At 66.7% G+C, this 57128-nt stretch carries 53 protein-coding genes, 1 tRNA gene, 1 other RNA gene and 1 pseudogene (2 of these 56 running past the window's edge); 29 read left to right on the forward strand and 27 right to left on the reverse strand.

Features of this window, described 5'->3' with window-relative positions:
* The 3 genes and pseudogenes from A5645_RS25375 to A5645_RS29495 form a co-directional block, all read right to left on the reverse strand.
* A protein-coding gene (locus A5645_RS25375; protein WP_065037970.1) for an alpha/beta hydrolase crosses the window boundary here: on the reverse strand, positions 1–185 show its 5' end (the start). Its footprint begins 1375 nt before the window's first position; the window shows 185 of its 1560 coding nt (coding positions 1–185); the start codon lies at positions 183–185; the stop codon falls past the left edge of the window.
* A gap of 60 nt (positions 186–245) precedes the next feature.
* Positions 246–422 (reverse strand): WS/DGAT domain-containing protein, encoded by a 177-nt coding sequence (locus A5645_RS29490; protein ID WP_436405532.1) that lies wholly within the window; start codon positions 420–422, stop codon positions 246–248.
* Between the two features lie 102 nt (positions 423–524).
* A pseudogene (locus A5645_RS29495) lies at positions 525–744 on the reverse strand (wax ester/triacylglycerol synthase domain-containing protein); the annotation flags it as partial.
* Positions 745–885: 141 nt separating this feature from the next.
* Between A5645_RS29495 and panB the strand changes: the two are divergent.
* Positions 886–1731, forward strand: coding sequence for a 3-methyl-2-oxobutanoate hydroxymethyltransferase (panB, locus tag A5645_RS25385; RefSeq protein ID WP_065131469.1), 846 nt, complete (start codon positions 886–888; stop codon positions 1729–1731).
* A 75-nt stretch (positions 1732–1806) separates the two neighbouring features.
* Positions 1807–3342: a CYTH and CHAD domain-containing protein gene (locus A5645_RS25390; RefSeq protein WP_065131470.1), complete on the forward strand. Its 1536-nt coding sequence runs from the start codon at positions 1807–1809 to the stop codon at positions 3340–3342.
* 134 nt (positions 3343–3476) lie between these two features.
* Here the strand turns inward: A5645_RS25390 and rnpB are convergent.
* The 5 genes from rnpB to cobC all read right to left on the reverse strand — a co-directional run bounded on the left by rnpB (position 3477) and on the right by cobC (position 7989).
* Positions 3477–3888, reverse strand: an RNA gene (gene rnpB, locus A5645_RS25395) — RNase P RNA component class A.
* A 60-nt stretch (positions 3889–3948) separates the two neighbouring features.
* On the reverse strand, positions 3949–5079 hold the full coding sequence (locus A5645_RS25400; RefSeq protein ID WP_065037973.1) for a bifunctional RNase H/acid phosphatase: 1131 nt from the start codon (positions 5077–5079) through the stop codon (positions 3949–3951).
* Entirely contained in the window at positions 5076–5813 is a 738-nt protein-coding gene (locus tag A5645_RS25405) for a zinc ribbon domain-containing protein (protein WP_065037974.1), read from the reverse strand. The genes A5645_RS25400 and A5645_RS25405 overlap by 4 nt, the downstream gene beginning before the upstream one ends.
* 17 nt (positions 5814–5830) lie before the next feature.
* Positions 5831–6961: a Nif3-like dinuclear metal center hexameric protein gene (locus A5645_RS25410; protein ID WP_065037975.1), complete on the reverse strand. Its 1131-nt coding sequence runs from the start codon at positions 6959–6961 to the stop codon at positions 5831–5833.
* Positions 6958–7989, reverse strand: a complete 1032-nt coding sequence (gene cobC / locus A5645_RS25415; RefSeq protein ID WP_231123333.1) for an Rv2231c family histidinol phosphate aminotransferase CobC — start codon at positions 7987–7989, stop codon at positions 6958–6960. Before cobC ends, A5645_RS25410 begins: the two co-directional genes overlap by 4 nt.
* Before the next feature lie 156 nt (positions 7990–8145).
* Between cobC and A5645_RS25420 the strand changes: the two genes are divergently transcribed.
* The 3 genes from A5645_RS25420 to A5645_RS25430 are packed head-to-tail and all read left to right on the forward strand — an operon-like array spanning position 8146 to position 10122.
* Entirely contained in the window at positions 8146–8787 is a 642-nt protein-coding gene (locus A5645_RS25420; RefSeq protein WP_065038009.1) for an HAD-IA family hydrolase, read from the forward strand.
* Positions 8780–9274, forward strand: coding sequence for a low molecular weight protein-tyrosine-phosphatase (locus A5645_RS25425; protein WP_065037976.1), 495 nt, complete (start codon positions 8780–8782; stop codon positions 9272–9274). The genes A5645_RS25420 and A5645_RS25425 overlap by 8 nt, the downstream gene beginning before the upstream one ends.
* A complete protein-coding gene (locus A5645_RS25430; protein WP_065131471.1) occupies positions 9274–10122 on the forward strand; it encodes an SURF1 family cytochrome oxidase biogenesis protein in 849 nt (282 codons plus the stop codon). Before A5645_RS25425 ends, A5645_RS25430 begins: the two co-directional genes overlap by 1 nt.
* Here the strand turns inward: A5645_RS25430 and A5645_RS25435 are convergent.
* On the reverse strand, positions 10104–11057 hold the full coding sequence (locus A5645_RS25435) for a cobalamin biosynthesis protein (protein WP_065131521.1): 954 nt from the start codon (positions 11055–11057) through the stop codon (positions 10104–10106). The two genes, A5645_RS25430 and A5645_RS25435, sit on opposite strands and share 19 nt — an antisense overlap.
* A 60-nt stretch (positions 11058–11117) precedes the next feature.
* Here A5645_RS25435 and A5645_RS25440 point away from each other — a divergent pair, with 60 nt between their 5' ends.
* On the forward strand, positions 11118–11933 hold the full coding sequence (locus A5645_RS25440) for an oxygenase MpaB family protein (protein ID WP_065131472.1): 816 nt from the start codon (positions 11118–11120) through the stop codon (positions 11931–11933).
* A gap of 15 nt (positions 11934–11948) precedes the next feature.
* Entirely contained in the window at positions 11949–12341 is a 393-nt protein-coding gene (locus A5645_RS25445) for a VOC family protein (protein ID WP_065037980.1), read from the forward strand.
* A gap of 143 nt (positions 12342–12484) precedes the next feature.
* Here the strand turns inward: A5645_RS25445 and A5645_RS25450 are convergent, their stop codons facing one another.
* Together A5645_RS25450 and A5645_RS27945 are read right to left on the reverse strand one after the other, a co-directional pair.
* On the reverse strand, positions 12485–13609 hold the full coding sequence (locus A5645_RS25450) for an epoxide hydrolase family protein (protein ID WP_065131473.1): 1125 nt from the start codon (positions 13607–13609) through the stop codon (positions 12485–12487).
* A 42-nt stretch (positions 13610–13651) separates the two neighbouring features.
* Positions 13652–13846, reverse strand: coding sequence for a hypothetical protein (locus A5645_RS27945; protein ID WP_155768160.1), 195 nt, complete (start codon positions 13844–13846; stop codon positions 13652–13654).
* A gap of 123 nt (positions 13847–13969) precedes the next feature.
* On the opposite strand from A5645_RS27945, the gene A5645_RS25455 reads away from it, so the two are divergent.
* Complete coding sequence (locus tag A5645_RS25455; RefSeq protein WP_081288558.1) at positions 13970–17245, forward strand: LuxR family transcriptional regulator; 3276 nt, start codon at positions 13970–13972, stop codon at positions 17243–17245.
* Here the strand turns inward: A5645_RS25455 and A5645_RS25460 are convergent.
* On the reverse strand, positions 17242–17895 hold the full coding sequence (locus A5645_RS25460) for a nitroreductase family protein (protein WP_253867143.1): 654 nt from the start codon (positions 17893–17895) through the stop codon (positions 17242–17244). The genes A5645_RS25455 and A5645_RS25460 overlap by 4 nt on opposite strands.
* Before the next feature lie 96 nt (positions 17896–17991).
* On the opposite strand from A5645_RS25460, the gene A5645_RS25465 reads away from it, so the two are divergent.
* From A5645_RS25465 to A5645_RS25475, 3 genes are all read left to right on the forward strand, one after another.
* Positions 17992–19731, forward strand: a complete 1740-nt coding sequence (locus tag A5645_RS25465; protein ID WP_065131475.1) for a GMC oxidoreductase — start codon at positions 17992–17994, stop codon at positions 19729–19731.
* Positions 19732–19802: 71 nt separating this feature from the next.
* Positions 19803–20504: an adenosylcobinamide amidohydrolase gene (locus A5645_RS25470; protein WP_065037985.1), complete on the forward strand. Its 702-nt coding sequence runs from the start codon at positions 19803–19805 to the stop codon at positions 20502–20504.
* A gap of 58 nt (positions 20505–20562) precedes the next feature.
* Entirely contained in the window at positions 20563–20877 is a 315-nt protein-coding gene (locus A5645_RS25475) for a hypothetical protein (protein WP_065037986.1), read from the forward strand.
* 25 nt (positions 20878–20902) lie between these two features.
* On the opposite strand, the gene A5645_RS25480 is transcribed toward A5645_RS25475, so the two are convergent.
* The 6 genes from A5645_RS25480 to A5645_RS25510 form a co-directional block, all read right to left on the reverse strand.
* Complete coding sequence (locus A5645_RS25480; protein WP_065037987.1) at positions 20903–22120, reverse strand: acyl-CoA dehydrogenase family protein; 1218 nt, start codon at positions 22118–22120, stop codon at positions 20903–20905.
* A gap of 25 nt (positions 22121–22145) precedes the next feature.
* Positions 22146–23234 (reverse strand): phosphotransferase family protein, encoded by a 1089-nt coding sequence (locus tag A5645_RS25485; RefSeq protein WP_065131476.1) that lies wholly within the window; start codon positions 23232–23234, stop codon positions 22146–22148.
* A 732-nt stretch (positions 23235–23966) separates the two neighbouring features.
* Positions 23967–24038 (reverse strand) — tRNA-Val (locus tag A5645_RS25495).
* A gap of 49 nt (positions 24039–24087) precedes the next feature.
* Positions 24088–24549, reverse strand: a complete 462-nt coding sequence (locus A5645_RS25500; RefSeq protein WP_065131477.1) for a peroxiredoxin — start codon at positions 24547–24549, stop codon at positions 24088–24090.
* Positions 24549–24959, reverse strand: coding sequence for a DUF3052 domain-containing protein (locus A5645_RS25505; protein WP_036359286.1), 411 nt, complete (start codon positions 24957–24959; stop codon positions 24549–24551). The genes A5645_RS25500 and A5645_RS25505 overlap by 1 nt, the downstream gene beginning before the upstream one ends.
* 75 nt (positions 24960–25034) lie before the next feature.
* A complete protein-coding gene (locus A5645_RS25510; protein WP_081288568.1) occupies positions 25035–25583 on the reverse strand; it encodes an Rv2240c family protein in 549 nt (182 codons plus the stop codon).
* 168 nt (positions 25584–25751) lie between these two features.
* Here A5645_RS25510 and aceE point away from each other — a divergent pair, with 168 nt between their 5' ends.
* The 8 genes from aceE to A5645_RS25550 all read left to right on the forward strand — a co-directional run bounded on the left by aceE (position 25752) and on the right by A5645_RS25550 (position 36630).
* Positions 25752–28541 (forward strand): pyruvate dehydrogenase (acetyl-transferring), homodimeric type, encoded by a 2790-nt coding sequence (gene aceE / locus A5645_RS25515; RefSeq protein WP_065131478.1) that lies wholly within the window; start codon positions 25752–25754, stop codon positions 28539–28541.
* Between the two features lie 178 nt (positions 28542–28719).
* On the forward strand, positions 28720–30051 hold the full coding sequence (locus tag A5645_RS25520) for a PucR family transcriptional regulator (RefSeq protein WP_065037993.1): 1332 nt from the start codon (positions 28720–28722) through the stop codon (positions 30049–30051).
* A 137-nt stretch (positions 30052–30188) separates the two neighbouring features.
* Positions 30189–31106 (forward strand): ACP S-malonyltransferase, encoded by a 918-nt coding sequence (locus A5645_RS25525; RefSeq protein WP_065131479.1) that lies wholly within the window; start codon positions 30189–30191, stop codon positions 31104–31106.
* Between the two features lie 75 nt (positions 31107–31181).
* Positions 31182–31529: a meromycolate extension acyl carrier protein AcpM gene (gene acpM, locus A5645_RS25530; protein ID WP_036359271.1), complete on the forward strand. Its 348-nt coding sequence runs from the start codon at positions 31182–31184 to the stop codon at positions 31527–31529.
* Positions 31526–32776: a 3-oxoacyl-ACP synthase KasA gene (kasA, locus tag A5645_RS25535; protein WP_065131480.1), complete on the forward strand. Its 1251-nt coding sequence runs from the start codon at positions 31526–31528 to the stop codon at positions 32774–32776. The genes acpM and kasA overlap by 4 nt, the downstream gene beginning before the upstream one ends.
* A 77-nt stretch (positions 32777–32853) precedes the next feature.
* Positions 32854–34107: a 3-oxoacyl-ACP synthase KasB gene (gene kasB, locus A5645_RS25540; protein ID WP_065037996.1), complete on the forward strand. Its 1254-nt coding sequence runs from the start codon at positions 32854–32856 to the stop codon at positions 34105–34107.
* 79 nt (positions 34108–34186) lie between these two features.
* Positions 34187–35608, forward strand: a complete 1422-nt coding sequence (locus A5645_RS25545) for an acyl-CoA carboxylase subunit beta (protein WP_065120735.1) — start codon at positions 34187–34189, stop codon at positions 35606–35608.
* 134 nt (positions 35609–35742) lie between these two features.
* Positions 35743–36630, forward strand: coding sequence for a type IV toxin-antitoxin system AbiEi family antitoxin (locus tag A5645_RS25550; protein ID WP_065131481.1), 888 nt, complete (start codon positions 35743–35745; stop codon positions 36628–36630).
* A 93-nt stretch (positions 36631–36723) separates the two neighbouring features.
* On the opposite strand, the gene A5645_RS25555 is transcribed toward A5645_RS25550, so the two are convergent.
* From A5645_RS25555 to A5645_RS25565, 3 genes are all read right to left on the reverse strand, one after another.
* Positions 36724–38043, reverse strand: a complete 1320-nt coding sequence (locus A5645_RS25555; RefSeq protein ID WP_065131523.1) for an MFS transporter — start codon at positions 38041–38043, stop codon at positions 36724–36726.
* A gap of 116 nt (positions 38044–38159) precedes the next feature.
* Positions 38160–39698, reverse strand: a complete 1539-nt coding sequence (locus A5645_RS25560) for a glycerol-3-phosphate dehydrogenase/oxidase (RefSeq protein ID WP_155768162.1) — start codon at positions 39696–39698, stop codon at positions 38160–38162.
* Positions 39698–40270 (reverse strand): TetR/AcrR family transcriptional regulator, encoded by a 573-nt coding sequence (locus A5645_RS25565; RefSeq protein WP_065131482.1) that lies wholly within the window; start codon positions 40268–40270, stop codon positions 39698–39700. Before A5645_RS25565 ends, A5645_RS25560 begins: the two co-directional genes overlap by 1 nt.
* 47 nt (positions 40271–40317) lie before the next feature.
* On the opposite strand from A5645_RS25565, the gene A5645_RS25570 reads away from it, so the two are divergent.
* The 4 genes from A5645_RS25570 to A5645_RS25585 all read left to right on the forward strand — a co-directional run bounded on the left by A5645_RS25570 (position 40318) and on the right by A5645_RS25585 (position 45501).
* Complete coding sequence (locus tag A5645_RS25570) at positions 40318–41898, forward strand: FAD-binding oxidoreductase (RefSeq protein ID WP_065131524.1); 1581 nt, start codon at positions 40318–40320, stop codon at positions 41896–41898.
* The gene (locus A5645_RS25575) at positions 41895–42839 is read left to right on the forward strand and encodes a diacylglycerol kinase (protein WP_065131483.1); all 945 of its coding nucleotides are present in this window, start codon (positions 41895–41897) and stop codon (positions 42837–42839) included. The genes A5645_RS25570 and A5645_RS25575 overlap by 4 nt, the downstream gene beginning before the upstream one ends.
* A 31-nt stretch (positions 42840–42870) precedes the next feature.
* A complete protein-coding gene (locus A5645_RS29500) occupies positions 42871–43377 on the forward strand; it encodes an Rv2253 family sensor-like surface protein (protein WP_065131484.1) in 507 nt (168 codons plus the stop codon).
* A 153-nt stretch (positions 43378–43530) separates the two neighbouring features.
* Positions 43531–45501 carry a PE domain-containing protein gene (locus tag A5645_RS25585; protein WP_065131485.1) on the forward strand — a complete coding sequence of 657 codons (1971 nt, stop codon included), beginning with the start codon at positions 43531–43533 and terminating at the stop codon, positions 45499–45501.
* A 71-nt stretch (positions 45502–45572) separates the two neighbouring features.
* On the opposite strand, the gene A5645_RS25590 is transcribed toward A5645_RS25585, so the two are convergent.
* The 3 genes from A5645_RS25590 to A5645_RS25600 form a co-directional block, all read right to left on the reverse strand.
* Positions 45573–46085, reverse strand: coding sequence for a DUF3145 domain-containing protein (locus tag A5645_RS25590; RefSeq protein ID WP_036360928.1), 513 nt, complete (start codon positions 46083–46085; stop codon positions 45573–45575).
* A gap of 179 nt (positions 46086–46264) precedes the next feature.
* Positions 46265–47080, reverse strand: coding sequence for a serine hydrolase domain-containing protein (locus A5645_RS25595; protein WP_065131486.1), 816 nt, complete (start codon positions 47078–47080; stop codon positions 46265–46267).
* Complete coding sequence (locus A5645_RS25600) at positions 47080–48150, reverse strand: class I SAM-dependent methyltransferase (RefSeq protein ID WP_065037502.1); 1071 nt, start codon at positions 48148–48150, stop codon at positions 47080–47082. The genes A5645_RS25595 and A5645_RS25600 overlap by 1 nt, the downstream gene beginning before the upstream one ends.
* Positions 48151–48211: 61 nt before the next feature.
* Between A5645_RS25600 and A5645_RS25605 the strand changes: the two genes are divergently transcribed.
* Together A5645_RS25605 and A5645_RS25610 are read left to right on the forward strand one after the other, a co-directional pair.
* A complete protein-coding gene (locus A5645_RS25605) occupies positions 48212–49297 on the forward strand; it encodes an S-(hydroxymethyl)mycothiol dehydrogenase (protein WP_065037503.1) in 1086 nt (361 codons plus the stop codon).
* Positions 49297–49920, forward strand: a complete 624-nt coding sequence (locus A5645_RS25610; protein ID WP_065037504.1) for an MBL fold metallo-hydrolase — start codon at positions 49297–49299, stop codon at positions 49918–49920. The genes A5645_RS25605 and A5645_RS25610 overlap by 1 nt, the downstream gene beginning before the upstream one ends.
* 27 nt (positions 49921–49947) lie before the next feature.
* On the opposite strand, the gene A5645_RS25615 is transcribed toward A5645_RS25610, so the two are convergent.
* Complete coding sequence (locus A5645_RS25615; RefSeq protein WP_065131487.1) at positions 49948–50679, reverse strand: SHOCT domain-containing protein; 732 nt, start codon at positions 50677–50679, stop codon at positions 49948–49950.
* 139 nt (positions 50680–50818) lie between these two features.
* Between A5645_RS25615 and A5645_RS25620 the strand changes: the two genes are divergently transcribed.
* The 3 genes from A5645_RS25620 to A5645_RS27950 all read left to right on the forward strand — a co-directional run bounded on the left by A5645_RS25620 (position 50819) and on the right by A5645_RS27950 (position 53701).
* The gene (locus A5645_RS25620) at positions 50819–51772 is read left to right on the forward strand and encodes an SDR family oxidoreductase (protein WP_065037506.1); all 954 of its coding nucleotides are present in this window, start codon (positions 50819–50821) and stop codon (positions 51770–51772) included.
* A 49-nt stretch (positions 51773–51821) separates the two neighbouring features.
* Complete coding sequence (locus A5645_RS25625; RefSeq protein WP_065131488.1) at positions 51822–52880, forward strand: class I SAM-dependent methyltransferase; 1059 nt, start codon at positions 51822–51824, stop codon at positions 52878–52880.
* Positions 52881–52960: 80 nt separating this feature from the next.
* On the forward strand, positions 52961–53701 hold the full coding sequence (locus A5645_RS27950; protein WP_065131489.1) for a hypothetical protein: 741 nt from the start codon (positions 52961–52963) through the stop codon (positions 53699–53701).
* Between the two features lie 2 nt (positions 53702–53703).
* On the opposite strand, the gene A5645_RS25635 is transcribed toward A5645_RS27950, so the two are convergent.
* Positions 53704–55572 carry an Hsp70 family protein gene (locus A5645_RS25635; RefSeq protein WP_065037509.1) on the reverse strand — a complete coding sequence of 623 codons (1869 nt, stop codon included), beginning with the start codon at positions 55570–55572 and terminating at the stop codon, positions 53704–53706.
* A 144-nt stretch (positions 55573–55716) separates the two neighbouring features.
* Positions 55717–56814 carry an NAD(P)H-dependent amine dehydrogenase family protein gene (locus tag A5645_RS25640; protein WP_065037521.1) on the reverse strand — a complete coding sequence of 366 codons (1098 nt, stop codon included), beginning with the start codon at positions 56812–56814 and terminating at the stop codon, positions 55717–55719.
* A 96-nt stretch (positions 56815–56910) separates the two neighbouring features.
* Between A5645_RS25640 and A5645_RS25645 the strand changes: the two genes are divergently transcribed.
* Positions 56911–57128: the 5' portion of an MmpS family transport accessory protein gene (locus A5645_RS25645; RefSeq protein WP_036359214.1), read on the forward strand. The gene runs 133 nt beyond the window's last position; only the first 218 of its 351 coding nucleotides appear in the window; the start codon lies at positions 56911–56913; its stop codon lies beyond the right edge, outside the window.

The following is a 57128-nucleotide window of genomic DNA, read 5'->3' on the forward strand; positions in this document are numbered from 1 at the left end:
ATCTTCACCGAAGGGTTCGAGCTGCGGCATGGCGTCCACACCACCGGCTGGCCCAACCGCGGCTCGGCCATGTGCGCCCGTCCGGCGACCACGTGCACACATCCCGCCAGGACCAGCACCACAGCGGACAGCGCGGTCCACATCAGCAGCATGCGCGCGAACTTGTCGCGGCGAGACAGGCACATGGCACCCTATGGTGCCAGAGAAGTTTCCCGCTCCTGGTCAAGGCATATCCAGGGCCTGTCTTAGCTGGTCGCGGCCAGCAACTCCGCCATCACGACGGCGAACTCGTCCGCGAATTCCCACAGGTCCGGCAGCAATTCCGGGCAGGCGATCAGTCCGATGTCCAGCCGGCCGTTCAGCGACATGGCGGTGATGTTGAGCCCCCGTGGAAGAGCGGCCCCAACGGATACATCGCGCATCGCGGCGCCGAAGACCGCCGGGCCGGCGAACTGCGACCAATCCAGTAACAGGGTGGCTCCGATCGACGAAGTATGTTGCTTGGCAACATAATTCGACTCGGCGTCGAGGTTCAGCGGGCTGTTGGCGAGCCTCTCCCGGAACTCCGGCATCGCCTGGATGCGCAGCGACATCGCCTCGCGCAGCCTGGTCGAAGGTGTAACCGCCCGGCATGGTCGAGGTGTCCAACCCGATGACCGAGCAGACGTGCATCGGCTGCGAGTCGGTCTCCCGGTAAAGGAAGCTGGCTTCAAGCCATGCGCGGCGCCCGCTGTGCCGCTGCATTCGCCGCCGGTAGGCCCAAAAGTGGCCCCGACCACCCGTGAATGCATCGGAAGCGACGAAATGGCAGAATGGGCGGGGTCAGACGAACCCGGGGACCCAGCTAAGGGCCACGAGGATCGACCCGACCACCATTTAGGGACAATGATGTCTGAGAACGTCTATGGTTCGAGCGCTGCCGCGACTTCGGCGCCGCGCCCCAAGATCCGCACCTCTCACCTGCAGAAATGGAAGGCCGAAGGCCACAAGTGGGGCATGCTCACGGCCTACGACTATTCGACCGCCAGGGTGTTCGACGAGGCGGGGATTCCCGTCTTGCTGATCGGCGACTCCGCCGCCAACGTCGTCTACGGCTACGACACCACCGTGCCGATTTCGATCGACGAGCTGATCCCGCTGGTCCGCGGGGTGGTGCGGGGTGCGCCGCACGCACTGGTCGTCGCCGACCTGCCGTTTGGCAGCTACGAGGCGGGCCCGTCCGCCGCTTTGGCCTCAGCCACCCGGTTCATGAAGGAAGGCGGTGCGCACGCGGTCAAGCTCGAGGGTGGTGAGCGGGTCGCCGAGCAGATCGCCTGCCTGAGCGCGGCCGGCATTCCGGTGATGGCCCACATCGGCTTCACCCCGCAAAGCGTCAACACCCTGGGCGGGTTCAAGGTGCAGGGCCGCGGAGATGCCGCCGAACAGACCATCGCCGACGCGATCGCCGTCGCCGAAGCCGGCGCGTTCGCCGTGGTGATGGAGATGGTGCCGGCCGAACTGGCCACCCAGATCACGGGCAAGCTCACCATCCCGACGGTGGGTATCGGCGCCGGCCCCAACTGCGACGGTCAGGTGCTGGTCTGGCAGGACATGGCCGGGATGAGCGGCGGCAAGACCGCCCGCTTCGTCAAGAGGTTCGCCGATGTGGGTGGCGAATTACGCCGGGCCGCAATGCAATACGCCGAAGAGGTGGCCACCGGAGCATTCCCGGCCGAGGAGCACTGCTTCTAGCCCTCCGCCCGAGCCGAACGGGTAATTTCGATATGGCACTCTATGGGAGCCTCACCTGCTCCCACGGAGAACAGAATGCCTGCTAAAGCGTCTTCAAAAGGACCCAAGACGGCGCGTCATCTCGAAGTCGAGCGCAAGTTCGACGTAGTCGAGTCGACCGTGTCACCGTCCTTCGAGGGCATCGCGGCAGTCGCCCGCGTCGACAAACCCCCCGCCCAGGAACTCGACGCGGTCTACTTCGACACGCCCAACCAGGATCTGGCCCGCAACCGGATCACCCTGCGGCGGCGCACCGGGGGCGCGGACGCCGGCTGGCATCTGAAGTTGCCCGCCGGACCCGACTCCCGCACCGAGATCCACGCCGCGATCGACGCGTCCTCCGACGCCGACACCGTGCCGGAGGAGCTGCTGGACGTGGTGCTGGCGATCGTGCGCGACCGTCCGGTCGCGCCGGTGGCGCGCATCACCACCCGGCGCGAGATCCAGGTCCTCTACAACGCCGACGACGTGGCGCTGGCGGAGTTCTGCAACGACCACGTCACCGCATGGTCCGCCCAGGACTCCCAGGACTCGGAGGGATCGGACCCCGTCGAGCAGCAGTGGCGGGAGTGGGAACTCGAGGTCCGCGAACCAGACGGTGAGACCAGCGAAGCGGCCAGCCATGAGCTGCTCAACCGCCTCAGCAACCGGCTGCTGGACGCCGGTGCCGCCCCGGCCGGGCACGGCTCGAAATTGGTCCGAGCTTTGGGGTCCGCCGCCCCGCCCCCCGCCACACCGCCGGCGGATCCCATCCATCGCGCGGTGGCACAACACGTCGAGGAAATGCTGGTGTGGGACCGCGCCGTGCGCGCCGACGCCGAGGATTCCGTGCACCAGCTGCGGGTCACCACCCGCAAGCTGCGCAGCCTGCTCAAGGATTCGCAGGAATCGTTCGGATTGGCCGACGGCGCATGGGTTCTCGACGAGCTCCGGGAACTCGCGGGGGTGCTGGGCGTGGCGCGCGACGCCGAGGTGCTGGCCGAGCGTTACGAACGGGCGCTGACCCGGCTGGACCCCCGGCTGGTTCGCGGGCCGGTGTCCGAACGCCTGGTCAACGGCGCCAAACGGCGCTATCAGGTGGGTCTGCGGCGGTCGTTGGTCGCCATGCGCTCCAAGCGGTACTTCCGGCTGCTCGACGCGCTGGAATCCTTGGTGACCGAACCGACGGTGCTTGCCTTCGGTCAGCAATCGCAACCGGTGACCATCGATGCCGCCTACCGCAAGGTACGCAAGGCCACGAAAGCGGCCCGGGACGCCCCCGACGATGACGAGGCGCTGCACCGAATCCGCAAGCGCGCCAAGCGTCTCCGCTACACCGCAGCGGCGACCGGCGACGAGCGGGTCGCTCAGGAGGCCAAGGCCATCCAGGTTCTGCTCGGCGATCACCAGGACAGCGTGGTCAGCCGCGAACATCTGCTCGCGCGGGCGCAAGCGGCCCACCTGGCGGGTGAAGACACTTTCACCTACGGTCTGCTCTACCAATACGAGAGCCAGATCGCCGAAAGCAGCAGCGAGCAACTGGATTCCGCGCTGCACAAGCTGGACAAGGCGGTACGCAAAGCGCGGAGCTAAGGGGCCGGGCCGCACCTGCCTGCGCGGCCCCTTGCCGCCTACCCCTGGCCGCCGAGCGTGAAATGCACAACGGAAACTCGGCGTGTCGCGTCGTGCGATTCGCACTCGCCGACGAAACGACGCCCCTCAGGGGGCGGACGAGTTGGCCTGTAAGCCGGATTCTGTTCCACGCCGCCGCGGCTTTAATCCACGGCGGCACGGCGACGACCATCCATCTGGACACTCCGTTGCCGGGTGCCTCGAGCGGCCTACCCGCAGACTCGGACGAGCAGCCCTCAAACGTCTGCGCGGCCGCACTTTCGGTGCGGCCTTCTTGGCCTTGCTTCGGGTGGGGTTTGCCGAGCCATCCCGGTCACCCGGGATGCTGGTGCGCTCTTACCGCACCGTTTCACCCTTACCGCCACAAGGGCGGCGGTCTGTTTTCTGTGGCACTTTCCCGCGAGTCGCCTCGGATTGCCGTTAGCAATCACCCTGCTCTGTGAAGTCCGGACTTTCCTCGACTCGGCACTCCTTGAGAGCGCGAGCCGCGGCCGTCCAGCCAACTCGTCCGCGACGAACACGGTACCCGCTCTGCGCCGGCACCGGCCAGTGCGGTCTTTGCTCGGGTCAGAGATACCCGGTCTGATTGACCAGGCGCACCGACGACGCACCGTCGGGATAGAACTCGGCGATGCTCAGCGACGCCAGGTCCAGATGCAGCCGGTACAGGATGCCCGAGCCGGCATCCAACGCCATGCGCAGCAGCAACTTGATCGGCGTGACGTGGGAGACCACCAACACGTTCTTGCCCTCGTGCGCGGCGATGATCCGGTCCCGGCCGCGCCGCACGCGCCGCAGCACGTCGTCGAAACTCTCCCCGCCCGGCGGCAGGGTGCCCGTGTCGTACAGCCACCGGCGGTGCAGATCCGGGTCGCGCGCGGCGGCCTCGGCGAACGTCAGCCCCTCCCACGCGCCGAAATCCGTCTCGATCAGGTCATCGTCGACGGTCACCTCCAGGCCCAACGCCCTGGCCGCCGTCGTCGCGGTGTCGTAGGCCCGCTGCAGTGGGGAGGAAATCACTGCGGCGATCCCCCGGCGCTGCGTCAGATACCTTGCCGCCAAACCGGCCTGACGCCAACCGACCTCGTTCAGGGGCGGATTGCCACGGCCGGAGTACCGGCGTTGCACCGACAGTTCGGTCTGCCCGTGCCGCAACAACAACAGCCGGGTCGGGGTGCCGCGCGCGCCAGTCCAGCCCGGGCCGGTGGTGGTCTCGGCCGGACGCTCGGCCACCGTGGCCCGGGCCGCTTCCGTGACCGGCACGGCCACCTTGTCGACCCGGCGATCCGCCTGGGCCTCGGCGGCGTCCATCGCGTCATTGGCCAGCCGATCGGCGTAGGCGTTCTGGGCGCGCGGAATCCAGGAATAGGTGATCCGGCGGAACCGCGACGCGAGCGTCTGGGCCTGTCTGTGCAGTTCCACCAGATCGGGGTGCTTGACCTTCCAGCGCCCGGCCATCTGCTCGATCACCAGCTTGGAGTCCATCAGGACCGAAACCTCGGTGGCGCCCAGGTTGAGGGCATCGTCCAAACCGGCTATCAGGCCGCGATATTCGGCCACGTTATTGGTGGCCCGGCCGATCGCCTGCTTGGATTCGGCCAGCACGGTCCGGCGGTCCTGAGTCCACACCACCGCGCCATATCCGGCGGGTCCGGGATTACCCCGCGATCCGCCGTCGGCTTCGATCACTACTTTCATTGATCAGAGCCCTTGACGCGCAACAGGATTGCGCCGCACTCCGGGCAGCGCTGCACCTCGTCTTCGGCGGCGGCCTGGATCTGGGCCAACTCGCCGCGACCGATCTCGATACGGCATGCGCCGCACCGGTGTCCCAGCAGCGGCCCGGCGCCCGGGCCTCCCCCGGCGCGCAGCCGCTCGTACAGCGCCTTGAGGTCGGGGTTCAGTTCCGCGGCCAGTGTCTCGCGCTTGGCGGCGTGTTCCGTCCGGGCCTCTTCGACCTCGGCGAGCGCCTCGTTGAGGGCCTTTCGCGCGCCGGCGAGTTCGTCCTGCAGGCCGGCGATGGTCCCGGATTCCGCGGCTTCGGTGGCCTGCAGTTCCTCGCGGCGTTCCATCACTTCCAGCAGGGAATCCTCCAGACTGGCCTGGCGGCGCTGCAGGGTTTCCAGCTCGTGCTGCAGGTCCGCCAGTTGCTTGGCGTCGGTCGCTCCGGAGTCGAGCAGCGCGCGGTCCCGGTCCTCTCGCTTGCGCACCGCGTCGATCTCGGCTTCGAGGCGGGCCACCTGGGCGTCGAGATCCTCCACGGCGATCCGCACGGCGCCCAGCCGGTCACTGGCGGCGTTGTATTCGCCCTGCACCCGCTCGAGGGCTTCGCGTTGGGGCAGATGAGTGGTCCGATGGGCAAGGCGGGACAGCTCAGCGTCCAGTTTCGCCAGTTCCAGTAGCGAACGCTGCTGTGCCACTTCGGCCTTCATGATCTCCTAGGTCTCTCTCAGGTCTGCTTCCCGGCGCACAGGTTCCACGGGTCGGTGCGGATGTCAGACACCCGCACCGCCAGCTTGGGCCCGAACACCGAGCACAGCACGTTCGCCGCTTGCCCACACCACGGGAATTCACTCGCCCAGTGCGCGACGTCGATCAACGCCACCTCCGACCCCCGGGAATGCTCGTCGGCGGGATGGTGACGCAGGTCGGCCGTGACATAAGCCTGCACACCGGCCCGAGCTACCGCACCCAACAACGAGTCGCCGGCTCCCCCGCAGACCGCGACCCGCGACACCGGCATGTCGGGATCACCGGCGGCGCGCACCCCCCACGACGTGGACGGCAACGCGGCGCCGACGCGGGATACGAAGTCGGCGAACCGTTCGGGTCGCGCCAGCGTGCCGAGACGGCCCAGCCCGGTGTCGGCGGGCTGCGGAGCCATGGTGAAGGTGTCGAAGGCCGGCTCCTCGTAGGGGTGCGCCGCGCGCATCGCCGCCAGCACCGCACCCCGCGCACGGGCCGGGGCCACCACTTCCACCCGGTCCTCGGTGACGTGTTCGACGATGCCGACGCTGCCGATCGCCGGAGCTGCCCCGTCGTGCGGCAGGAACTGTCCGATGCCGGTGACGCTCCAGCTGCAGTGCGAGTAATCGCCGATCTGCCCGGCGCCCGCTGCGAACACCGCCTCGCGCACCGCGTCGGCGTTCTCCTGCGGCACGTAGATGACCCACTTGTCCAGATCGGCCACGGACGGCGACGGCTCGAGCACCGCCTCGACGGTCAGGCCGAGCGCGTCGGCCAGCGCGTCGGACACCCCCGGCGCGGCCGAGTCGGCGTTGGTGTGGGCGGTGAACAGAGCGCGGCCGGAACGGATCAGGCGGTGGATCAGCGCACCCTTGGGCGTGCTGGCCGCGACCGTGTCGACCCCGCGCAGCAGCAGCGGATGGTGAGCGAGCAACAGGCCGCCGTCGGGGACCTCGTCGACGACGGCGGGTGTCACGTCGATGGCGATGGTCACCGATTCGACGTCGTCGGCGGGGTCGCCGCAGACCAAGCCCACCGAATCCCAGGACTCAGCGAGCCGCGGCGGGTACGCCTCGTCCAGCACCGCGATGATGTCGGCCAGCCGCACGCTCACCGGCGACTCCCACTGTGCAGGCCGGCCAGCGTCTCGGCGATCGATTCGACCAGTCGTGACCACTCCGGCCGCACCGCCACCCGCAGATACGTCGCGTCCAGGCCGACGAAGGTGTCACACCGCCGCACCGCAATACCGTTGCTGGCCAACCGGTTCCGGATCAATTCGGCATTGGGGCTGCGGAACAACACGAACGGGGCCCGGCCGGCGACCACGTCGACACCCACCGACGCGAGCCCGGCGACCATGGCCGCGCGGGTGGCGGCCAACCGCGCGGCGTCGGCGGCGGCTTCGGCGACGGCTCGCGGGCTGCAGCAGGCCGCGATCGCGGTCAGCTGCAACGTCCCCACCGCCCAATGTGCGCGCTGCGCGGTCAACCGGGCCAGCACCTCGGGTGACCCGAGCGCATAACCCACCCGCAGCCCAGCCAGTGCCCACGTCTTGGTCAGGCTGCGCAGCACCAGCACGTCGGGCAGGGCGTGACCGGCAAGGGATTCCGGTTCGCCGGGCACCGCGTCGGCGAACGCCTCGTCGACCACCACGATCCGTCCCGGCCGGCGCAGGGCCAGCAGTTGCTCGCGGGTGTGCAGGACCGACGTCGGGTTGGTCGGATTTCCGACCACGACGAGGTCCGCGTCCTCGGGGACCCGCGCGGCATCGAGGGTGAACGGCGGCGGCAGGACCACGTGGTGCACCGGGATTCCGGCCGCCGTCAGCGCCGCCTCCGGCTCGGTGAACGACGGCGCGATGAGCGCCGCACGGCACGGGCGCAGGTTGGGCAGCAACGCGAAGCCCTCGGCCGCACCGGCCAGTGGCAGGACTTCGGCGGGCGTGCGGCCGTGCCGGGTGGCGGCCGCGTCCTGGGCGGCGCGCACCTCGGCGTTGCCCGGGTACTGGGCCAGGTCCGTCAGGCGCGCGCTCAGCTGTGTTATCAGCCAGGATGGCGGCTGCGCATGACGGACGTTGACCGCGAAATCGAGCATGCCGGGCAGCACGTCTTGATCACCGTGATAGCGGGCCCGCGACATGCGGGCCGACGCGCTCTGATCCAGACCGGCCACCACAGAAACACTAGTGCGCCAGTACGCGAAGTAGGCATCCGGCGCACCACGGCGCACTCGCGCGGCGCCATCAACCACAATGGGAGCGTGACAGGTTCGATCACCGACCAGGCACCGCAGCTGGTGATTTTCGATCTCGACGGCACCCTGACCGATTCGGCCGTCGGCATCGTGGCCAGTTTCCGGCATGCGCTCACCCACATCGGTGCGGCCATCCCGGACGGGGATCTGGCCGCTCGGATCGTCGGCCCGCCGATGGATGAGACGTTCCGGGAGATGGAGCTCGACGGGCGCGCCGATGAGGCGTTCGCGGCTTTCCGCGCCGAGTACGGCAGCCGTGGCTGGGCGATGAACAGCCTGTTCGACGGCATTGAACCGCTGCTGGCCGACCTGGAGGCCAACGGCGTCCGGCTGGCCGTGGCGACCTCGAAGCTGGAGCCAACGGCGCACCGCATCCTGGCGCATTTCGGGCTGGACCACCATTTCGAGGTGATCGCCGGCGCCAGCCCGGACGGATCGCGCAAGTCCAAGGCCGAGGTGTTGGCGCACGCGCTGGAACAGCTGCGACCGTTGCCCGAGCGCGTTCTGATGGTCGGTGACCGCAGCCATGACGTGCACGGCGCGGCGGCGCACGGCATCGACACCGTGGTGGTCGGCTGGGGTTACGGGCGCACCGACTTCGCGGACCCGGACGCGCCCGCGGGTCCCACGCTGGTCACGCACGCCGCGACCATCGAGGAGCTTCGGAAGGTGCTGGGTGTCTGAGTCGAAGCTGCACGTGACGTTCGTCTGCACCGGCAACATCTGCCGTTCGCCGATGGCCGAGAAGATGTTCGCCCATCAAATCCAGCAGCGCGGCCTGGCCGACGTGGTGCGGGTAACCAGCGCCGGCACCGGCAACTGGCACGTCGGCGAGGGGGCCGACCTGCGGGCCAAGCGGGTACTGCGCGACCACGGCTACCCCACCGACCACCGTGCCGCTCAGGTCGAGGACGACCATCTGGCGGCTGATCTGGTGATCGCGCTGGGCCGCAATCACGCGCAGTTGCTGCGCCAGCTCGGGGTGGATGACGACCGGCTGCGGATGTTGCGGTCGTTCGACCCGCGGTCGGGCGCGTATGCCCTGGACGTCGAGGATCCGTACTACGGCGACCAGAACGATTTCAAAGAGGTCTTCGACGTCATCGAAGCCGCTCTGCCCGGCCTGCACGCGTGGGTGGACGAGCGACTCGCCCAGAACGGATCGGGTTGATGCCCCCGCGGAATCGCGGTCTGAAGTTCCTGCTGCGGCCGAGCTGGCTGGCGCTGGCGCTGGTGTGCATCGCGTTCACCTACCTGTGCTTTACCGTGCTGGCGCCGTGGCAGCTGGGCAAGAACACCAAGACGTCCCGGGAGAACCAGCAGCTTGCCGATTCGCTCAACGCCGCCCCAGTGCCGTTGAACACCCTTATCCCGCAACAGGATTCACCTGTCAAGGGGCAGCAGTGGCGCAAGGTGACCGCCACCGGTCACTACCTGCCCGGCATCCGCGTGCTGGCCCGGCTGCGGGTGGTCGAGGGCGACCAGGCGTTCGAGCTGCTGGCCCCGTTCGCCGTCGACGGCGGTCCTACCGTGCTGGTGGACCGCGGGTACGTCCGGCCCGAGCAGGGTTCGCACATTCCGCCGATCCCGCCGCCGCCGGAGCACACGGTGACGATCACCGCGCGCCTGCGCGATTCCGAGCCGACCGTGCAGGGCAAGGACCCGTTCACCAGAGATGGCTACCAGCAGGTCTTTTCGATCAGCACCGAACAGGTGTCGGCGCTGACCGGGGTGCCGCTGGCCGGTTCGTACCTGCAGTTGGTCGACGACCAGCCCGGCGGGCTCGGCGTGATCGGGGTGCCGCGCCTGGACGCCGGGCCGTTCCTCTCCTACGGCATTCAATGGATTCTGTTCGGCGTTCTCGCCCCGGTCGCATTGGGGTACTTCGTCTACTCCGAGGTGCGGGCCCGTCGCCGGGAGAAGGAACTATCCGTGGCCGGGAGTGCGGAGGAGTCGGCGCCTGTTCAGCCGATGACCGTGGAGGAGAAGCTCGCCGATCGCTACGGGCGCCGCCGGTAGGTGTTGCTCGCTCGAGCCGCACCCAGTACCACCGCCACCGCACCCGCTTGCACCACCCGCGACAGCCGCACCGCCCGTCGCAGGTCGTGCACCGTCGGCGGCTCGCCGTCACCAAGAACCGGCCGGATCTCGAGCTCGTGGCGGTACTGGGTCGGCCCGCCGAGCCGCACCCCGAGCGCCCCGGCGAACGCCGCCTCCACCACGCCGGCGTTGGGGCTGGGATGGCGGGCCGGGTCGCGCCGCCACGCCCGCACCGCCCCCGTCGGAGATCCGCCGACCAACGGCGCGCAGGCTACTACCAGCGCGCCGGTCACCCGCGCGCCCACGTAGTTCACGACGTCGTCCAATCGTGCTGCCGCCCAACCGAATTTGCGATAGCGCGGGGACCGGTAGCCAACCATGGAATCCAGCGTGTTGACCGCGCGGTAGCACAGCACTCCGGGGGCGCCGCCGGTCGCGGCCCACAGCAGCGGCGCCACCTGGGCGTCGGAGGTGTTCTCCGCCACCGACTCGAGCGCCGCGCGCGTCAGACCGGCGGCCTCGAGCATCGTCGGGTCGCGCCCGCACAGCGACGGGAGCAGTGTCCGGGCGCCCTCAACGTCCCCGGCCGCCAGCAATGCCGCCATGTCGGCTCCGGTGCGCGCCAGCGATGTGCCCCCCAGCGCGGTCCAGGTGGCTACCGCGACGGCCACGGCGCCGCGCACCGGTCCGCCCCGCTGCAGGGCCGCGCCCAATAGACCGGCGCCGGCCACCAACGCCGTCACGTGCGCCGCACCGGCAATCCGGGCATCGCGGTAGGTGACCCGCTCCAATTGGGCTGCCGCCGCACCGAACAACGCGACGGGGTGCCCTCGTTGGGGATCACCGAGCGCCAGGTCCGCGAGGTAGCCCGCCAGCACGCCGACCACGCGGCCTTGCCGTGTCGACGCAAGCACCAAGGCAGCGTCTCACAACCCCGGCATCCGTGATCTACTCGACCGCATGGGGTACTCGCAATGAAGCGACCCGCAACCAGGGTGGCCGACCTGTTGAACCCGGCGGCGCTGTTGCTGCCGGCGGCGAACGTCATCATGCAGTTGTCGCTGCCCGGCGTCGGCTACGGAGTGCTGGAGAGCCCCGTGGACAGCGGCAATGTCTACAAGCACCCGTTCAAACGGGCCCGCACCACCGGCACCTACCTGGCCGTCGCGACGATCGGGACCGAAGCCGACCGCAAATTGATACGCAGCGCCGTCGACACCGCGCACCGGCAGGTCCGCTCGCGGCCGTCGAGCCCAGTGCCCTACAACGCGTTCAACCCGAGGTTGCAACTGTGGGTGGCGGCCTGCCTCTACCGCTACTTCGTGGAACAACACGAGTTCTTGCACGGCCCACTCGACGACTCCAGCGCCGACGCGGTCTACCAGGATGCCAGACGACTGGGCACCACCCTGCAGGTGCCTGACAGGATGTGGCCCGCCGACCGGGTCGCCTTCGACGAGTACTGGAAGCGGTCCCTGGACGAGTTGCGGATCGACCCGCCGGTGCGCGAGCATCTGCGCGGGGTGGCCGCCATGGCGTTTCTGCCGCTTCCGCTGCGGGTACTGGGCGGACGCCTCAACCTGTTCGCCACGACGGGGTTCCTGGCGCCGGAGTTCCGCGCGATGATGCGGCTGGATTGGTCGGAGTCCCAGCAGCGCCGGTTCGAATGGCTGCTGTCGGCGCTGCGGCTCGCCGACCGGCTGATACCCCACCGGGTGTGGCTGCTCATCTATCAGATTTACTTGTGGGACATGCGCTTTCGTGCGCGTCGCGGCCTGCGGGTCGTCTAGCGAGGAGGGTCGGCAATGCCATTTCCGCCGCTCAACCACGTCGCCGTCACGGTGCGAGACCTCGAGGTCAGCGGCCCGTGGTACCGCCGTCTGTTCGGTGAACCGGTGGTCGACGAACACACCGACGCCGGCTACCGGCATCTGGTTTTCCTGCTGGCCGGCAACACGTTGTTCGGCATCGTGCAGCACGACCGCGCCGCGCCCGACGAGAAGTTCAGCGAGTTCCGCGTCGGTCTGGACCATGTCGGCTTCGGGTGCAGTTCGCGCAGGGAACTGGAGACGTGGGTCGGGGTGCTCGATGACCTGGGCGTGGAGCACGGCGGCATAGTCGATGCGCCCTACGGCGCAGGGTTGAGCTTCCGCGACCCTGACGGCATCGCGCTGGAGTTCTTCGCCCCGCCCAGCTGACCGCTCGGCCCGGCGCTCTTCGCGCCGCCCCACATGCCGGCGAGTGTGCGATCCACGACGCTCCAGCGGCGTGCCGTGTCGCCAGATGCACACTCGGCGACGGGGCCGAACGGGACCGGCGCCGGGCCGACGGGGCAGACCCGTCAGCGCACCGTCGCGAAGAACTTGCGGACGTCCTCGACGAACAACTCCGGCTGCTCGAATGCGGCGAAGTGCCCGCCGCGCGGCATCGTGGTCCAGTGCGTGATGTTGAAGTTCGGCTCACACCACCGTCGCGGCGCGCGCAGCACTTCCTTCGGGAAAGCGGCCACCCCGGTTGGCAATTCGACCCGGCTGCTGTCGCCCCACACCGTGAAGCTCTCCCAGTACAAGCGGGCTGAGGACGCCGCGGTCGCGGTCACCCAGTACAGCATCACGTTGTCCAGCAACTCATCTCGCGTCAGCACATTCTCAGGGTGCCCATCGCAGTCCATCCACGCCCAGAACTTCTCCACTATCCAAGCAAGCTGCCCTACCGGCGAATCGACCAGGCCGTACCCCACGGTTTGCGGGCGCGTCGACTGCTGCTTGGAGTAGCCGGTACCCGTCTTGCGGTGCTCGGCGAGCGCGGCCAGCGCGGCCTGCTCCTCCGGGGTGGGGTTGGCCAGCGTCTCTTTGGTGGGCATGCCCAGCGGCATGTTGAGGTGAATCCCCGCGCAGTGGCCGCCATTACGGCCGATCTGAGTGGTGACGGCCGCGCCCCAGTCGCCGCCCTGAGCGCCGTAACGCTGATAACCCAGGCGCAGCATCAGCTCCTCCCAGACAAGCGCGATCCTCTCCACTCCCCAGCCGGTGCGGCCCGGCTTCCCGGAGAAGCCGTAGCCGGGCAACGAGGGGCAGATGACGTGGAATGCGTCCTCGGCGCGGCCGCCGTGGGCGGTGGGGTCGGTCAGCGGCTCAATCACCTTGTGGAACTCGACAATCGAGCCCGGCCAGCCGTGGGTGATCAACAGCGGGAACGCGTCCTCGTGTGGCGACCGCTGGTGGATGAAGTGGATGTCTAACCCGTCGAATTGGTCGACGAAGTGGTCGAATCGGTTCAGCACCGCTTCCCGCGCCCGCCAGTCGTAGTGATTGGCCCAGTAGGCAGCCAGGTCCTGGGTGTAGCGCAGCGGAATCCCTTGGCTCCCGTCGTCCACGCACTCGGCCTCCGGCCATCGGGTGCGCGCCAGTCGCGATTGCAGGTCCTCGAGAACATCGTCGGGCACATCGATGCGGAACGGCTTCACCCGCTTATAGTGCCGCTCCCCTACGCGGGAGCGACAGGCGCCCTATTTCTGCGTCGCGTCTTTGATCAGCGTGCTGATCTGCTCGAGCAGTTCGCGCATGTCCGCGCGCATCGCGTCCACCGCGGCGTACAGGTCCGCCTTCGTCGCCGGCTGCTGGTCAGAGGCGACCGGACGCACTGGCGGTCCGGAAGTCTGCCGCGCCGTGCCCTCGCCCTGCGAACCAGGTAGCTCACCCACGCCCTCGACCTTGCCACACCGGGTCAGACACGTCCAAGAGCCGGCGCTTACGCATACCCGACCCGCAACTATCAGCGTTTTCGCCGATGCTTCGCGTCTACACCGGGCCGCATCCTGGCTAGCATGAGCGAAACGAGCTGGAGCGTCCCTGAGATGAGCGAGCTACCGACCGGATTACCAACCGGAACCGTGACCTTGCTGCTGGCCGACGTCGAGGGGTCGACACGGCTTTGGGAAACCCAGCCCGAGGCGATGCAAGACGCGGTCGCGCGACTCGATGCAGCGCTCGCCACGACGGTCGCGGCACATCACGGCGTGCGGCCGGTCGAACAGGGCGAGGGCGACAGTTTCGTGATCGCGTTCACCCGCGCCGCCGACGCGGTGTCTTGTGCGCTGGATTTGCAGCGGGCTCCGCTGGCGCCGATCAAACTGCGCATTGGCGTGCACACCGGCGACATCTATCTGCGCGATGAAGGCAATTACATCGGCCCGACGATCAACCGCACCGCCCGCCTGCGCGATCTCGCCCACGGTGGTCAGACCGTACTCTCCGGCGCCACCGAACCGCTTGTCGTCGACCAACTTCCGGCCGATGTCACACTGACCGACCTCGGCACACATCCACTACGGGATCTGCCCCGCCCGGAACGGGTTGTGCAACTGTGCCATCCCGACCTGCACAACGACTTCCCGCCCCTTCGGACCGCCAATGCCGTTGCCGTCGAACGCCTTCCGACTCAACTCACCAGCTTCATCGGTCGTCAGGCCGAAATGCGTGGCATCCGGGACGCGCTGGCGCAGAACCGCCTGGTAACGCTGACCGGCACTGGCGGTGCCGGCAAGACACGGCTGGCGATCGAGGTGGCTGCATCGATGGCCACCGAGTTCACCGACGGAATCTGGTATGTCGACCTGGCGCCGGTCACCGATCCCGACGCCGTGCCGCTAACGGTCGCCCGGGCGCTGGGCATGCCCGACCCAGCGAGTCAGGTGACCACTGAAATACTCCGGCGGTTCATCCGCGATCGTCAGATGCTCGTCCTGGTGGACAACTGCGAGCATCTGCTCGACGCCAGCGCCGACTTGCTCGGCGGCCTGTTGGCCGGATGCCCCACGTTGACGTTGCTGACGACCAGCCGCGAGTCGATAGGAGTGGCCGGCGAGGTGAGCTGGCGGGTGCCGTCGCTGTCCCTGGCCGACGAGGCTGTCGAGCTCTTCACCGATCGTGCGCGTCGCATCCGCCCGGAGTTTCGCATCGATGAGGACAATGCCGAAACGGTGATCGCCATCTGCCGCCGGCTCGACGGACTACCGCTGGCCATCGAACTCGCCGCGGCCCGCATCCGGGCGTTGTCACCGGCTGAAATCCTGCGCAGTCTGCACGACACCTTCCGGCTGCTCACCGGCGGCGCGCGAACCGCGGTGCGCCGCCAGCAGACGCTGCGCGCGTCGGTGGACTGGTCGCACGAATTGTTGAGCGAGGCCGAGCGGGTGTTGTTGCGCCGGCTGGCGGTGTTTCTCGGCGGCTTCGATCTCGATGCGGCTCAAGCCGTCAGCGGCGGCGAACGCTACCAGGTGCTCGATCAGCTGACTCTGCTCGTCGACAAATCACTCGTGGTCGCGGACGACAGTCCACACGGCACCCGCTACCGGCTGCTGGAAACGGTCCGACAATACGCACTGGAGAAGCTCGGTGAGTCCCGCGAGGGTGACGCCGTCCGCTTCTTGCATCGCGACCACTACACGAGTCTTGCGCGCCTGCTCGAGGTCCCCTCGGCCGCGGAGTACCAACGCCGTATCGACGTCACGGGCACCGAAATCGACAATCTGCGAGCGGCTTTCGCGTGGAGCCGGGAGAATGCGGACGCCGAGCAGGCGTTGTCCATGGCGTCGTCGTTGTTGCCGCTCTGGCTGAACCGGGGGCTGATGCAGGAGGGCGTGAATTGGCTTGACGCTGCCCTCACCGATGCAGACTCGCCAGTCGAGGCGTCGCCCAGCCGGGTACGGGCGATGGTAAGCAAGGTCGTGTTGGAGTCATTCCGGGGCTCGACGCTCGACCTCGACGAAGCTGAGCGCACGCTGGCGGCGGCGCGTGAGCTCGGTGAGCCTGCCTTGCTGGCGCGGGCGCTGACCGGATGTGCTTGCCGCGCCGCCGGTGACCGGGAGTTGTCCGTTGCCTACTTCACGGAGGCAGCCGACGCGGCACGGGTCGCCGGCGATTCCTGGTGGCTGGGGCAAACCGTCGCGTTGGAGGCGATATCAGCACTGCTGTTCGGCGAACCGGTGGCGGGACAACAGGCTGCGGCCGAAGCGCTACGCATCGCCGACGCGATCGACGAGAGGTTCGTGTCCCGCCAGGCCCGCTACGTTCTGGGCTGGGTCCAGGTACTGCGGGGAGATCTGAGCGGCGGGTTGCCCCTGATCCGCGCGGTAGACGACGAGGCTACCGCGGCGCGCGACGTCATGTATTCGATGCATGCCCGCTCGCTGCAGGCGCAGATTCTTGCTTACCAGGGACGGACGGAAGCTGCCGATGCGGCAGTGAAAGTGGCGTTTGATCGCGCCACCGACCTGTTCGATACCTACACCGGGGTGGTCTATGCGGCTTCGGCCGTCGTGCACCTGGCCACCGGTGACGGACCGAGGGCGATGCAAGCGTTCTCGGCGGCTCGAACACTGACCCCGATGGATCCGCTATTGGCCGGCATTTACCACTGGGCCCCGTTGGCACCTTTGGCGTGCGGCGATCTCGATGCCGCACGCCGGTGGGCCGACGAAGTGGTGTCCGCCACGGGTGGGTGGAGTCTGGCCGCGTCCTTGATAACACGCGCTTATGTGGAGATCGCCCGAGGCGAATTCGACGCCGCCGAACGCGGCGCCTGCGACGCGCTCGACCTGACGACTCGACTCGAGTGCGACCTGCCTATCCCGTTTGCTCTCGACGGCCTGGCCGTGCTGGCGACCGTTGCGGACAACCACACCCTGGCCGCGCGGTTGTTCGGCGCGGCCGAAGCGGCTCGCCAACGAATGGGGCTGGTGCGATTGAAGATCCTCGATCCCGGTATCGAGCCCCGCGTCGCCGCCACACGGGAAGCGCTGGCCGACAACGATTTCGACGCCGCGTGGGCCGAAGGCGCGGCGCTGTCGAACCAGGAAGCCGTCGCCTACGCATTGCGCCGGCGCGGTGAGCGCACGAAAAGCACCTCTGGTTGGTCCTCGCTGACCCGCGCCGAACTCGACGTCGTCAAACTGGTCAGCGAGGGCCTGGCCAATCGCGATGTCGCCACCAGACTGTTCATCTCGCCCCGCACCGTGCAGGCCCACCTGACGCACATCTACACCAAGCTCGGCCTGACCTCGCGGGTGCAACTCGCGCAGGAGGCGGCGCGGCACGGCTAGCGAAACGCGCGGTTACCGTACCGGTCGAGCGAAACGAATTCCCCCACCGGACGGCGGGTAGTCGGCCCGTACTTGCCCATGGGCCAGCCCAGCGGAACGACCGCGACTGGAGTCACGTTCCACGGTAAGCCCAGGGCGCGCTTGGCCGCGATCGAATTCCACAACGGCATGGTGATCAACGCCGCGCCCAGCCTGGCCGCGCGCGCGGCCAGTAGCAGGTTTTGCACCGCGGGATAAATGGAGCCGTAGGCGCTGCTGACCGCAATCGTGGGCCGGGGCGGGATGACGCCCTTGAGGCAGGCCACCACGACGACGGGGATGTCTTCGAAGTGGTCGGCCTGCCAGCGCACGGCCTTCTCGATGCGAAGCATCTTCTCGTCCATGCGCTTTTCCAGCGCGCGCTTGTAGATCGGACCGAACACGTTCAGCGCCGTCCGATTCAGCCGGCCCAGCTTGGCGACGACCTTGCGGTCCTTGACGACGATGAACTCCCAGTTCTGCGCGTTCGACCCGGTCGGTGCCTTCATGGCCAGTTCGAGCAGATGCAGCACCAGGGAGTCGTCGACCGGGTCGCTCTTCAGCCGGCGGATGGCGCGCTGGGTGCGCATCGCCTCCTCCAGCGGCATATTCAAAGGTTCCTGCTGGTTCATCTGTCGATTCCAGCAACTACGCAGGGTCGCGGGCAACACCGAATGTTTGCCCCAGACCATCACGGGGATTCGCTAGGGCAGCGACAGGAGGATGAGATGACGCTGGACTACGACGTCCTGGTAATTGGTTCCGGTTTCGGCGGATCGGTGTCGGCGCTGCGCCTGACCGAGAAGGGCTACCGCGTCGGGGTGGTCGAAGCCGGGCGCCGTTTCGAGGATTCGCAGTTTCCCAAGAACAGCCTGGACCTGCGCAACTTCCTATGGGCACCCAAGCTCGGCTGCACCGGCATTCAGCGCATCCATGTGCTGCCCGACGTGATCGTGCTGGCCGGCGCCGGTGTGGGCGGTGGATCGTTGAACTACGCCAATACCCTCTATGAACCCAAATCCGATGCGTTCTACCGGGATCGGCAGTGGGCGCACATCACCGACTGGCGAGACGAGCTGCAGCCTTACTACGACCAGGCCAAGCGGATGCTGGGCGTGGTCAGGAACCCGACAATGACGGCCTCAGATCACGCGCTGCGCAAGGTCGCCGACGACCTGGGCGTCGGGGACACGTTTGGCATGACACCCGTCGGGGTCTATTTCGGTCCGGACAACGTGCCCAATCCCGGTGTGGAGACCGATGATCCGTTCTTCGGCGGAGCCGGACCGCGCCGGCGTGGCTGCATCGAAGTCGGCGAATGCATGACCGGATGCCGGCACAACGCCAAGAACACCCTGATGAAGAACTACCTCTATCTGGCCGAGCGGGCTGGCGCGCGGGTGCACGATCTGACCACCGTCACCGCCGTGCGTCCCCGGGCCGAGGGCGGCTATGCCGTCGAGACCGTGCGCAGCGGAGCGTGGCGGCCCAAGCGCACGGCCGCCACCATCACCGCCGAGCAGGTGATCTTCGCGGCGGGCACCTGGGGAACCCAGCAACTGCTGCACCGGATGAAGGCCAGCGCCACCCTGGGCCAGATCTCAGACCAGCTGGGGGTCCTGACCCGGACGAACTCCGAAGCGCTGTGCGGCGCTAGCGTCCGGCTGCGGCAGGGCAAAGACGCCGCGTTCCATCAGGGTGTCGCGATCACGTCCTCGATTCACCCGGACGACAAGACGCACATCGAACCGGTCCGCTACGGCAAGGGCGCGCAATCGATGGGGATGCTGACCACCGTCATGACCGACGGTGGCGGTCGCGCACCGCGCTGGTTGCGCTGGCTGGGCCAGGTGATGCGCCACCCCGGGCAGGCCGCCTCCGTGTACGCCGGCCTGCGCAGCTGGTCGCAGCGCACGGTCATCGCGCTGGTCATGCAGACCGAGGACAACTCGCTGACGCTGTTCCCTAAGCGCAGGCGATTCGGCGGCGTCAAGCTGTCCTCCCGGCAGGGCCACGGCGTGCCCAACCCCACCTGGATCCCGAAGGCCAACGAGGCGGTCCGACGGCTCGCCGAGGACATCGGCGGCATGCCTTACAGCAGCGTCGGTGAGATCTTCGACATCCCGATGACGGCGCACTTCCTCGGCGGCTGCACCATCGGCGACTCACCCGAGACGGGTGTCATTGACGCCTATCACCGGATGTACGGCCACCCGGGGCTGCACGTCGTCGACGGGTCGGCGATCTCGGCCAACATCGGGGTGAACCCGTCGCTGACCATCACCGCGCAGGCCGAGCGGGCGATGTCGTTCTGGCCCAACAAGCACCAAGCCGACACCCGGCCGCCGATCGGCGCGCCCTATCAACGCATCCCGCACATCGCGCCGCAGCACCCGGTGGTGCCGGCCGACGCCCCGGCCGCGCTGACGCTGCCGCTCGTGGAAAGACCGTCCAGCTCTACGGGGTAACGAAGGCGGGTGTGACCGCGCGAAGACGGGGACGCGATGATGAGACCGTGCATCCCAGGTTGGCCACGCGCGTGGAACAGTCTCGGCGTTTCCCGCTTCTGCTCTGGCAATTCGACGGGCCACGGCTGTGTATCTCCTCGGGCCCATTCGGCGGTGGCATCGGTGCTCGGGAGTGGATAGTCAACGCCACGGTTGCGCTGGATTACGCGCGGACCGACCCGGACTGTCACCTGGCCGAGATCGGCCACGGGCTCGGTCTCGGCGGCACTGGCTGCGGGTTGCTCACCGCCGTCGACGTCACCCGCCACCACGTCGCCGCGGACACCGGAGTGTGTGCGGCCGCAACGGTCGGACTGTCCAGCCCGACTTGGGCGGCGGCGCTCGATCACGACTTCCGCCGTGAGTTGCCGTCCGGTGCGCGGACGGCGGCGTTCGCCGGCTATCAGACCGTTGAGTACCGGCCGCTCACCGACGGCGACCCGTACCGGGTGGGGACGATCAACCTGGTGGTCGCGGTGCCGGTGCCGTTGTCGCCGGCGGCGATGGTCAATGCCGTGGCCACGGCGACCGAGGCGAAGGTGCAAGCGCTATACGAAGTCGGGGTGCGGGCCACCGGAACCGCCTCGGACGCGATCGTCGTGCACTGCCCGACGGACGGGCCCGTGGAGGTATTCGGCGGCCCGCGTTCGACGTTCGGAGCGCGGATTGCCCGCGCGACGCACGCAGCGGTGCTCGCCGGCGCCCGGTCCTGGATTACCGAACCTCCCGGATAAGTTCGGCGATCGGCAAATACGGCGCTCCGAAGCCCCTTCGGGCAACTATTGTTAGCTGATGCGGACCCCGGCGCCGATGGTCACGTCCTTGCTGATCGCCGCCTGCGCCACCTGTCCGTCGGCGGCCGCGGACGCAACCTACGGGCCCGGCACGTACGCGGTGCCCGAGCAACTTCCGCACGGCATCTACACCGCACGTACCGACGTGCGTGATCCCGGTGCGCCGGAATGCACGTTCAGCACCTGGACCAGCGATTGGAAACCGATCACCGGCGACAGCGTGGGTCCCTCGCAATCGATCACAGCGGATATCACGCCTACGGTTGGGCACTTCATCACCCACGGCTGCACGCCGTGGGTCAAAGTCCAGTGAGTCGCGTCGCCGCCTAAGTAGCGACTCAGATGGTGTCCGATCCCGGCACCCGCGCCGCCGTCGAGCCAACGTGGTTCATCCGCCGGATGATCGCGTACTTGTGGACCTCCGTGGGTCCGTCGTAGAGCCGGAATCCGCGGATGTCCCGGAAGATCATCTCGATCGGTGTTTCGTCGGTGACGCCGATGCCACCCATGACCTGTATGCAACGGTCGACAACCTTGAAGAGCTCTTCGGACACGAAGGCCTTGCTTATCGAACTCTCGTGCCGCCCCTTGTGCCCCTGGTCCAGAACCCAGGCCGTGTACCAGATCGCCAAACGGCACTGGGTGAGCGCGATCTCGTTGTCCGCCAACATGAATCCGACGCCCTGATGGTCGACGATCGGGCTGCCGAACGCCGTGCGCGTCTTCGCATGCTCTAAGGCGATGTGCTGAGCTCGTGAGGCGGCGCCCAACCAGCGCATCGCATGCGTGAGGCGTGCCGGGGCCAAACGCATCTGCGCGTACCGCATGGCTTCGCCGACTTCACCGAGCACGTTCGTCGCGGGCACCCGCAGGTTGTCGAATACGACCACGCCGTGCCCTTCGACGTAGTTGCGGTCCATGGAGTTCATCACTCGTTCGATGACGATGCCTCCGGAGCCCGGGTCGTCACCCTTGGCGAGGAACAACGTTGGTCCGCTGCGGTTTCCGTCGTCGACCACGTTGGCCATGACGATCCAGGTGCCCGCGCCGTTGGCTCCCGTAATGAGCCACTTGCGGCCGTTGATGACGTAGGAGTCGCCGTCCCGTCGCGCCTCGGTGAGCAGTTGTGAGGGATCCGAACCCGCCCCGCCGGGCTCGGTCATGGCGAAAACGGAGCGAAACTGCCCGTCGAGGACGGGTTTCAGGAAAACTTCGGCCTGCTCGTCGCTCGTCAACTTGTCGAGCAGGAACATGTTCCCTTCGTCCGGTGCAGCGCAGTTCATCGCGACCGGGCCGAGGGTGGACCATCCGGCCGCCTCGTAGATCACCGACTGCTCGACGTGCGAGATGCCCTTGCCGCCGAACCGCGGGGACGCCTGCGGAGTGAGCAGCCCCTGCCTGCGGGCCAACTCGACGAGCTCCTGCCGTAACTCGTCGTTGGGACCGTGCTGGGTGAGCCGCGGATCGCGCTCGTAGGGAACGATTTCGTCAATGACGAACTGGCGAACACGTTCCCCGAGTGCCGTCAGTTCCTGGGGTATCGAGAAGTCGATCACGGAGCCGTCCTGTTCGTGTAAGGGATCAAATGTGTTCTTTTGAAAGAGAATCCGCGGTCACCGCCAAAACAGACGTCGCAATGCGGTTGAACGCGGCGTATTTCGGGCCAACGAGAGCCCCGCGCTGATGCAACACAAACATCTGCTGCCAGGCGATCGAGAGCCGCAATCGGCCCAACGCCAGGTAAAACCCCACCGGTACCGCCTCGCGTCCTGCCGCGGCGAAGTACTGTGCAGCGAGCGCCTTTCGGTCTGGGAAGCCTGGCTGCAGTGAGGGAGCCAGTCCGAGTTCGCGGATGACTTCCGCGTCGTCGGGTTGCGCCCAGTAGGACAGCGTGACGCCGAGATCGAAGAGCGGATCGCCGAGTGTCGACATGTCCCAGTCGATCACAGCGGCAGCCGCGCCCGTTGCATCGAAGATCACATTGTCGAACTTGAAATCATTGTGCAGCACAGTTGGTTTCACACATGGCTTGGGTGCGGCGGCCTCCAGCCAGGACACGATGTGCTCGACCGTCGTCGGCGGCGATCCGTCGAACGCATTGTGCGCCCGCCGGTTCCAACCGCCGATCTGTCGTGTGATGAATCCGTCCGGCCGTCCGAGTTCCCTTAGCTCAGGAAGTGCGTCCAGCTCGATCGAGTGCAGGTCTGCAAGTGCGGTCACGAATTCGTCGGCAAGCCGGGCGGCGGGGACATGCGCGAGTTGCTCGGGAACCGTGTCGGACACGACGGTGCCCCGCCGGTATTCGATCAGCTGGAATGGGCAGCCGAGTACCGAAGTGTCCTCGCAATAAGCGACCGCCCGCGGAGCGCGACCGTAATGCCCGTGCAGTCGACTCAACACGCGAAATTCCCGCGCCATGTCACTGGCCCCCTCGGCCAGCGGTCCGCTCGGCGGGCGGCGAAGGACCAGGGGTTGGCCGTCAACCCAGATCAGGTAGTTCAGGTTGGCCAGGCCGTTCGCGAATTGGCGGGGCTCGGTCGCGTCGAGCGTCATTCCGCGTCCATGTAGCCAAGCGTCGAGTGCGTCCCAGTTCTGCGGTACGGAGTCGGCGCGGAAGCTGTGTTCCGCCACGGCGGCTTCAGAGTCACCACGATCGCGGCGTGTCGTCATCAAGGCTCCTCCGGCCGACGTCAATGTCGTGCGTATCCCTTGAGGCTTCTGGTGCCAGATCGCCCGCGAATGTCGGGATATCGTCGATTAGCCCCATCACGGTACTCACGTTCCAGATCCCGGCATCGAGGTGTCACCCTCGTACACCACACTGTCGAGGCCATGGCGGCACACCCGATCGGACAATAAACTTCGGCCCCGAAGGCGAGGTTGGCAATGAGGCGGCGGTTCAGATTGGTGGTTGCAATCCTGGGCGCCCTACTTGCCACCAGCTGCCAGACACCTTCGAGACCCGGGCGCGCCGACGAGAACACGCCCGCCACAACACCGCTCGAGATTCGTCACGACCTGGATCCGTTGACGTCCAGATTCCCGCTGATCGGCCATCCGTTGTCGGCGTCGTGGGTGACATGGAACAACGCATCGGGCCGATCCCCTGGGCCGACCACTTACTGGATTGACGCAGTGATAACCCTCGAACCGAGCACAACAACGGCTTTGGTCTCCCAGTATCAGGCCACCGATCATGGGTTACGCCCCGCCGTCCAGGCCATTCTCCAGTCCGATGTTCCGGCCGGGCCGTTCCTGACGGGAACCGCCCTTGACGATGCGTTTGGCGCCGCCGTCTACCTGGATCAACACGACAACCAGCTAGTCATCAAATGGGTCCGTAACTAACTTTCGCCGCGAGTAGCCGAGATGACTCGCGGCCGCCGCGACATACGCAATGAGTGGGCGCGGACGGTATCGAACCGCCGACCGCTGGTGTGTAAAACCAGAGCTCTACCACTGAGCTACGCGCCCTTATGCCCCGGCGCAGGCTACACGCCGAAGGGCCCAGCACTCAAAACGCTCAACCCTGCACGGCCGCCAACGCCTGCCGCCACAGCCCCTGATCGCGGGGCTCACCCGGCTGCTTCATCTCGGCAAATCGGATGATCCCCGACCGGTCCACCACGAAAGTGCCCCGGTTGGAGACACCGGCGACGTCGTTGAACACCCCGTAAGCCTGACTGACCGCACCATGCGGCCAGAAATCGGATAAAACCGGAAAGGTGAAACCGCTCTGCACGGCCCAGATCTTGTGGGTGGGCGGCGGTCCCACCGAGATGGCCAGCGCCGCGCTGTTGTCGTTCTCGAACTCGGGCAGGTGATCGCGCAGCGCATCCAGCTCGCCCTGGCAGATCCCGGTGAACGCCAGCGGGAAGAACACCAGCAGCACGTTCTTGGCGCCGCGGTAGTCGCTCAACGCAACCGGTTGCTGGTTCTGGTCGCGCAGGCTGAAGTCGGGTGCGGTAGCTCCGACGTCGAGCATCAGCGCTTCCCGGTCCGCGATTTCGGCTGGACCAGGCGGCTGGCACTCCAATTGCCCAGATTCACCGACGAAGTCGGCATCAGGCCCGCGGTGGGTGCCGCCTCGGCGATATCGGCGGGCAACACATGCCCGGGCCGGCCGGTCTTGGGCGTCAGCACCCAGATCACGCCGTCCTCGGCCAGCGGGCTGATCGCGTCCATCAGGATGTCCACCAGGTCCCCGTCGCCGTCGCGCCACCACAGCAACACGACGTCCACGACTTCGTCGGTGTCCTCATCGAGCAACTCGCTGCCGCAGGCATCCTCGACGTCGGCACGGATGTCGTCGTCGGTGTCCTCGTCCCAGCCCCACTCCTGCACGACCTGGTCCCGTTGGATGCCCAATTTTCGAGCGTGATCCGCCGCGACCACCGTGGAACCTCCTCAACAAACCACACGACAAGCGACGACCGTTATCGTCGCACAGGCACCTCAGAGTTCATACGGCTAACCCATGCACAGTTTCAGCGCCTTGGTCTTGGCATCGTTCAGCCGATCAACCCGTCTGTTGAACTCGCCGGTCGGAGCATGGGTACCGATCGCATTGGCCACCTGACGAGCCGCGTCGTTGTAGGTGTTGAACGCGTCGCGCATCTGGCCCGGCAACGCCTCGCTGTAGCTGTTCTCCACCGCCGTCGCGCTGGCATTGAGCGCCTCGATGGCCGGGCCTTCGGTGGGCCCGGTGTTCCTGCCGCCGTTGAACGCCGCGACGAAGGCATTCACCTTGTCGATGGCTTCCTTGCTGGTGGTGGCCAGCGCATCGCATGAGGTCCGCATCGCCCGCGTCGTCACCGACGCCTGCCGTTGGGACTCGCGGACGCTCGAGGTCACTGACGACGCCGACACCGAGGCGGACACCGACGACCGGTAGGCCGGCGCGAGGCTGGTGTCGGGTGAACCGCTCCCCTCGGTCACCTTCGTACAGCCGACGATGCCGATCACCAGCACCGCAACACAGCCGAGAGCCAGGGCGCCTCGCCTGGGGATGTCCCCCACGTGAATCACGGGATCTGACGTTACCGGGTCGCGATCCCAACTGCCCCATTAGCACCGACTTTGATCATGTGCTGACGACAGGCGCCGCCTATCCGCCGAGCACTCCAGTGCGGCACGATAGGAGGAAGATCGATCAAGTAGCTACCCTGCCACTTACAGGAGCAGAAGTTGACGACCGAGTTCGCCCGCAACGATCTGGCCAAAACCTCAAGCAGCACAAGCGAACCCGACCGGGTTCGAGTGATCCGCGAAGGCGTGGCGTCATATCTGCCCGACATCGATCCCGAGGAGACCTCGGAGTGGTTGGAGTCCTTCGACGAGCTGCTGGCGCGATCCGGGCCGGCGCGGGCTCGGTATCTGATGCTGCGGATGCTGGAGCGGGCCGGTGAGCAGCGGGTGGTGATCCCATCGCTGACTTCGACCGACTACGTCAACACCATCCCGACCGAGCTGGAGCCGTGGTTTCCCGGCGATGAGGACGTCGAACGCCGCTACCGTGCCTGGATCAGGTGGAATGCGGCCATCATGGTGCACCGCGCGCAACGCCCGGGCGTCGGCGTCGGCGGGCACATCTCGACGTACGCGTCCTCGGCCGCCCTCTACGAGGTCGGCTTCAACCACTTCTTCAAAGGGAAATCGCATCCCAGCGGCGGTGACCAGGTATTCATCCAGGGCCACGCCTCGCCCGGCATCTACGCCCGCGCCTTCCTGGAAGGCCGGTTGAGCACCGAGCGCCTCGACGGATTCCGTCAGGAACACAGCCACGCGCCGGGATTGCCCTCCTATCCGCACCCCCGGCTGATGCCCGACTTCTGGGAGTTCCCGACGGTGTCGATGGGTCTCGGTCCGCTCAATGCCATCTATCAGGCGCGGTTCAACCACTATCTGCACGACCGTGGCATCAAGGACACTTCCGAGCAGCACGTGTGGTGCTTTTTGGGCGACGGTGAGATGGACGAGCCGGAAAGTCGCGGCCTGGCCCACGTCGGCGCCTTGGAGGGGCTGGACAACCTGACCTTCGTCATCAACTGCAACCTGCAGCGCCTCGACGGGCCGGTGCGCGGCAACGGCAAGATCATCCAAGAGCTCGAATCGTTCTTCCGTGGCGCCGGCTGGAACGTCATCAAGGTGGTCTGGGGCCGCGAATGGGACGCACTGCTGCACGCCGACCGCGACGGCGCGCTGGTCAACTTGATGAACACCACGCCCGACGGGGACTACCAGACCTACAAGGCCAACGACGGCGCATACGTGCGTGACCACTTCTTCGGCCGGGACCCGCGCACCAAAGCACTCGTGGAGAAGATGAGCGACTCCGAAATCTGGAACCTCAAACGCGGCGGGCACGACTACCGCAAGGTTTACGCCGCCTACCGGGCCGCGGTCGACCATAAGGGACAGCCGACGGTGATCCTGGCCAAGACGATCAAAGGCTATTCACTCGGTGCGCACTTCCAGGGCCGCAACGCCACCCACCAGATGAAAAAGCTTGCGCTGGAAGACCTCAAGCATTTCCGGGACGCCATGCGGATCCCGATCAGCGACGACCAATTAGAGGAAGACCCGTATCTACCCCCGTATTACCACCCCGGGCCGGACGCCCCGGAGATCCGCTACCTGATCGACCGGCGTCGCACCCTCGGCGGCTTCCTCCCCGAACGGCCGACCAAGAGCAAGGCGCTCAAACTCCCCGGACGCGACACCTACAAAGCGCTCAAGAAAGGCTCGGGCAACCAAGAGGTCGCCACCACCATGGCACTGGTGCGCACCTTCAAAGAGTTGTTGCGAGACAAGGAGATCGGAAAGAGGATCGTCCCGATCATTCCCGACGAGGCCCGCACCTTCGGCATGGACTCCTGGTTTCCGTCGCTGAAGATCTACAACCGCCTCGGACAGCTGTACACCTCCGTCGACGCCGAGCTGATGCTGGCCTACAAGGAGAGTGAAACCGGTCAGATCCTGCACGAGGGCATCAACGAGGCCGGGTCGGTGGGCTCGTTCACCGCGGCCGGGACCTCCTACGCCACCCACAACGAGCCGATGATCCCGGTCTACATCTTCTATTCGATGTTCGGGTTCCAGCGCACCGGCGACAGTTTGTGGGCAGCGGCCGACCAGATGGCCCGCGGCTTCGTGCTCGGCGCCACCGCCGGGCGCACCACGCTGACCGGCGAGGGCCTGCAGCACGCTGACGGCCACTCATTGCTGCTGGCCGCGACCAACCCGGCCGTGGTGTCCTACGACCCAGCGTTCGCCTTCGAGATCGCCTACATCGTCGAATGCGGCCTGCAGCGGATGTTCGGTGAGACCCCGGAGAACGTCTACTTCTACCTCACCCTTTACAACGAGCCCTACCCGCAGCCGCCCGAGCCGGAAGACCTCGACCCCGAGGGGCTGCTGCGCGGCATCTACCGCTATCGCGCGGCCAAGGAAGAGCGGGGCAGCACCGCCCAGATCCTGGCCTCCGGGGTGTCGGTACCGGACGCGCTCAAGGCGGCCGACCTGTTGGCCAAGGACTGGGATGTCGCGGCCGACGTGTGGTCGGTGACCAGCTGGGGCGAGTTGAACCGGGACGGGGTGGCGGTGGAGAAGGAACGTCTGCGCCATCCCGACCAGCCCGCCGGCGAGGCCTACATCACCAAGGTGCTGGCCGATAGCCGCGGCCCGGTCGTGGCGGTGTCGGACTGGATGCGGGCGGTGCCCGAGCAGATCCGGCCGTGGGTGCCGGGCACCTACCTGACGCTGGGCACCGATGGGTTCGGCTTCTCCGACACCCGGCCCGCCGCCCGCCGCTACTTCAACACCGACGCCGAGTCGGTGGTGGTGGGGGTGTTGCAGGCGCTGGCCCGCGACGGCGAGATCGACTCGTCGGTGGCGGTCAAGGCCGCCCAGCAGTACAAGATCGACGAGGTGCAGGCAGCGTCTGGCCAGGAGGCCGACGCCGGCGAGGCAACTTAGCCGCCCGCCCCGGCCCCCAGGCGCCGACGCCCCTTCTCGCCGAGCGTCACGCCAGCGTGGCATTCGACGTCGAGCGTCACGCCAGTGTGACGTTCGGCGAGCGGGTTGGGTCGACGCGCGCCGCGCGGTGCCCGGCTCTTTGGCGGAATCTTCCAGAAATAAGGCGTAGCTTTTAGGAGTGAACGACAACCAGTTTGCTCAGCTCGGCCGCCTCGGGTCTGCCACCAGGTCGCCGTTGGAGATGCTGGACAGTGTTCCGGACTCGCTGCTGCGGCGGCTCAAGCAGTATTCCGGCCGGTTGGCGACTGAAGCCGTCACGGCCATGCAAGAGCGGCTGCCGTTCTTCGCCGACCTGGAAGCCTCCCAGCGCGCGAGCGTCGCGCTGGTGGTACAGACGGCGGTGGTCAACTTCGTGGAGTGGATGCAGGACCCACACAGCAACGTCAGCTACACCGCCAAGGCCTTCGAACTGGTCCCCCAGGACCTGACCCGGCGCATCGCCCTGCGCCACACCGTCGACATGGTGCGGGTGACTATGGAGTTCTTCGAAGAGGTCGTGCCGCTGCTGGCCCGCTCCGAGGAGCAATTGACCGCGCTTACCGTCGGCATCCTCAAATACAGCCGCGACCTCGCGTTCACCGCAGCCACCGCGTACGCCGACGCCGCCGAGGCGCGCGGCGCCTGGGACAGCCGGATGGAGGCCAGCGTCGTCGACGCCATTGTGCGCGGTGACACCGGGCCCGAGCTGTTGTCCCGGGCCGCCGCGCTCAACTGGGACACCACAGCGCCGGCGACGGTCGTGGTGGGCACCCCTGCCCCCGGGCGTGCCGGCGCCAACGTCGACGGCAGCGAGCGGGCCAGTCAGGACGTCCGCGACATCGCCGCTCGGCACGGCCGGGCGGCCCTGACCGACGTGCACGGCACCTGGCTGGTCGCGATCGTGTCCGGCCAGCTGTCGCCGACAGACAAGTTCTTGAAGGACCTGCTCGGCGCGTTCTCCGACGACCCAGTGGTGATCGGACCGACGGCGCCCATGCTGACGGCGGCCTATCACAGCGCCAGCGAGGCCATTTCGGGCATGAACGCGGTGCCGGGCTGGCGCGGGGCGCCGCGGCCGGTGCTGGCCCGCGAGCTGCTTCCTGAACGCGCATTGATGGGCGACGCCTCGGCGATCGTCGCATTGCACACCGACGTGATGCGCCCGCTGGCCGACGCCGGTCCGACCCTCGTCGAGACTCTGGACGCTTTCTTAGATTCCGGCGGCGCGATTGAGGCTTGTGCCAGGAAGTTGTTCGTTCATCCAAACACCGTCCGCTACCGACTCAAGCGGATCACCGATTTCACCGGGCGAGATCCCACGCAGCCACGCGACGCGTATGTCCTCCGGGTGGCCGCGACGGTCGGCCAACTGAACTATCCGACCGCCAACACCAATAGCGCTAATATTCCCTTGCCGCCGCTTCCGTCCCCGGTCAGAGGGGGTATTGCGTCCAACAAGGGCGGACTGTGATTTAGCCGACAGATCGCGGGTGTATCTCAAACACGTAGCTTACGGAGCTATTTTGTAGGAGGTATACAAAAACCTAAGACAAGGTTCATAATCTGTTACACCGCGCAAACCCCTCTTCACAGTGTTCTCTTAGACACGTGATTGCGTTGCTTGCTCCCGGACAGGGTTCCCAGACCGAGGGAATGCTCGCGCCGTGGCTGGAATTGCCCGGCGCGGCGGACCAGATCGCGGCCTGGTCTCAGGCCAGCGGCCTGGATCTGGCTCGGCTGGGCACCGTCGCATCGACGGAAGAGATCACCGACACGGCGATCGCTCAACCGTTGATCGTTGCGGCGACCCTGCTCGCTCACCAGGAACTCACCCGGCGCGGCCTGCTGGCCGGTCAGGACCTCGTTGTTGCCGGTCACTCCGTCGGCGAGATCGCGGCCTACGCGATCGCCGGTGTGCTGGCCGCCGATGACGCCGTCATGCTGGCCGCCACCCGCGGTGCCGAGATGGCCAAGGCCTGCGCAGCCGAGCCCACCGGCATGTCCGCCGTGCTCGGTGGCGACGAGGCCGAGGTGCTGACCCGCCTCGAGCAGCTCGACCTGGTGCCGGCCAACCGCAACGCTGCCGGCCAGATCGTGGCCGCCGGTCGCCTGACCGCGTTGGAGAAGCTCGCCGAGGACCCGCCAACCAAGGCCCGCGTCCGCGCGCTGGGCGTGGCCGGAGCGTTCCACACCGAGTTCATGGCCCCTGCCCTGGACGGTTACGCCGCCGCGGCAGCCAAGGTCACCACGGCCGAGCCCACGGCGACGCTGCTGTCGAACTTCGACGGACAGCCGGTGGCATCCGCCGCCGCGGCGATGCAGAGCCTGGTCTCGCAGCTGACCCGTCCGGTGCGCTGGGACCTGTGCACTGCGTGGATGCGCAACAACGCAAAAGGCCCAGTGACGGCGATCGTGGAGTTCCCGCCCGCGGGCACTCTGACCGGTATCGCCAAACGCGAACTTCGGGGGGTTCCGACGCGAGCCGTCAAGTCACCCGCAGATCTGGACGAACTGGCGAATCTCTAACCCGCCGGCTTCGCGCCAGAACCACTAAGTACGTCAAATCGGTTTACACACAACATATTACGAAGGGAACTAACTGTGGCCGTCAGTCAGGAAGAAATCATCGCCGGTATCGCCGAGATCATCGAAGAGGTCACCGGTATCGAGCCCTCCGAGGTCACCCCGGAGAAGTCGTTCGTCGACGACCTGGACATCGACTCGCTGTCGATGGTTGAGATCGCCGTTCAGACCGAGGACAAGTACGGCGTGAAGATCCCGGACGAGGACCTCGCCGGTCTGCGCACCGTCGGTGACGTCGTCGCCTACATCCAGAAGCTCGAGGAAGAGAACCCCGAGGCTGCCGAGGCGCTGCGCGCGAAGCTCGAGACCGAGAACCCCGAGGCCGTCGCCAACGTCAAGTCCAGGCTGGAAGCGGAGAGCAAGTGACCAAGCCTTCCACTGCTAATGGCGGTTACCCCAGCGTTGTGGTAACCGCCGTCGCGGCGACGACTTCTATCGCGCCGGACATCGAGAGCACGTGGAAGGGCTTGCTGGCCGGAGAAAGCGGCATCCACGTCCTCGAAGACGAGTTCGTCACCAAGTGGGACCTACCAGCCAAGATCGGTGGCCACCTCAAGGAACCCGTCGACAACCACATGGGCCGTCTCGACTTGCGGCGCATGTCCTACGTCCAGCGGCTGGCCAAGTTGCTGAGCGGGCAGTTGTGGGAAACCGCAGGTGCTCCCGAGGTCGACCCCGACCGCTTCAGCGTCGTGGTCGGCACCGGCCTGGGCGGTGCCGAGCGGATCGTGGAGAGCTACGACCTGATGAACGAGGGCGGCCCCCGCAAGGTGTCGCCGCTCGCCGTTCAGATGATCATGCCCAACGGTGCCGCAGCCGTGGTCGGCCTGCAGCTCGGGGCCCGCGGCGGAGTTATCACTCCGGTGTCGGCCTGCTCTTCGGGCTCGGAGGCCATCGCCCACGCGTGGCGCCAGATCGTCATGGGTGACGCTGACTTCGCCGTCTGCGGCGGGGTCGAAGGGCCCATCGAGGCGCTGCCGATCGCGGCGTTCTCGATGATGCGGGCCATGTCGACGCGAAACGACGAGCCAGAGCGCGCGTCGCGACCGTTCGACAAGGACCGGGACGGCTTCGTATTCGGCGAGGCCGGGGCGCTGATGATCATCGAGACCGAGGAGCACGCGAAGGCCCGTGGCGCCAAGCCGCTGGCCCGGTTGATGGGTGCCGGCATCACCTCCGACGCGTTCCACATGGTTGCTCCGGACCCCAACGGCGAACGTGCCGGCAAGGCGATGACGCGTGCGATGGAGCTGGCGGGCCTGTCCCCCAGTGACATCGACCATGTCAACGCGCACGGAACAGCGACGCCGATCGGCGATGCTGCAGAAGCCAACGCAATTCGAGCGGCTGGATGTGAATCCGCCGCTGTTTACGCGCCGAAGTCGGCGCTCGGGCACTCGATCGGCGCTGTTGGCGCGCTGGAATCGGTGCTGACGGTGCTGACCCTTCGGGACGGAGTCATTCCACCGACGCTGAATTATGAGACCCCCGATCCAGAGATCGACCTTGATGTTGTCGCTGGCGAACCTCGTTCTGGCGAGTACCGCTACGCGATCAACAACTCGTTCGGCTTCGGTGGTCACAACGTGGCGCTCGCCTTCGGGCGCTACTGAGCACGGCGTCCGGCGACGACGCGGGCCCACGCGGTCCGCAGAGCTGGACAGGCACGGAAGGAACGTTTGTTACACCAATGACGGAGCTGGTCACCGGGAAAACGCTCCCGAATGTGGTCGTCACCGGCATCGCCATGACGACCGCCATAGCAACTGACGCCGAGAACACATGGAAGTGTCTGCTCGACGGTCAAAGCGGGATCCGCAAGCTCGACGACCCGTTCGTCGAGGAGTTCGACCTGCCGGTCAGAATCGGCGGTCACCTGCTGGAGGAGTTCGACCATCACCTGACACGGGTCGAGCTGCGCCGCACCGGCTACCTGCAGCGGATGTCCACGGTGCTGAGTCGCCGTGTCTGGGAAAACGCCGGCTCGCCCGAGGTCGACCCGAACCGGCTGATGGTCTCCATCGGCACGGGGCTGGGCTCGTCGGAAGAGATGGTCTTCGCCTACGACGACATGCGCGCTCGGGGCATGAAGGCCGTCTCGCCGCTGGGTGTGCAGAAGTACATGCCCAACGGTGCCGCCGCGGCGGTGGGGCTGGAACGCCACGCCAAGGCCGGCGTCATCACTCCTGTGTCGGCGTGCGCGTCGGGATCGGAGGGCATTGCCCAGGCCTGGCGCAACATCGTCTTCGGGGAAGCCGACATGGCGATCTGCGGCGGTGTCGAGACCAGGATCGAAGCGGTGCCGATCGCGGCGTTCGCCCAGATGCGCATCGTGATGTCCACCAAGAACGACGACCCGGTGGGTGCCTGCCGCCCGTTCGACCGGGATCGCAGCGGGTTCGTGTTCGGTGAGGCCGGCGCGCTGATGGTGATCGAGACCGAGGAGCACGCGAAGGCTCGGGGGGCCAATATCCTGGCCCGCATCATGGGCGCCAGCATCACCTCGGACGGCTACCACATGGTGGCGCCGGACCCCAACGGCGAACGCGCCGGGCACGCGATGAGCCGGGCGATCCAGCTGGCCGGGATCACCCCGGCCGAGATCGACCACGTCAACGCCCACGCCACCGGCACATCGGTTGGTGACGTGGCCGAGGGCCGGGCGATCAACAACGCGCTGGGCGGCCACAAGCCGGCCGTGTATGCGCCGAAAGCCGCTCTTGGCCACTCGGTGGGTGCGGTCGGTGCGGTGGAGTCCATCTTGACCGTGCTGGCGTTGCGGGACCAGGTCGTCCCGCCGACGCTGAACCTGGAAAACCTCGACCCGGAGATCGATCTGGACGTGGTGGCCGGGAAGCCACGGCCCGGGAACTACCGGTTCGCCATCAACAACTCGTTCGGATTCGGCGGTCACAACGTGGCGATCGCTTTCGGGCGGTACTAGAAGGCGCGCCTACTAGAAAACGCCAAGGATCACCCGATAAAACCAGAGCAAGCATCACTGTCGAACTAGGAGACCTGCGATGACAATCATGGCCCCCGAGGCGGTTGGCGAGTCGCTCGACCCTCGCGATCCACTACTGCGTCTGAGCAACTTCTTCGACGACGGCAGCATCGAGTTGCTGCACGAGCGTGACCGCTCTGGTGTGCTGGCGGCGGCGGGCACCGTCAACGGTGTCCGCACCATCGGGTTCTGCACCGACGGCACGGTGATGGGCGGCGCCATGGGCGTCGAGGGGTGCGCCCACATCGTGAACGCCTACGACACCGCCATCGAGGAGCAGAGCCCCATCGTGGGTATCTGGCACTCCGGCGGTGCCCGGCTGGCCGAGGGCGTGCGGGCACTGCACGCAGTCGGGCAGGTCTTCGAAGCCATGATCCGTGCGTCCGGCTACATCCCGCAGATCTCGGTGGTCGTCGGCTTCGCGGCCGGCGGTGCCGCTTACGGGCCGGCGCTGACCGACGTCATCGTGATGGCGCCGGAAAGCCGCGTGTTCGTCACCGGTCCGGACGTGGTGCGCAGTGTCACCGGCGAAGACGTCGACATGGCCTCGCTCGGTGGACCCGAGACCCACCACAAGAAGTCCGGCGTGTGCCACATCGTCGCCGACGACGAGCTCGACGCCTACGAGCGTGGTCGCCGCTTGGTCGGATTGTTCTGCCAGCAAGGTCATTTCGACCGCAGCAAGGCCGAGGCCGGCGACACCGACATCCGGGCGTTGCTGCCCGAATCGGCGCGACGGGCCTACGACGTGCACCCGATCGTCACCGCGATCTTGGACGAGGACACTCCGTTCGACGAGTTCCAGGCCAAGTGGGCGCCGTCAATGGTGGTCGGCCTGGGCCGGCTGTCGGGTCGGACGGTCGGCGTGCTGGCCAACAACCCGCTGCGGCTGGGCGGCTGCCTGAACTCCGAAAGTGCCGAGAAGGCAGCGCGTTTCGTGCGGCTGTGCGATGCGTTCGGTATTCCGCTGGTGGTCATCGTGGACGTGCCGGGGTATCTGCCCGGTGTCGACCAGGAGTGGGGCGGCGTGGTGCGACGCGGCGCCAAACTGCTGCACGCGTTCGGTGAGGCCACCGTGCCGCGCGTCACGCTGGTCACACGAAAGATCTACGGCGGGGCCTACATTGCGATGAACTCGCGCTCGCTGAATGCCACCAAGGTGTTCGCCTGGCCAGACGCCGAGGTTGCCGTGATGGGCGCCAAGGCCGCCGTGGGCATCCTGCACAAGCGCAAGCTGGCCGCCGCGCCCGAGCACGAGCGCGAAGCGCTGCACGACGAGCTGGCCGCCGAGCACGAGCGCATCGCTGGTGGTGTGGACAGCGCCATCGACATCGGTGTGGTGGACGAGAAGATCGACCCATCGCACACCCGCAGCAAGCTCACCGAAGCGCTGGCCCAGGCCCCTGCCCGCCGCGGCCGCCACAAGAACATCCCGCTGTAAGAGCACTCCCCTTTCTCTCGCGAGCAGACGCAGAATCGCACGTTTCCGACCGGAAACGTGCGATTCTGCGTCTGCTCACCCCCTATCCCCAGCGGTGACTAGCTGTAGCTGAACAGCCGCCAGAAGCTTTGTCTGTGCATACCGATGCAGTTGCCCTGCTTCAGAGATCGGGCGGCTTCGCTACTGCCAAGCAGCTTCTGACCGTGATGACTCGACAACAGCTTGATGTTCAGGTCAAAAAGGGTGGACTCGTCCGCGTGTGGTACGGCGTATATGCGTCGAAAACACCAGATCTGTTGGGCCGCTTGGCGGCACTCGACATTTTCATGGGCCGCCAAGCTGTCCCGTGTTTGGGTACGGCCGCTGCGCTATACGGGTTCGACACCGAAGACACCGTTGCCATCCATGTGCTTGATCCCGGTGTGCGAATGCGTCCCACCGTCGGTCTGATGGTTCACCAACGCAGTGGTGCCCGACTACAGCGAGTTGCCGGACGTCTGGCCACCTCGCCCGCATGGACCGCGGTCGAGGTCGCCAGGCAGTTACCTCGACCGCGGGCGCTGGCAACCCTTGATGCTGCATTGCGTTCAAACCACTGCGCGCGCAACCAGATTGAAATTGCTGTGGCCGAACAGCGGGGGCGTCGAGGCATTGTTGCCGTGCGCGAACTGTTACCCTTCGCCGATGGACGCGCGGAGTCCGCAATGGAAAGCGAGGCGCGGCTCGTCATGATCGACTACGGGCTGCCGCTACCGGAACTCCAATACCCGATCTACGGCCGTGACGGCGAACTGTGGCGAGTCGACTTCGCTTGGCCGGAAGCACGTGTGGCGGCGGAGTACGAGAGCATTGACTGGCATTCCGGTCGCACCGAGATGATGAGAGACAAAGTTCGCTTGGCCGGGATCCAGGAACTGGGGTGGACCGTTGTTCCGCTTGTAGTCACTGACGTCAGATACCGACCTCGCCGCATGGCGGAGCGCATCGCTACTCACCTCAGCCGTCCACAGATGGCCAGCTGACCGCACCAGCGCCCTCGCCCCGCGCGCGAGCAGACGCAGAATCGCACGCGCGCGGCGCGCGCAGTGCGATTCTGCGTCTGCTCGCCAAAACCCCTAACCGCCCACCAACAACCGCGCTTCCTCCTCGGTCTCGACCGAGGGCCCAGACCCCGGCAATGGCTTACCGGCTACCTCCGGCGTAAACAACAGCGTCACCACACCTACGCCCCCGGCGAACATCAGCATGTAAGCCGGCACCATCACATTGCCGGTGGCCGATATCAATGCCTGGGCGATCAGCGGCGTCACACCCCCAACCGTCGATATCGACAGGTTGTACGAAATCGCCAGCGCCCCATAGCGAACCTTGGTGGGAAACAACGCGGGCAGCGCCGAGGGTGTCGTGCTGTCAAAGCACAACTCCATCAGCCCTACTAGCAGCACACCGATGAAGATCACCGGATATGCCGAGCCGTGCAGCATCAGCAAGAACGCCGGGATCGACGCCACGATCAGCAGCCCGCACCCCGTGCGCATGATCGGTTTCACGCCGATCCGGTCCGACAGCTTCGCTACGAACACGATCGTCGCCATCAGCACGGCCAGTGTCGCCACGATCATCACCAGCGCGGGCGTCTCCGCAACATGCACAACGGTTTTCAAGTAGGTGGGCAGGTAGCCGGTGACCATGAAGTCGGCAACCTGGGAGGTCAGCACCAGCGCAGCGCAGATCAGCATCGGCCGCCATTGCTCCACGACCGTGCGCCGGAACTGGTTGCCTTCCTCCTCGGCCTCCGCCTCCTGATGGGCTTGCTCGAAGGCCGGAGACTCGCCCAGCCGCAGCCGCATGTACAGCGCGATCAAGCCCAGCGGTCCCGCCAGCAGCAGCGGCACCCGCCACCCCCAGGCCAGCCAGTCGTCGTCGGGTAGCCACGCCTGCAGCCCGGTGACCAGGAACCCGGCCACCACGAAGCCGACCAGGTTGCCCAACGGCAGAAAGCCAACCAGCATGCCGCGCTTGCGGTCAGGTGCCTGCTCGACCAGGTAGGTCATCGCACCCACGAACTCGCCGCCGGTCGACAGACCCTGGAAGATCCGTGCGACGACAAGCAGGATCGGCGCCCAGATGCCGATCGTGCTATAGCCGGGCAGCAGGCCGCTCATCGTCGTCCCGACCGTCATCATCATGATGGTGATCACCAGGACGCGCTTGCGGCCGATGCGGTCACCGAGCGGGCCGAAGATCATGCCGCCAATCGGCCGCACCACGAACGCCGCCGCCAGCGTGCCGAAGGTGGCGATCAGATGGACGGCGCTGGCGCTGTTGCCTGGATAGAAGACCTGGGCGATCGTAGTGGCGATGTAGCCGTAGACCCCGAAGTCGTACCACTCCATGACGTTGCCGATCGCGGTGCCCGTGATCGCTCGAGACATCGCGCTGGAATCCGTCACGGTGATCTCGTCACGCGTCCACTGCTGGGGAGGGCCAGAGGTGTTCATCGACACGTCTGTTACCCCTACTACAGGGGCTCGAACCAGCGGCGGCCGGGCTAACCCACTCCCGCCAGGAACTCCTCGGCCACCGACACGACCTTCTCGCGGTCACGCGGCACCAGGCCGATACGGGTGCGACGATCGAGGATGTCACCGACGTCGAGCGCGCCCTCGTGCGTCACGGCGTATTCGAATTCGGCCCGGGTGACGTCGATACCGTCGGCGACGAAGTCGGTGGGTCGCTCACACTTTGCGGAGGCGACGACCGTCGCCGACTCGGCGCCGTAGCGCGCCAGCAGCGAGTCGGGTATCCCCCGCCCCGGTCCCGCCGCCGGCCCCGGGTTCGCGGGAGCGCCGACCACCGGGAGGTTACGGGTCCGGCATGGGGCGGCGCGCAACTGTCGCAGGCTGATGGCGCGGTTCAGCACATCCTCTGCCATGTACCTGTATTCGGTGAGCTTGCCACCGACCACGCTGATGACGCCGGTCGGCGACTCGAAGACGGCGTGGTCGCGCGAGACGTCGGCGGTGCGGCCCGTGCCGGTGTCGATCAGCGGCCGCAGCCCGGCGTAGGAGCCGATGACGTCGGAGGTCGAGACGGCCGTGCCCAGCGCCGTGTTCACCGTGTCCAGCAGGAAGGAAACTTCAGCCGAAGACGGTTCGGGCACGTCGGGAATAGCACCCGGCGCGTCCTCGTCGGTCAGCCCGAGATAGATCCGGCCCAGCTGCTCGGGCATCGCGAACACGAACCTGTTGAGCTCTCCAGGGATCGGAATCGTCAGCGCCGCAGTCGGATTGCCGAACGCACCCGCGTCGAACACCAAATGCGTTCCCCGACTTGGCCGTAACTTCAGCGCCGGGTCGATATCCCCGGCCCACACCCCCGCGGCGTTGATCACCGCACCGGCCGACACATCGAACGACTCGCCGCTGCGCTGGTCGGTCAACCGCACCGAGGTGGCGGTCGCCTCGGACGCGGCGACGTAAGTAATGATCCGCGCGCCATGCTGCGCCGCGGTGCGCGCGACGGCCGTCACCAGCCGGGCATCGTCGATCAGCTGCCCGTCGTAGTTGAGCAGTCCCCCGGCCAGGCCTTCCCGCTGCACCGTGGGCGCCATCTCGACCACGCGGCTTGCCGAGATGCGCCGCGACCGGGGCAATGTCGACGACGAGGTACCCGCCAGCACCCGCAGCGCGTCACCCGCCAGAAAGCCGACCCGCACCAGCGCACGGCTCGCATGGTTCATCGACGGCAACAGCGGAACCAGTTGCGGCATCGCATGAACCAGGTGCGGCGCGTTGCGGGACATCAGTATTCCGCGCTCCACGGCGCTGCGCCGGGCGATGCCGATGTTGCCGGTGGCCAGGTAGCGCAGCCCGCCGTGCACAAGTTTGGAACTCCACCGGCTGGTGCCGAACGCCAGGTCGCGCTTCTCCACCAGGGCGGTCCGTAGTCCGCGGGACGCTGCGTCCAATGCAATCCCGACACCGGTGATGCCGCCGCCGATCACGACGACGTCGAGCGCTTCGCCGTCGGCCAGCGCTTCGAGCTCGGAGGTGCGGCGGGCAGCGTTCAAGGCCGTGGAGTGATCCATCAGGACAGGTATCCGTTCAGTGAGTGGGTGAGTTCGGCGGCGAGTGCTTCGTCGTCGAGGATCGGTTTGACGATGTCGGCGGATTGGATCGTCGACTGGGCGATCAGCAACACCATGGTGGCGAGCCGGCGCGGGTCGCCGGGCCGCACGCTGCCCGACCGCTGCGCGACTTCCAGCCGCGCCGCCATGCCTTCAATCAGGAACAACTGGCTGGCGCCAAGCCGTTCGGTGATGTAGACGCGCGCCAGCTCCGAGTGCATCACCGACATGATCAGATCGTCGCGGCGCAACCGGTTGGCCACCGCGACCACCTGGTTCACCAGCCCCTCGCGGTCGTCGCCGTCGAAGGGCACCTCACGCATCACCGCAGTGATGTGGTTGGTCAGCAAGGTCGACATGATCGACTGCGTGTCCGGCCAGCGGCGGTACACGGTCGGGCGGCTCACGCCGGCGCGCCGGGCGATCTCGGCGAGTGTCACCCGGTCGGCGCCGAAATTCACCACGCAGCTCGCAGCCGCGGCAAGTATGCGATCCCCGGTGTCCAAATTAGGATCGTTACTCATTGACACCATGTGTAATACTGTAACGCATGACGCACCTCGAGGAACACCTTCCGCCGATGAAATGGAACGCGTGGGGAGATCCCGCCGCCGCCAAGCCGCTCTCCGAGGGGATCCGGTCCCTGCTCAAGCAGGTTGTGGGCCTTGATGATTCGGAGCAAACCGAGCTGGAAGCCGACCAGGTGACGCTGCGCCCGACGGCTCTGTCGCAGGAGGACCAGGACGGGCTGGCCAAGATCGTCGGCCCTGAGTTCTTCCGCATCGCGGATCGCGACCGGTTGTTGCGCGCCGGCGGCAAGTCCACTCCGGACCTGCTGCGACGCAAAGACCGGGGCATCCAGGATGCTCCCGACGCGGTGCTGCTGCCGGGCGACGACGAGGCCGTCGCCGCCATCCTGGGTTACTGCTCCGATCGCGGCATCGCCGTCGTCCCATTCGGCGGTGGCACCAACGTCACCGGCGGACTGGATCCGACCCGCGGTCAGTTCGGCGCCGTGATTTCGCTGGATCTGCGGCGCTTCAACCAACTGCATTCCCTCGACGAGGTGTCCGGCATCGCTGAACTCGGCGGGGGCGTCACCGGCCCGGAGGCCGAACGGCTGCTCGGCGAGCGCGGCTTCTCGCTCGGGCATTTCCCGCAGAGCTTCGAGTACGCAACGATCGGTGGCTTCGCGGCGACGCGGTCCTCGGGTCAGGATTCGGCCGGTTACGGCCGCTTCAACGACATGATCCTGGGTCTGCGGCTGGTCACCCCCGTCGGCGTCTGGGACCTCGGACGAGTGGCCGCCTCAGCCGCCGGACCCGACTTGCGCCAGTTGGCGATCGGGTCCGAAGGCACGCTCGGTGTCATCACCAAGGTGCGACTGCGAGTACATCGCGTGCCGGAAACGACCCGCTACGAGGCGTGGTCGTTCCCCGACTTCGCCACCGGCGTCGCAGCACTGCGCGCCGTCACCCAAACCGGCACCGGACCGACCGTCGTCCGGCTCTCCGATGAAGCCGAAACCGGTGTCAACCTGGCGACCCACGAAACGATCGGCGAGAACCAAAACAACGGTGGATGTTTGGGCCTGACGGTGTTCGAGGGTAGCGCGGAGCACACCGAGAGCCGGCACGCCGAGACCCGCGCGCTGCTGCAGGCCCACGGCGGCACATCGCTGGGTGAAGAGCCGGCCAAGACCTGGGAGCACGGCAGGTTCAGCGCACCGTATCTGCGTGATTCCCTGCTGGCCGCCGGCGCCCTGTGCGAGACGTTGGAGACCGCCACCGACTGGTCCAACATTCCCGCGCTCAAGGCCGCGGTGACCGAGGCGCTGACGTCCTCGCTAGCCGAATCCGGCACTCCGGCACTGGTGATGTGCCATGTCTCGCACGTTTACCCGACCGGCGCATCGTTGTACTTCACCGTGGTGGCGGGCCAGCGCGGCAACCCACTCAAGCAGTGGTGGGCCGCCAAGCGAGCCGCCTGCGACGCGATCATGGCCACCGGCGGCACCATCACCCACCATCATGCGGTGGGCGCCGACCACCGCGCGTGGATGCGCGACGAGGTCGGCGATCTGGGCGTGCAGGTGTTACGCGCGGTCAAGGCGACCCTGGACCCGGCCGGAATCCTCAACCCCGGAAAGCTGATTCCGTGACCGCAGAGGACTCGGTCACCGGCCGGTTGACCCGGCGCGAGATCGCCAAGGTGACCGCGCTGACCAATCCGCTGTCGGGCCACGGCGCCGCGGTCAACGCATCGCACCTGGCGATCGCCCGGCTCAAGCATCGCGGTATCGAGGTCGTCGAGATCGTCGGCGAAGACGCGGACGACGCCCGTTATCTGCTGGCCGCCGCGGTCGAGAAAGGCACCGACGCCGTGGTGGTCACCGGCGGCGACGGCGTCATTTCCAACGCGCTGCAGGTGTTGGCCGGCACCGATGTCCCGTTGGGCATCATTCCGGCGGGCACCGGCAACGACCACGCCCGCGAATTCGGCATTCCCACAAAGGATTCCGAGGCCGCCGCCGACGTCGTGGTGGACGGGTGGTCGGAAACCATTGACCTGGGCCGCATTCGCGATCGAAAGGGCACCAACAAGTGGTTCGGCACGGTGGCAGCCACCGGGTTCGACTCTCTGGTGACCGACCGGGCCAACCGGATGACCTGGCCGCACGGGCGGCTGCGCTACTACCTCGCAATGTTCGCCGAACTGTCACAGCTGCGCCTGCTGCCGTTCCGGCTGGTGCTGGACGGAAAGCAGGAGATCGAGGCTGATCTCACCATGACCGCCTTCGGCAACATGCGAAGCTACGGCGGCGGAATGCTGATCTGCCCCAACGCCGATCGGACCGACGGCCTGCTCGATCTGACCATGGTCAAATCGGAGTCACGGACCAAGCTGATCCGCTTCTTCCCCACCGCCATCAAGGGCACCCATGTCGGACTCGACGAGGTAACCACCGCCCGGGCGAAAACCGTCGACGTGGAGTGCCCAGGGATCAACGTCTATGCCGACGGCGACTTCGCGTGTCCGCTGCCGGCCGAGATCTCGGCGGTGCCGGCGGCACTGCGGGTGTTGCGGCCCAACCGGGTGTAACGGCCGGGTCGCCGAGTGCGACATCTTCAGCATGTTGGGCAAGTGCGCACTGGTTGCATCGGCAACATTGATCGCGCCGCTGTGTTCAACTCCCGCGGCTTACGCGAGCGAAGTCGCATCCTGGAACGGCGAATACATCATGGTGCTCGGCGCCAATGCGAAGTCCGGCACCAGCATCGCGGCCGGCCAGAATGAGTTTGCCCATCGGACCAGTGTTTCCATCACTTCTAGTTGCACCGCGGGCGTATGCACCGCGACCGTCACCAATCCGCCGCCGCCCAAGAACGATTCAATGCCCAAGACCATCGAATTCACCTGGAACGGTGCGCAGTGGGTCCGGGAGATGACCTGGAATTGGGACTGTCTGCTGCCCGACGGAACCGTCGAATACGATCCGGCGAAGTCGATTACCGTCTACACGCCGGGGCAGTACGGCATTCTCACCGGTGTCTTCCATACCGATATCGCCAGCGGCACCTGCCAGGGCAACGTTGACATGCCGGTGTCGGCGAAACCCGTGTCAGGACCGGTTACCTAGTCAATCACCGCCCCGCGCCGTTACGGCCGTGGGCGGAAAATATGCGATTGACATACCTCGCCGAGGATTTGCTGGCAATTCCCCGGAACCGTGCAATTATGGGCCTGGTCACATCTTCCGCCGGTCAACATACTTTCAGGTGAGAGGTCCACGATGTTGCAACTAATCGCCGCACCCGACCTGATTTCGGCAGCCGCGGCAAATGCGGCCGGTATCGGCTCCTCGATCGGGGTGGCAAACCTGGCGGCGCTGGCTCCGACCAGCACAGTGATGGCCGCCGCCGCGGACGAAGTATCAGAGGCGATCGCATCGCTGTTTTCCGGCCACGCCCTGGACTACCAGACGTTCAGTGCGCGGGTGGAGGCGTCGTATCTGCAGTTTGTACGAGCATTGAGCGCCGCCAGCGGTGCCTACGCCGCCGCCGAAGCGGCCAGCGCCGGCCCGCTGCAACCCGTTCTCGACGTCATCAACGCGCCGACGAACTTCCTGTTGGGCCGGCCATTGATCGGCGACGGGACCAACGGCGTGGCCGGCACGGGGCAGGCCGGTGGGGACGGCGGGATCCTGTGGGGCAACGGCGGCACGGGTGGATCGGGTGGGGCCGGGCAAGCAGGTGGCCGCGGTGGCAATGCCGGTTTGATCGGTAATGGCGGCACGGGCGGCACCGGCGGTCTGCGCGGCGGCGTGGGCGGCGCCGGCGGCACCGGCGGGTGGTTGCTGGGCAACGGCGGAGCCGGCGGCACCGGAGGCTTCGGCGGCCACGTGTTCCCCTCAGGAATCGTCCCTGAGGGAGCCGGTGGAATCGGCGGACGAGCGTTGTCGTTATTCGGCAGCCCGGGCGCGAGCGGCAACGCCGGCACCTTCCTTCCGGTGACATTCACAGATAACGAGCAGGCCGCCATCGCGTGGGCCTTGGCAACCCCTGACGCGAATTTCCTGCTGATCGGAACGGACGGAACAAATCTCGCCCGAGTCCTAGCCGATCCCGCCAACTTGCACTTCCGCGCGCTGATGGAACAGAGCGTCACGTCCGCATCGACGATCGTCGGGCACACCACCATCTCCAACCCGTCGTGGACGACCATTCAGACCGGCGTGTGGGGCGAGACGACCGGGGTGACCAACAACATTTTCACCCCCTGGACGTACGACGACTGGCCGACCGTGTACAACCACCTCGAGAACGCCTACGGCGACGCCGTCAACACGACGGTCATCGCGGACTGGAAGGTCATCACCGACATCGCTGCAGCCGGCTCGAACCCGGCCGACCACTGGGAATTCGTCCCGCAGGTCCCGGGCGATGCAAGCTGGGAACTGACGTCAAATCTGGTAGCTGAAAAGGCAATAACCGCGATTGGTGACGCCGATCCACTTGCGAGCAACCTAATCTTCGCGTACTTCACCGGTCCCGACGTCAACGCGCACGCCTTCGGTGGTGATTCGCCGCAGTACGCAGCCGCGCTGCGGAACATGGACGCCAATCTCGGTTACCACACCATTGGCGGTGGCGGATTGTTAGGCGCGGTAGCTCAATGGGAAGCCACCAACGGCGAGCAATTCTCCGTGCTCGTCGTCACCGACCATGGCGAACTAGGACCGCCCCAATTAGGCGGCATCACGCATGGCTTCCAATCCCCCATCGAGACAGCATCATTCGTGATCTTCGATCAGGCCTATAACGATATGTACGACGGGTACATCAATAACTCATGGCAGATCGTCAGTTCGACACCGACAATTCTCGATCAGTTCAACCTGCCGCAGCTGCCCTATATGCAAGGCGCGCCCCTGACGAGCCCTGTCTTCGCCGGCACTTATGTGAATCCCGACCCCAACCTGTTCAGTGTGGTCACGGCCGATTTCGCCGCGCAGGGCTATCCCGACATCGCGACCAACGTGAACCTGACAGCGCGCACGCTCGTCTCGTCGATTCCCTACCTGGCATATGAGCCGATAGCGGGCATCATTCATTCAGTGCCGGAATTCCTGCAGGTACCGGTCTCCTGGATCGGCGCCGGCGTGTACCAAGCCCTCAACATCCCGGCGCAGATGTTTGTCCGGTTCACCGGCGTGACCGGCAACGAAATCATCCCGCCGATACTGAACCCATTCCTCACCTAATTAGGCCGAGCAGACGCAAAAGCCCCCGACACGCCGTGCGTGCGGGGGCTTTTGCGTCTGCTCGCGCAGAGCTAGCCGACGCCCCGGCTCAGCCAGGTCACTTCGCCGGCGTCGCCGCCGTCGCGGTACACCTCGAGCGCCTCGTCCCACGCCGTCCCCAGCACGGAATCCAGTTCGGCGGCAAGGGTATCGGCGCCCTGGGCCATCAGTCGGCGCAACCGCATCTCGCCGACCATGATGTCGCCGTTGGCGCTCATCGCCCCGCTCCACAGACCCAGCTGCGGCGTATGACTGAACCGCTGGCCGTCGACGCCGGGGCTGGGATCCTCGGTGACTTCAAACCGCAAGACCGACCATGAGCGCAACGCGTTCGCCAACCGGGCACCCGTCCCGACGGGACCCACCCAGTTGGTGACCGCGCGCAACTGCCCGGGCATGGCCGGCTGCGGGGTCCACACCAAGTTCGCCTTGGCTTGCAAGGTCGACGACAACGCCCACTCGACATGCGGGCATACCGCCGCTGGGGAGGCGTGGACGTACACCACACCGCCGGTCACGTCGGCGAATTGATTCGACGCACGCATCTGTTGCTCCTTCGGTTCCACGAGGGACGTCTTCCCCAACGACCTGGTGAACCCGACGAGCGAGATACCTGCTGATATTTATGTGTCCTGCGTGTCTATTGTGCCCTGTGATACCGGTGTTGCGCTAGTGTGTGTTTTTCCCGATCACTGCGCCGGTCACTGCGCCGCTCGCCTAGCGGTCACTGCGCGCCGATCACCCGGTCCGATAGCGCAGGCCAGAGGTCCAGCGCCCACTCACCGAAATCGCGGTCGGTAAGCACCACGAGCGCCAGGTCCGCGTCCGGATCCACCCAGAGAAACCCGCCGGACTGGCCGAAGTGACCGTAGGTCCGCGCCGAGTTGTCGGCCCCGGTCCAATGCGGGGACTTCCCATCCCGCAGCTCGAAGCCCAGCCCCCAGTCGTTGGGCCGCTGCACACCGTAGCCGGGCAGCACGCCGTTCAAACCCGGGAACTGCACGGTCGTCGCGTCGTCGTGCATCTTCGTCGACACCGTCGTCGGCCGGAGCAGATCGCCGGCGAACACAGCGAGGTCGGCAACCGTTGATGTCGCCCCGAACCCGGCCGCGGCGGCCCCGCCCTCGAGCCGCGTGTCGGTCATGCCGAGCGGCGCGCACACCGCTTCGGCCAGATAGGGACCGAACTCGATCCCCGACTCCCGCTCGATGGTTTCGGCGAGCACGGTGAAGCCGTAGTTCGAATACATCCGGCGGGTGCCGGGCCGGGCCAGGGTGTCGTTGGATGACATGGCCAGTCCCGACGCGTGGGCCAGCAAGTGGCGGATCGTGGACCCGGCCGGCCCGGCCTCCGTGTCGAGGTCGACGACGCCTTCCTCGATCGCGATCTGGGCGGCACGGGCCACGATCGGTTTGGTCACCGACGCCAAAGCGAACACAAGGCCCGTGTCGCCGTGGGTGGCCCGCACGCCGTCCGGCCCGATGACGGCGGCAGCGACATTCGGCACCGGCCAGTCGGCAAGTCCACAGAGCGCACCCATCACTTGGTGGCGATGTAGTAGTTGTTCAGCGGGTCCGACTCGATCTCGGCCACCCGCGCGTTCGCGAACCCGGCCTCGGCCAGCATCGCGGTGGCCAGCTGCGTCCCCCACGCCGTGCCCAGCCCGGCGCCGTCCAGCGCCAGCGACACAGTCATGCAATGCATCAGCGAGGTGGTGTACAGGTAGGTGCTCATCGGCCGGTCGATGTTCTCTTCGAGTCGGCTCGACGCCTTGATGTCGGCCATCAACAGCACCCCGCCGGGGCGAAGCGCGCGGTGGATGTTGGCCAGCACCCGTGCCGGTTGCGCCTGATCGTGAATCGCGTCGAAGACGGTGATGACGTCATAGGCGCCGTCCTTGTCGAGCTCCGCGAGGTTGGCGCGCTCGAAGATGGCGTTGGTCAGACCAAGCGCAACGGCCTCCCGGCCACCCGTTGCGATGGCTTCCTCGGAGAAGTCGATGCCGGTGAAGCGGCTGTCCGGAAACGCCTGCGCCATCACGTTGACCGCATGCCCACTGCCGCAGCCGAAGTCGGCGACGTCGGCGCCGGACCGCAACCGCTGGGGAAGTCCGTCAACGAGCGGCAGCACGACGTCGACGAGCGTCGCGTCGAAGATCGCGCCACTCTCCTCGGCCATCAGCTGGTGGAAGCGCGGGTATTCGCTGTACGGCAGCCCGCCACCCTCCCGGAAGCAGCCGACAATCTTCTGCTCGACGTTGCCGAGCAGCGGCAGGAACTGCGCCACCACCGCGAGGTTGTTAGGGCCCGCGGCGCGGGTGATCGCCTGCGCTCGGTCGGCCGGCAGGGTGTAGGTGCCGGTGTCGGCGTCGTATTCGACGACGTGTCCGGTGGTCACGCCGCCCAGCCACTCCCGCACGTAGCGCTCGTTCAGGCCGGCGGCCTCGGCGATCTGCGCGCTGGTCGACGGCGGCAACCCGGCCATAGTGTCGAACAGACCGGTCTGATGCCCGATGCTCAACAACAGCACCAGGCTGGCGGCGTCGATGGCGCCCACAATCCGGGCGCTGAATTCCTCTGTGCTCTCGGCAGCCGACTCGGGTCCCCTCATGGTCAGCGACGCTACACCGGCCGCCCGCGCGGATCACCGTCGCAAACACTAGGTTGAAACCATGAGTCAGACAGTGCGCGGCGTGATTTCACGGTCCAAAGGCCGGCCCGTGGAGGTGGTCGACATCGTCATCCCTGACCCCGGGCCCGGCGAGGCCGTCGTCGACATCATCGCGTGCGGCGTCTGCCACACCGACCTGACCTACCGCGAGGGCGGCATCAACGACGACTACCCGTTCCTGCTCGGTCACGAGGCCGCGGGCACCGTCGAGGCGGTCGGGCCCGGCGTCACCAACGTAGAGCCGGGCGACTTCGTGATCCTGAACTGGCGCGCGGTCTGCGGCCAGTGCCGGGCGTGCAAGCGGGGCCGGCCGCAACTGTGCTTTGACACCTTCAACGCCGAACAGAAGATGACGCTGACCGACGGCACCGAACTCACCCCCGCACTGGGCATCGGCGCCTTCGCCGACAAGACACTGGTGGCCTCCGGTCAATGCACCAAGGTCAACCCCGAGGCCGATCCTGCCGTGGCCGGTCTGCTCGGCTGCGGGGTGATGGCCGGGATCGGCGCGGCGATCAACACCGGCGCTGTCAACCGGGACGACACTGTCGCGGTGATCGGCTGCGGCGGTGTGGGTGACGCCGCCATTGCCGGATCCGCGCTGGTCGGTGCCCGCAAGATCATCGCCGTCGACACCGACAACACCAAGCTGGACTGGGCCCGCAAGTTCGGCGCCACCCACACGATCAACGCCCGGGACCTGGATGTGGTCAAAACTATCCAGGACCTGACCGACGGCTTCGGCGTCAATGTCGTGATCGACGCGGTCGGCCGCCCGGAGACCTGGAAGCAGGCTTTTTACGCCCGCGACCTGGCCGGCACCGTGGTCTTGGTCGGGGTGCCGACGCCCGACATGCGATTGGACATGCCGCTGGTCGACTTCTTCTCACACGGCGGCGCGCTGAAGTCGTCGTGGTACGGCGACTGCCTGCCCGAGCGAGATTTCCCCACCCTGATCGACCTCTACCTGCAGGGCCGGCTGCCACTGGACAAGTTCGTCTCCGAGCGCATCGGGCTGGACGACATCGAGGAGGCGTTCCACAAGATGCACGACGGCAAGGTGCTGCGTTCGGTGGTGGTGCTGTAATGGTCGCCATCGACCGGGTGGTCACCCACGGCACCTTCGAACTCGACGGCGGCAGTTGGGAAGTGGACAACAACATCTGGCTGGTCGGTGACAATTCGAACGTGGTGGTGTTCGACGCCGCCCATGACGCCGACCCGATCATCGAGGCGGTCGCCGGCCGCCATGTGGTCGCGGTGGTGTGCACCCACGGGCACAACGACCACATCACGGTGGCTCCCGAACTGGGCGAGACGCTCGACGCGCCGGTACTGCTGCATCCCGCCGATGAGGTGCTGTGGCGAATGACGCACCCGGACAAGGAGTTCCGATCCATCGGCGACGGCGAGACAGTGAAAATCGCCGGAACCGAGCTGCGCGCACTGCACACGCCCGGCCACTCCCCCGGGTCCGTCTGCTGGTACGTGCACGACCTCGGGGTGGTGTTCAGCGGCGACACGCTCTTCTCCGGCGGGCCGGGTGCGACCGGCCGCTCCTACTCCGACTTCCCTACGATCCTGCAGTCGATCTCCGAGCGCCTCGGGAAGCTGCCGGGTGACACCGTCGTGCACACCGGCCACGGTGACAGCACTACCGTCGGTGAGGAGATCGTGCACTACGAGGAGTGGGTGGCCCGCGGGCACTAGCGCCGCTACAACCCGTCTACATCCCGTCTACATCCCGTCCAGGATTCGTCGCTTCTCGGTCTCGAACTCCTGCTCGCTTAGCGCACCGGAATCCCGCAGCGCGGCAAGGGTTTTCAGCCGTTCCACCCTGACCCCCTGATCGCCCGGTTCGTAGGCCGTCTGCGACTGATAGGCCGGAGGCGGCACTACATAGGCACCGGGCGCCGACGTCGCGGGTCTGGCCGCGCGTCTGGCGCGGCTCAGCCACACCACCGACAGGAACACATCGATCAGGCTGACCACAAACAGGGCCACGAACACCCATACCAGGTCGCCGTGCGAGCTGTTGCGGCCGAAGGCGAGTCGCGGATTGATGTATCCGTTGACCTGCCCGTCGGTGGCGACGTTGAAGTCGGCCTCCTGAGGCACGTGGACATTCCACACTCGTACGTGGGCGTCATTGTTGACGGTCGTCGTGCCGCCGATGCTTTCCACCAATTCCGGCTGAGGCACCCCTTCGGGCGGCGTGATGGAAATGCGGAGCGGCGGCACCGGCAGGCCACCGTCGGAACCGATGACCAGGGTGTGCAGGCTGACGGTCGCATCCCCGGCGGGCAGGTGCACGCTGCCCGATCCAGGGATGGGCACCTCGCCGTAGGCGTTGTATTTGTCCAAGAAGAATGCGTTGAGCACCAGGGTCACGATGAAGCCGACGACCGCCACCACAAGCATCAGAATGGCCAGTGCCAGCGAAATCTTGGCGACCCGTCTGCTATTCATGCACGCAGTGTGTCATGTGTCGAACACCGAGACGGTCCATCTACGCGAAGCCGATATCGGCGGGGTGATGAGCGGGAACCAGCGCGACGGAGGACACTGGTTCCGACCGACGTGCGAGCGACCGGAAAGGAGTCGATGCATGGCCCACAATCTGATCGCCACGGTGCCGGACCTGTCCGGCAAGTTGGCCGTGGTAACCGGATCCAACAGCGGCCTGGGACTCGGGCTGGCCAAACGACTTTCGGCGGCCGGCGCCGACGTGGTGATGGCAATTCGCAATCGCGCCAAGGGTGAGGCCGCCATCGAGCAGATCCGGTCTGCGGTGCCCGACGCGAAGCTGACCATCCGGGCGCTCGACCTCTCGTCGCTGGCGTCTGTGGCTGCCCTGGCTGAGCAGCTCAACGCCGACGGTCGACCGATCGACATTCTGATCAACAACGCCGGCGTGATGACTCCACCGGAACGGGACACCACCTCGGACGGCTTCGAACTGCAATTCGGTAGCAACCATCTCGGGCATTTCGCGCTGACCGCGCATCTGCTGCCGCTGCTGAGTGCGGCGAACAGCGCGCGGGTGGTCTCCCTGAGCAGCCTCGCCGCCCGTCGCGGCCGCATCCACTTCGACGACCTGCAGTTCGAGAAGTCGTACTCATCGATGACCGCCTACGGGCAGTCAAAGCTGGCGGTGCTGATGTTCGCCCGCGAACTGGACCGGCGCAGCCGCCAGGCCGGCTGGGGCATTGTCTCCAACGCGGCACATCCCGGCCTGACCAAGACCAATCTGCAGATCAGCGGCCCATCGCACGGCCGAGAGAAGCCCGCGCTCATGCAGCGGATCTACACCACCTCATGGCGCTTTGCCCCGTTCCTCTGGCAGGAGGTCGACGAGGGCATCCTGCCTGCGCTTTATGCCGCCGTGACACCACAGGCCGAAGGCGGGGCATATTACGGCCCCAAGGGCTTCTATGAGGCCGCCGGTGGCGGGGTCACCGAGGCGAAGGTGCCGCCGCGCGCCGCCAACGATGCTGACTGTCAACGCCTTTGGGAGATTTCGGAGAGGCTCACCGGTGTCAGTTTCCGCACGCAAAAGTGAGCCGGGCCTGCGGCTTCCCGAATCCAGCATTGTGGTTCGGCCGGAGCCGATGGAGAGCGCGACCTACACGCAATCGTCGCGCCTGCAGGCCGCCGGCCTGTTGCCGGCGGTAGCGCTGTTCGAGCAGGCTGCACATCAGGTACCGCTACCCAAACCGCCGCAGCCCGTTGTGGTCGCCGACTACGGCGCCGCCACCGGCCACAACTCGCTCAAGCCGATGGCCGCCGCAGTTGCGGTGTTGCGGTCCCGGACCCGTCACGACCACCCGATCTTGATGACCCACACCGACGTACCGGAGAACGACTTCACCGCCCTGTTCCGCACGCTGTCCGACGACCCCGACAGCTACCTGAAGAACGAACCGGCAACTTTCACCTCCGCGGTGGGCCGTTCCTTCTACGACCAGATTCTGCCGACCGGCGCGGTCAACCTCGGCTGGACGTCGTGGGCGGTGCAATGGCTCAGTCGGGTTCCCGCGGACGCCCCGGAGTTCACCGATCACGTGCAGGTCGCGTATAGCACGAATGTCGCCGCCCGCCGAGCCTATGAACACCAGTCGGCCATCGACTGGAACGACTTCGTGGCATACCGGGGCCGCGAGTTGTGTCCCGGTGGCCGGCTGGTGGTGTTGACCATGGCCCTCGACGACGACGGTGAATTCGGTTATCGGGCACTCAACGACGCTTTGATGGCAGCGTTGCATGCCTTGGTCGATCGAGGGCTGGTGCGCGCCGAAGAGGTGGAGCGCATGGTCATCCCGGTGATCGCCCGCACCGAAAAGGATTTCTGCGCGCCCTTCTCGCCCCGCGGCTGGTTCGAGGGCCTGACGATCGATCATCTGGACTTGTTCAACGCCGAGGACCGATTCTGGGCCCATTACCAAGCGGATTCAGATGCAGACGCTTTCGGTGCGCGATGGGCAGCGTTTGCGCGTGCCGCACTTTTCCCGACGCTGACGGCCGGACTGGACGGCGGGACCAGCGATCCACGGGCGGGCGAATTCGTCAGTGAACTCGAGGCTGCCGTGGCCGAGCGGCTGTCCCGCGCGCCAGAACCAATGCGCATCCCGCTCGCCGCGCTGGTGCTGGTTAAGCGCGATTCGCGATAGCCGGAGTTTCGGGGCGCCGCCTCAGTGGGTAAACACCACAAGGGTCGGTCGCACAGCAACTCCATAGGGGGCCAGTCAGCATGAGCGCGCACGACGATTCGGCGGACAAGGACGCCAAGGACGCCGGCGGCGGCGTGGACACTGCCGAGGCGCCAAAGGACGACTCGAAACCAAAGGACGACTCCACCGCAAAGGACGACTCCAAAGGCAAGGACGACTCCAAGGGCAAGGACGACTCGAAGGATGAGGGCACGCCCAGCGGTGCCAACCAGACCGAGAAGCCAGAGCCCGACGAAGAGCACAAAGAAAAAGCCCAAGAGATGATGACGGCCTACGAGGACCGCCCCACTCTGGTCATGCCCGGGTCGGGCAAGACCATCGCCGGCACCGCGGTGAACGACTGGATTGACGACGACGGCAATCCGAAGTTTGCCGAGGACGACGATTCCCCGGCTGCCCAATTCAAGAAGGAGAAGGGCAACGACGAGTCGGACTCCGAATCGGGCTCCGGATCAGATAAAGCTGAAAGCGCGAAAGACGAGTCGCAGCAAGACGATTCGCAGCAAGATGACCCCAGCGAGAAGGCCTCTGCCAAAGCTGACAGCGGCAGCGAGGACACCGAAAAGGGCGGCACCAAGAACGAGAGCGCCCGCGCTGCAGCGGCCGACGAGAACGCCGGAGATCGCGACAAATCGATCGAGCAGCTGAATCAGGAAGCCGAAGAGCGAGTCAAAGAGAATCTCGAAAAAGACAAAGAGTTCAACCAGGAGATCATCAAGGCGACCAAAGAGGACCGCGAACAGCACAAAGCCGAGCGATAACGCTAAGGCGGGCCGGGAACGGCCGGGCCGTTACCCGGTAGCTGCGGTAGCCCCGGGATCTGCGGGAGTTGCGGTAGCGGGTTCTGCGGGTTGTTCTGTCCCGGTAGCTGTGGCAGCTGCGGTAGCTGCGGCGGCGTCGTGGGTAGCGGCGGTGGCGTGGATGGCACGGGTGGCGGGCTCGAAGGCGGCGACGGCTGCTGAGTTTGTTGCGTCTGGGTAGGTTGTGGCGGCGGCGCCTGCGTGGTGCGCCGCGGCGGTGGTGGCGGCGGCTCCTGCGTCGACGGCGCCGGTGGCGGCTCCGACGATGGCGCCGGTTCGGGGCTAATGCTGTCGGTCTCGGTCGGCGCGGGCGACGAGGGCGGTGGGCTGACCGTGGTCGACGGCGTCGCGGGCACCGTGTTCACCCGCGGCGAGTTGGTCCCGTGCTTGTTTCCGGAAGTCAAGCCGATCGCGATTGCGGTGCCTACCAGCAGCACGGCCACGGTAGTGCTGATGATGATCACCGCCGGTAGGCGGTACCAAGGAATCGGTGGGGACTTGCGTTCGGGTTTCGGCCGGTCTTCGCGCTCGAACTTCATCTGCGGGCGAGCGGACGCCAGCCCCGACCCACCGTGCTCGCCGTGCCCGTGCTCGCCAACCGACGCGACGGGCAGCGCGCGGCTTTCGTCCTCGGCCTCCGACCACGCCAGCGCGGGTTCCATCGTCGGTGCCGGAGGGTCGGGGGGAAAGTCCGGGTACGCCGAAGCCGCGGCTGCGCCCGGCGCCGCCGCGGCCGCAGCGGTCGCGGCGACGGCGGCGGGAGTGAGTGTGGTCGCGCTGTTGTCACCGGGACCGCGGGCGGCCCGCAACGCACCACCGATGGCCGCGGTGAGTTGCGGTCGCGGCGTCGTGATCACCGGCACGCCGAAGCGCCCGGACAGCGAGGTGGTAACCGCCGGGATGTTGGCGCCACCGCCGACCGTAGCGATCGCGACGAGTCCATGAATTCCGTTGCGCTGCAACAGTTGTTCCAAAGACAATAGGACTCCGTCCAGGGCGGGACGGATCGTTTCCTCGAGCTCGTTGCGAGTCAACCGGATGTCACCGCGGACGCCCGGGACCGCTTCGGCCAGCGTGGTGACGGTGGCCGACGAGAGCCGTTCCTTGGCGGTGCGGCAAGCGGCGCGTAACCGGGTGAGCGAACCGATCGCCGCGGTGCCGGACGGATCGAACGAACCGGTCCCCGGCATCTCGGACATGACGTAGGTCAGCAGCGACTGGTCGATGAGGTCGCCGGAGAAGTCCTCGTGCCGAACGGTCGCGGCCACCGGCTGGTACTCACCGCTGACATCGACCAGCGTGAGGCTGGTCCCACTGCCACCGAAGTCGCAGACGGCCACGATGCCGCGCGCCGGTATCCCCGGGTTGGCGCGTACCGCGAACAGTGCGGCGGCGGCGTCCGGGAGCAGCGTCAGCGGCTTGGCGCCATGCGACCATTCGGACACCCGGCTCAGCGCACCACCCAGCGCGTCGACGGCAAGCGGCGACCAGTGCGCCGGATAGGTCACCGCGACACTTTCGGGCAGCGCGCGCCCGCCCGTCGCCGCATACGCCAGCGCACGCAGGCCGTCGGCAACCAGCGCCTCACTGCGGTGCATGGAGCCGTCGGTCGCCACGATGCCGACGTGGTCGCCGACCCGCTCCACGAAGTCGGTGATGACCAGGCCCGGCTCGTCGAGTCGGGGGTTCTCCGAAGGGATCCCGACTTCGGGCGGGCGCTGCCGATACAGCGTCAGCACGGGCTTACGGGTGATGGCGTGGTCGGCCGTCACGGCGGCCAGGTTCGTGGCACCGATCGACAGGCCCAGCGCGGGCCTAGCTCCATCTGCCATCCAGGTCCAATCCCCGGGGCTAACGCCCTAAATCTCTGAAGGTGTGAAGGTTTCGCTCAGTTTCTCGGTGAAAGCTATAGCGTAGCTCTGACTCAGCTTTGCGCCAGCTGTATCAAGATCTCTCTCCGCCGATGTTTGCGCTGGTCAGCGAATGGTCCCGGCGCCGGGGATGAGCGGCAGATCCAGGGCGGTCACCCATCCGGGGGAAAGACCGTTGACCGCTGGGACCGCGTTGAGGGCCCGCAACCCGGTTGCCAGGCATCCGGCGGCGGCGGCGTCCCGACCCGAGCCGTCCGTGAACCGGAAGGCCGTCTCCTGCGAAATGCTCGGCGTCCCTTCGATATCCACCCGGTACACGTCGTTGTCGTTGCCAGTCGGCCAGTCGGGCGCGGCGTCGAGCCCGATCCGGTTCACGTGCTCGAGCTGGATCCGGGTCTCACCCTGGTAGAGGCCATTGATGGTGAAGCGGACGGCGGCCACGTTGCCGGCCTTGATGACACCCTTCGCTGATTTGCGGTCAGTGGGGGTGACCCACTTGTCCCACGTCGTGGTCATCTCGTCCAGCATGATGCCCGCGGCATGAGCGATCATCGGCACCGTCGCACCCCACGCGAAGATCAGCACATCGCTGTTCTCCAGCATCGGGCTGTACTCCGGCTCCCGCCCGATCCCCATCTCGCGCTCGTAATCACCCTCGTAGTTGGTGTAGTCCAGCAACTCGGAGGCCCGCACCTTGCGGACTTCCGAACACAGACCCATCAGCGTCATCGGAAACAGGTCGTTGGCAAAGCCCGGGTCGATGCCGGTGGTGAAGCAGGAAGCCTCCCCCAGTTCGGCGGCCTGGGTGATGGGTTCGATCCAGTTCGGCGGGTTCAGGTGCATGGTCGGCCAGATCCACGGCGTCATCGCCGTCGAACAGACGTCGATCCCGGCCCGCAGGAAACGAGTGATCAACGAGATGTTGTCCTTGGCGTGCATCGCCGTCGGTCCGTAGTGGACCAGTGCATCGGGCTTCAGCGCGATCAGGGCATCCACATCGTCGGTGGCGGCGATCCCGGCCGGTTCCGGCAGCCCGCAGATTTCACCGACGTCGCGGCCGACCTTGTCGGGGTTGCTGACTCCGACCCCGACCAACTCGAAAAGCGGGTGTTTGAGTATCTCGGGGATCACCATTCGACCCACGAATCCGGTGCCCCACACCACCACTCTCTTGGGTTCGCCGGCTACGACCGGTTGCGTCATCAGCACCTCCAGCTCAGACCAGTCCCCGCGTTCACCCTAAGTTGAGTGTCAAAAGGGTCTCGTATTCGCCCCTGCGTGGTGACAACATGAACAAACATGACCACTTGTCGCGCAGCTTCGATCCTGCTTGCCATCGGCACCGCCTTCGCGGCCACCAGCGGTGTGGCCAGCGCCGTTCCCTTGCCCGGTCAGTTCCCGCAGGTCCGCTACGAGGTCAGCGGTCCCGGCGTCGCCGAATACATCTCGTTCCAGACCCAGAACGGTCAGCAGCGGGCGGTCAATGTGCCGCTGCCGTGGTCGACGGAATTCCAGGC

Origin of the sequence: Mycobacterium asiaticum, from assembly GCF_001673635.1 — a bacterium.
GTDB classification, from domain to species: Bacteria; Actinomycetota; Actinomycetes; order Mycobacteriales; family Mycobacteriaceae; genus Mycobacterium; species Mycobacterium asiaticum_C.

Excerpts from the sequence above, each read along its gene's own strand:
- A5645_RS29490 (WP_436405532.1), bottom strand. The coding sequence starts at position 422 with ATGCGCGATGTATCCGTTGGGGCCGCTCTTCCACGGGGGCTCAACATC.
- panB (WP_065131469.1), top strand. The coding sequence starts at position 886 with ATGATGTCTGAGAACGTCTATGGTTCGAGCGCTGCCGCGACTTCGGCG.
- A5645_RS25390 (WP_065131470.1), top strand. The coding sequence starts at position 1,807 with ATGCCTGCTAAAGCGTCTTCAAAAGGACCCAAGACGGCGCGTCATCTC.
- A5645_RS25400 (WP_065037973.1), bottom strand. The coding sequence starts at position 5,079 with ATGAAAGTAGTGATCGAAGCCGACGGCGGATCGCGGGGTAATCCCGGA.
- A5645_RS25405 (WP_065037974.1), bottom strand. The coding sequence starts at position 5,813 with ATGAAGGCCGAAGTGGCACAGCAGCGTTCGCTACTGGAACTGGCGAAA.
- cobC (WP_231123333.1), bottom strand. The coding sequence starts at position 7,989 with ATGTCGCGGGCCCGCTATCACGGTGATCAAGACGTGCTGCCCGGCATG.
- A5645_RS25430 (WP_065131471.1), top strand. The coding sequence starts at position 9,274 with ATGCCCCCGCGGAATCGCGGTCTGAAGTTCCTGCTGCGGCCGAGCTGG.
- A5645_RS25440 (WP_065131472.1), top strand. The coding sequence starts at position 11,118 with ATGAAGCGACCCGCAACCAGGGTGGCCGACCTGTTGAACCCGGCGGCG.
- A5645_RS25445 (WP_065037980.1), top strand. The coding sequence starts at position 11,949 with ATGCCATTTCCGCCGCTCAACCACGTCGCCGTCACGGTGCGAGACCTC.
- A5645_RS25455 (WP_081288558.1), top strand. The coding sequence starts at position 13,970 with ATGAGCGAAACGAGCTGGAGCGTCCCTGAGATGAGCGAGCTACCGACC.
- A5645_RS25460 (WP_253867143.1), bottom strand. The coding sequence starts at position 17,895 with ATGAACCAGCAGGAACCTTTGAATATGCCGCTGGAGGAGGCGATGCGC.
- A5645_RS25465 (WP_065131475.1), top strand. The coding sequence starts at position 17,992 with ATGACGCTGGACTACGACGTCCTGGTAATTGGTTCCGGTTTCGGCGGA.
- A5645_RS25475 (WP_065037986.1), top strand. The coding sequence starts at position 20,563 with ATGCGGACCCCGGCGCCGATGGTCACGTCCTTGCTGATCGCCGCCTGC.
- A5645_RS25485 (WP_065131476.1), bottom strand. The coding sequence starts at position 23,234 with ATGACGACACGCCGCGATCGTGGTGACTCTGAAGCCGCCGTGGCGGAA.
- A5645_RS25500 (WP_065131477.1), bottom strand. The coding sequence starts at position 24,549 with ATGCTCGACGTCGGAGCTACCGCACCCGACTTCAGCCTGCGCGACCAG.
- kasB (WP_065037996.1), top strand. The coding sequence starts at position 32,854 with ATGACGGAGCTGGTCACCGGGAAAACGCTCCCGAATGTGGTCGTCACC.
- A5645_RS25545 (WP_065120735.1), top strand. The coding sequence starts at position 34,187 with ATGACAATCATGGCCCCCGAGGCGGTTGGCGAGTCGCTCGACCCTCGC.
- A5645_RS25555 (WP_065131523.1), bottom strand. The coding sequence starts at position 38,043 with ATGTCTCGAGCGATCACGGGCACCGCGATCGGCAACGTCATGGAGTGG.
- A5645_RS25560 (WP_155768162.1), bottom strand. The coding sequence starts at position 39,698 with ATGGATCACTCCACGGCCTTGAACGCTGCCCGCCGCACCTCCGAGCTC.
- A5645_RS25565 (WP_065131482.1), bottom strand. The coding sequence starts at position 40,270 with ATGGTGTCAATGAGTAACGATCCTAATTTGGACACCGGGGATCGCATA.
- A5645_RS25570 (WP_065131524.1), top strand. The coding sequence starts at position 40,318 with ATGAAATGGAACGCGTGGGGAGATCCCGCCGCCGCCAAGCCGCTCTCC.
- A5645_RS29500 (WP_065131484.1), top strand. The coding sequence starts at position 42,871 with ATGTTGGGCAAGTGCGCACTGGTTGCATCGGCAACATTGATCGCGCCG.
- A5645_RS25585 (WP_065131485.1), top strand. The coding sequence starts at position 43,531 with ATGTTGCAACTAATCGCCGCACCCGACCTGATTTCGGCAGCCGCGGCA.
- A5645_RS25590 (WP_036360928.1), bottom strand. The coding sequence starts at position 46,085 with ATGCGTGCGTCGAATCAATTCGCCGACGTGACCGGCGGTGTGGTGTAC.
- A5645_RS25595 (WP_065131486.1), bottom strand. The coding sequence starts at position 47,080 with ATGGGTGCGCTCTGTGGACTTGCCGACTGGCCGGTGCCGAATGTCGCT.
- A5645_RS25600 (WP_065037502.1), bottom strand. The coding sequence starts at position 48,150 with ATGAGGGGACCCGAGTCGGCTGCCGAGAGCACAGAGGAATTCAGCGCC.
- A5645_RS25605 (WP_065037503.1), top strand. The coding sequence starts at position 48,212 with ATGAGTCAGACAGTGCGCGGCGTGATTTCACGGTCCAAAGGCCGGCCC.
- A5645_RS25610 (WP_065037504.1), top strand. The coding sequence starts at position 49,297 with ATGGTCGCCATCGACCGGGTGGTCACCCACGGCACCTTCGAACTCGAC.
- A5645_RS25615 (WP_065131487.1), bottom strand. The coding sequence starts at position 50,679 with ATGAATAGCAGACGGGTCGCCAAGATTTCGCTGGCACTGGCCATTCTG.
- A5645_RS25620 (WP_065037506.1), top strand. The coding sequence starts at position 50,819 with ATGGCCCACAATCTGATCGCCACGGTGCCGGACCTGTCCGGCAAGTTG.
- A5645_RS25625 (WP_065131488.1), top strand. The coding sequence starts at position 51,822 with ATGGAGAGCGCGACCTACACGCAATCGTCGCGCCTGCAGGCCGCCGGC.
- A5645_RS27950 (WP_065131489.1), top strand. The coding sequence starts at position 52,961 with ATGAGCGCGCACGACGATTCGGCGGACAAGGACGCCAAGGACGCCGGC.
- A5645_RS25635 (WP_065037509.1), bottom strand. The coding sequence starts at position 55,572 with ATGGCAGATGGAGCTAGGCCCGCGCTGGGCCTGTCGATCGGTGCCACG.
- A5645_RS25640 (WP_065037521.1), bottom strand. The coding sequence starts at position 56,814 with ATGACGCAACCGGTCGTAGCCGGCGAACCCAAGAGAGTGGTGGTGTGG.